Annotated in this window: 49 protein-coding genes (2 of these 49 cut by a window edge); 24 read left to right on the plus strand and 25 right to left on the minus strand. The window is 73.3% G+C overall.

Features of this window, described 5'->3' with window-relative positions:
• From pulA to ACF09E_RS04915, 7 genes are all read right to left on the minus strand, one after another.
• On the minus strand, positions 1–46 hold the 5' end (the start) of the coding sequence (gene pulA, locus ACF09E_RS04885) for a pullulanase-type alpha-1,6-glucosidase (protein WP_392203905.1). Its footprint begins 5,255 nt before the window's first position; the window shows 46 of its 5,301 coding nt (coding positions 1–46); the start codon lies at positions 44–46; its stop codon lies off the left edge, out of view.
• A 95-nt stretch (positions 47–141) separates the two neighbouring features.
• Positions 142–1,854, minus strand: coding sequence for a carbohydrate-binding module family 20 domain-containing protein (locus ACF09E_RS04890; protein ID WP_392203906.1), 1,713 nt, complete (start codon positions 1,852–1,854; stop codon positions 142–144).
• Between the two features lie 122 nt (positions 1,855–1,976).
• Positions 1,977–3,062, minus strand: coding sequence for a LacI family DNA-binding transcriptional regulator (locus ACF09E_RS04895; protein WP_392203907.1), 1,086 nt, complete (start codon positions 3,060–3,062; stop codon positions 1,977–1,979).
• Positions 3,050–4,729 (minus strand): glycoside hydrolase family 13 protein, encoded by a 1,680-nt coding sequence (locus ACF09E_RS04900; protein WP_392203908.1) that lies wholly within the window; start codon positions 4,727–4,729, stop codon positions 3,050–3,052. The genes ACF09E_RS04895 and ACF09E_RS04900 overlap by 13 nt, the downstream gene beginning before the upstream one ends.
• A gap of 62 nt (positions 4,730–4,791) precedes the next feature.
• Positions 4,792–5,667 (minus strand): sugar ABC transporter permease, encoded by an 876-nt coding sequence (locus ACF09E_RS04905; RefSeq protein ID WP_388799724.1) that lies wholly within the window; start codon positions 5,665–5,667, stop codon positions 4,792–4,794.
• The gene (locus ACF09E_RS04910) at positions 5,661–6,674 is read right to left on the minus strand and encodes a carbohydrate ABC transporter permease (protein WP_383439012.1); all 1,014 of its coding nucleotides are present in this window, start codon (positions 6,672–6,674) and stop codon (positions 5,661–5,663) included. The genes ACF09E_RS04905 and ACF09E_RS04910 overlap by 7 nt, the downstream gene beginning before the upstream one ends.
• Positions 6,675–6,693: 19 nt before the next feature.
• Positions 6,694–7,971 carry an extracellular solute-binding protein gene (locus ACF09E_RS04915; RefSeq protein ID WP_392203909.1) on the minus strand — a complete coding sequence of 426 codons (1,278 nt, stop codon included), beginning with the start codon at positions 7,969–7,971 and terminating at the stop codon, positions 6,694–6,696.
• Positions 7,972–8,331: 360 nt separating this feature from the next.
• Here ACF09E_RS04915 and ACF09E_RS04920 point away from each other — a divergent pair, with 360 nt between their 5' ends.
• Both ACF09E_RS04920 and ACF09E_RS04925 read left to right on the plus strand, forming a co-directional pair.
• Positions 8,332–9,360, plus strand: a complete 1,029-nt coding sequence (locus tag ACF09E_RS04920) for a LacI family DNA-binding transcriptional regulator (protein ID WP_392203910.1) — start codon at positions 8,332–8,334, stop codon at positions 9,358–9,360.
• A gap of 189 nt (positions 9,361–9,549) precedes the next feature.
• Complete coding sequence (locus tag ACF09E_RS04925; RefSeq protein ID WP_392203911.1) at positions 9,550–10,482, plus strand: phosphatase PAP2 family protein; 933 nt, start codon at positions 9,550–9,552, stop codon at positions 10,480–10,482.
• A 54-nt stretch (positions 10,483–10,536) separates the two neighbouring features.
• On the opposite strand, the gene ACF09E_RS04930 is transcribed toward ACF09E_RS04925, so the two are convergent.
• Both ACF09E_RS04930 and ACF09E_RS04935 read right to left on the minus strand, forming a co-directional pair.
• The gene (locus ACF09E_RS04930; RefSeq protein ID WP_392203912.1) at positions 10,537–12,108 is read right to left on the minus strand and encodes an amidohydrolase; all 1,572 of its coding nucleotides are present in this window, start codon (positions 12,106–12,108) and stop codon (positions 10,537–10,539) included.
• On the minus strand, positions 12,015–13,634 hold the full coding sequence (locus tag ACF09E_RS04935; RefSeq protein WP_392203913.1) for an APC family permease: 1,620 nt from the start codon (positions 13,632–13,634) through the stop codon (positions 12,015–12,017). The genes ACF09E_RS04930 and ACF09E_RS04935 overlap by 94 nt, the downstream gene beginning before the upstream one ends.
• A gap of 99 nt (positions 13,635–13,733) precedes the next feature.
• Here ACF09E_RS04935 and ACF09E_RS04940 point away from each other — a divergent pair, with 99 nt between their 5' ends.
• On the plus strand, positions 13,734–14,345 hold the full coding sequence (locus tag ACF09E_RS04940) for a TetR/AcrR family transcriptional regulator (protein WP_392203914.1): 612 nt from the start codon (positions 13,734–13,736) through the stop codon (positions 14,343–14,345).
• Here ACF09E_RS04940 and ACF09E_RS04945 read toward each other — a convergent pair whose 3' ends face one another.
• Positions 14,346–17,333 carry a bifunctional [glutamine synthetase] adenylyltransferase/[glutamine synthetase]-adenylyl-L-tyrosine phosphorylase gene (locus ACF09E_RS04945; protein WP_392203915.1) on the minus strand — a complete coding sequence of 996 codons (2,988 nt, stop codon included), beginning with the start codon at positions 17,331–17,333 and terminating at the stop codon, positions 14,346–14,348. It abuts the gene before it with no gap.
• 378 nt (positions 17,334–17,711) lie between these two features.
• Here ACF09E_RS04945 and ACF09E_RS04950 point away from each other — a divergent pair, with 378 nt between their 5' ends.
• From ACF09E_RS04950 to ACF09E_RS04960, 3 genes are all read left to right on the plus strand, one after another.
• The gene (locus tag ACF09E_RS04950) at positions 17,712–19,880 is read left to right on the plus strand and encodes a PIG-L family deacetylase (RefSeq protein WP_392203916.1); all 2,169 of its coding nucleotides are present in this window, start codon (positions 17,712–17,714) and stop codon (positions 19,878–19,880) included.
• A gap of 95 nt (positions 19,881–19,975) precedes the next feature.
• A complete protein-coding gene (locus ACF09E_RS04955) occupies positions 19,976–20,503 on the plus strand; it encodes a pyridoxamine 5'-phosphate oxidase family protein (protein ID WP_392203917.1) in 528 nt (175 codons plus the stop codon).
• Between the two features lie 10 nt (positions 20,504–20,513).
• Complete coding sequence (locus ACF09E_RS04960; RefSeq protein WP_392203918.1) at positions 20,514–20,945, plus strand: VOC family protein; 432 nt, start codon at positions 20,514–20,516, stop codon at positions 20,943–20,945.
• Positions 20,946–20,996: 51 nt separating this feature from the next.
• Here ACF09E_RS04960 and ACF09E_RS04965 read toward each other — a convergent pair whose 3' ends face one another.
• Positions 20,997–21,491 carry a GNAT family N-acetyltransferase gene (locus ACF09E_RS04965; protein WP_392203919.1) on the minus strand — a complete coding sequence of 165 codons (495 nt, stop codon included), beginning with the start codon at positions 21,489–21,491 and terminating at the stop codon, positions 20,997–20,999.
• Between the two features lie 153 nt (positions 21,492–21,644).
• Entirely contained in the window at positions 21,645–23,006 is a 1,362-nt protein-coding gene (locus ACF09E_RS04970; protein WP_392203920.1) for a glutamine synthetase family protein, read from the minus strand.
• A 247-nt stretch (positions 23,007–23,253) separates the two neighbouring features.
• Between ACF09E_RS04970 and ACF09E_RS04975 the strand changes: the two genes are divergently transcribed.
• From ACF09E_RS04975 to ACF09E_RS04990, 4 genes are all read left to right on the plus strand, one after another.
• Complete coding sequence (locus tag ACF09E_RS04975) at positions 23,254–23,679, plus strand: hypothetical protein (RefSeq protein WP_392203921.1); 426 nt, start codon at positions 23,254–23,256, stop codon at positions 23,677–23,679.
• A 73-nt stretch (positions 23,680–23,752) separates the two neighbouring features.
• Positions 23,753–24,400, plus strand: a complete 648-nt coding sequence (locus ACF09E_RS04980) for a DUF3105 domain-containing protein (RefSeq protein ID WP_388799507.1) — start codon at positions 23,753–23,755, stop codon at positions 24,398–24,400.
• Positions 24,401–24,498: 98 nt separating this feature from the next.
• Positions 24,499–25,077: a DUF305 domain-containing protein gene (locus tag ACF09E_RS04985; protein WP_392204423.1), complete on the plus strand. Its 579-nt coding sequence runs from the start codon at positions 24,499–24,501 to the stop codon at positions 25,075–25,077.
• Between the two features lie 132 nt (positions 25,078–25,209).
• A complete protein-coding gene (locus ACF09E_RS04990) occupies positions 25,210–25,629 on the plus strand; it encodes a CBS domain-containing protein (RefSeq protein ID WP_361850209.1) in 420 nt (139 codons plus the stop codon).
• On the opposite strand, the gene ACF09E_RS04995 is transcribed toward ACF09E_RS04990, so the two are convergent.
• Together ACF09E_RS04995 and ACF09E_RS05000 are read right to left on the minus strand one after the other, a co-directional pair.
• Positions 25,614–26,444, minus strand: a complete 831-nt coding sequence (locus tag ACF09E_RS04995) for an alpha/beta fold hydrolase (RefSeq protein ID WP_392203922.1) — start codon at positions 26,442–26,444, stop codon at positions 25,614–25,616. The genes ACF09E_RS04990 and ACF09E_RS04995 overlap by 16 nt on opposite strands.
• Positions 26,441–27,229 (minus strand): DUF998 domain-containing protein, encoded by a 789-nt coding sequence (locus tag ACF09E_RS05000; RefSeq protein ID WP_392203923.1) that lies wholly within the window; start codon positions 27,227–27,229, stop codon positions 26,441–26,443. Before ACF09E_RS05000 ends, ACF09E_RS04995 begins: the two co-directional genes overlap by 4 nt.
• 300 nt (positions 27,230–27,529) lie before the next feature.
• On the opposite strand from ACF09E_RS05000, the gene ACF09E_RS05005 reads away from it, so the two are divergent.
• Positions 27,530–29,287, plus strand: coding sequence for an NAD+ synthase (locus ACF09E_RS05005; RefSeq protein ID WP_392203924.1), 1,758 nt, complete (start codon positions 27,530–27,532; stop codon positions 29,285–29,287).
• On the opposite strand, the gene ACF09E_RS05010 is transcribed toward ACF09E_RS05005, so the two are convergent.
• The 4 genes from ACF09E_RS05010 to ACF09E_RS05025 all read right to left on the minus strand — a co-directional run bounded on the left by ACF09E_RS05010 (position 29,256) and on the right by ACF09E_RS05025 (position 34,459).
• The gene (locus tag ACF09E_RS05010) at positions 29,256–30,494 is read right to left on the minus strand and encodes an MFS transporter (protein WP_361850202.1); all 1,239 of its coding nucleotides are present in this window, start codon (positions 30,492–30,494) and stop codon (positions 29,256–29,258) included. The two genes, ACF09E_RS05005 and ACF09E_RS05010, sit on opposite strands and share 32 nt — an antisense overlap.
• Positions 30,495–30,677: 183 nt before the next feature.
• Entirely contained in the window at positions 30,678–31,703 is a 1,026-nt protein-coding gene (locus ACF09E_RS05015) for an endonuclease/exonuclease/phosphatase family protein (RefSeq protein ID WP_392203925.1), read from the minus strand.
• A 202-nt stretch (positions 31,704–31,905) separates the two neighbouring features.
• Positions 31,906–32,589: a TetR/AcrR family transcriptional regulator gene (locus tag ACF09E_RS05020; RefSeq protein WP_388799483.1), complete on the minus strand. Its 684-nt coding sequence runs from the start codon at positions 32,587–32,589 to the stop codon at positions 31,906–31,908.
• 115 nt (positions 32,590–32,704) lie between these two features.
• Entirely contained in the window at positions 32,705–34,459 is a 1,755-nt protein-coding gene (locus ACF09E_RS05025; protein WP_392203926.1) for an MFS transporter, read from the minus strand.
• Positions 34,460–34,759: 300 nt separating this feature from the next.
• On the opposite strand from ACF09E_RS05025, the gene panB reads away from it, so the two are divergent.
• The 3 genes from panB (at position 34,760) to ACF09E_RS05040 (ending at position 37,602) form a co-directional block, all read left to right on the plus strand.
• Positions 34,760–35,623: a 3-methyl-2-oxobutanoate hydroxymethyltransferase gene (gene panB / locus ACF09E_RS05030; protein ID WP_392203927.1), complete on the plus strand. Its 864-nt coding sequence runs from the start codon at positions 34,760–34,762 to the stop codon at positions 35,621–35,623.
• 135 nt (positions 35,624–35,758) lie between these two features.
• Positions 35,759–36,751 carry an ATP-binding cassette domain-containing protein gene (locus tag ACF09E_RS05035; RefSeq protein WP_361850192.1) on the plus strand — a complete coding sequence of 331 codons (993 nt, stop codon included), beginning with the start codon at positions 35,759–35,761 and terminating at the stop codon, positions 36,749–36,751.
• Complete coding sequence (locus tag ACF09E_RS05040) at positions 36,748–37,602, plus strand: ABC transporter permease (protein ID WP_361850190.1); 855 nt, start codon at positions 36,748–36,750, stop codon at positions 37,600–37,602. Before ACF09E_RS05035 ends, ACF09E_RS05040 begins: the two co-directional genes overlap by 4 nt.
• 51 nt (positions 37,603–37,653) lie before the next feature.
• On the opposite strand, the gene ACF09E_RS05045 is transcribed toward ACF09E_RS05040, so the two are convergent.
• Entirely contained in the window at positions 37,654–40,986 is a 3,333-nt protein-coding gene (locus ACF09E_RS05045; RefSeq protein WP_392203928.1) for a BTAD domain-containing putative transcriptional regulator, read from the minus strand.
• Between the two features lie 114 nt (positions 40,987–41,100).
• On the opposite strand from ACF09E_RS05045, the gene ACF09E_RS05050 reads away from it, so the two are divergent.
• Positions 41,101–41,895, plus strand: a complete 795-nt coding sequence (locus ACF09E_RS05050; protein ID WP_392203929.1) for a site-2 protease family protein — start codon at positions 41,101–41,103, stop codon at positions 41,893–41,895.
• Positions 41,896–41,979: 84 nt separating this feature from the next.
• On the opposite strand, the gene ACF09E_RS05055 is transcribed toward ACF09E_RS05050, so the two are convergent.
• Together ACF09E_RS05055 and npdG are read right to left on the minus strand one after the other, a co-directional pair.
• Entirely contained in the window at positions 41,980–42,162 is a 183-nt protein-coding gene (locus ACF09E_RS05055) for a hypothetical protein (protein ID WP_148004375.1), read from the minus strand.
• Between the two features lie 101 nt (positions 42,163–42,263).
• Positions 42,264–42,977 (minus strand): NADPH-dependent F420 reductase, encoded by a 714-nt coding sequence (gene npdG / locus ACF09E_RS05060; RefSeq protein WP_392203930.1) that lies wholly within the window; start codon positions 42,975–42,977, stop codon positions 42,264–42,266.
• A 106-nt stretch (positions 42,978–43,083) separates the two neighbouring features.
• Here npdG and ACF09E_RS05065 point away from each other — a divergent pair, with 106 nt between their 5' ends.
• Together ACF09E_RS05065 and ACF09E_RS05070 are read left to right on the plus strand one after the other, a co-directional pair.
• Positions 43,084–43,686, plus strand: coding sequence for a hypothetical protein (locus tag ACF09E_RS05065; protein WP_361850182.1), 603 nt, complete (start codon positions 43,084–43,086; stop codon positions 43,684–43,686).
• Positions 43,687–43,885: 199 nt separating this feature from the next.
• Positions 43,886–45,223 carry an MFS transporter gene (locus ACF09E_RS05070; RefSeq protein ID WP_392203931.1) on the plus strand — a complete coding sequence of 446 codons (1,338 nt, stop codon included), beginning with the start codon at positions 43,886–43,888 and terminating at the stop codon, positions 45,221–45,223.
• Between the two features lie 59 nt (positions 45,224–45,282).
• Here ACF09E_RS05070 and ACF09E_RS05075 read toward each other — a convergent pair whose 3' ends face one another.
• On the minus strand, positions 45,283–45,522 hold the full coding sequence (locus ACF09E_RS05075) for a hypothetical protein (RefSeq protein ID WP_392203932.1): 240 nt from the start codon (positions 45,520–45,522) through the stop codon (positions 45,283–45,285).
• 61 nt (positions 45,523–45,583) lie between these two features.
• Here ACF09E_RS05075 and map point away from each other — a divergent pair, with 61 nt between their 5' ends.
• Positions 45,584–46,441 carry a type I methionyl aminopeptidase gene (map, locus tag ACF09E_RS05080; RefSeq protein WP_392203933.1) on the plus strand — a complete coding sequence of 286 codons (858 nt, stop codon included), beginning with the start codon at positions 45,584–45,586 and terminating at the stop codon, positions 46,439–46,441.
• Positions 46,442–46,642: 201 nt separating this feature from the next.
• Positions 46,643–47,293 (plus strand): heme oxygenase (biliverdin-producing), encoded by a 651-nt coding sequence (locus tag ACF09E_RS05085; protein WP_392042578.1) that lies wholly within the window; start codon positions 46,643–46,645, stop codon positions 47,291–47,293.
• Between the two features lie 35 nt (positions 47,294–47,328).
• Here ACF09E_RS05085 and ACF09E_RS05090 read toward each other — a convergent pair whose 3' ends face one another.
• From ACF09E_RS05090 to ACF09E_RS05100, 3 genes are all read right to left on the minus strand, one after another.
• Positions 47,329–48,006, minus strand: coding sequence for a PhzF family phenazine biosynthesis protein (locus ACF09E_RS05090; protein ID WP_361850176.1), 678 nt, complete (start codon positions 48,004–48,006; stop codon positions 47,329–47,331).
• Positions 48,007–48,090: 84 nt separating this feature from the next.
• Positions 48,091–50,079, minus strand: a complete 1,989-nt coding sequence (locus ACF09E_RS05095) for an HtaA domain-containing protein (RefSeq protein ID WP_392203934.1) — start codon at positions 50,077–50,079, stop codon at positions 48,091–48,093.
• 66 nt (positions 50,080–50,145) lie between these two features.
• The gene (locus ACF09E_RS05100; protein ID WP_392203935.1) at positions 50,146–51,606 is read right to left on the minus strand and encodes an HtaA domain-containing protein; all 1,461 of its coding nucleotides are present in this window, start codon (positions 51,604–51,606) and stop codon (positions 50,146–50,148) included.
• 137 nt (positions 51,607–51,743) lie between these two features.
• Between ACF09E_RS05100 and ACF09E_RS05105 the strand changes: the two genes are divergently transcribed.
• From ACF09E_RS05105 to efeB, 5 genes are all read left to right on the plus strand, one after another.
• The gene (locus tag ACF09E_RS05105; RefSeq protein ID WP_392203936.1) at positions 51,744–52,769 is read left to right on the plus strand and encodes a hemin ABC transporter substrate-binding protein; all 1,026 of its coding nucleotides are present in this window, start codon (positions 51,744–51,746) and stop codon (positions 52,767–52,769) included.
• Complete coding sequence (locus ACF09E_RS05110; RefSeq protein ID WP_392203937.1) at positions 52,766–53,863, plus strand: FecCD family ABC transporter permease; 1,098 nt, start codon at positions 52,766–52,768, stop codon at positions 53,861–53,863. The genes ACF09E_RS05105 and ACF09E_RS05110 overlap by 4 nt, the downstream gene beginning before the upstream one ends.
• Positions 53,860–54,759: a heme ABC transporter ATP-binding protein gene (locus ACF09E_RS05115; protein ID WP_392203938.1), complete on the plus strand. Its 900-nt coding sequence runs from the start codon at positions 53,860–53,862 to the stop codon at positions 54,757–54,759. Before ACF09E_RS05110 ends, ACF09E_RS05115 begins: the two co-directional genes overlap by 4 nt.
• A gap of 155 nt (positions 54,760–54,914) precedes the next feature.
• Positions 54,915–56,069 (plus strand): iron uptake system protein EfeO, encoded by a 1,155-nt coding sequence (efeO, locus tag ACF09E_RS05120; RefSeq protein ID WP_392203939.1) that lies wholly within the window; start codon positions 54,915–54,917, stop codon positions 56,067–56,069.
• 31 nt (positions 56,070–56,100) lie between these two features.
• Positions 56,101–56,401, plus strand: the 5' portion of a protein-coding gene (gene efeB / locus ACF09E_RS05125; protein ID WP_392203940.1) for an iron uptake transporter deferrochelatase/peroxidase subunit. The gene runs 974 nt beyond the window's last position; only the first 301 of its 1,275 coding nucleotides appear in the window; the start codon lies at positions 56,101–56,103; its stop codon lies beyond the right edge, outside the window.

Here is a 56,401-nt window from a genome sequence, read left to right on the forward strand (position 1 = left end):
CGCACAGGGCGGCGGCCAGTGCGACCGCCGTTCGCTTGCGTGTCACGGGGGTGCTCCCTGGAGGAGGGACGGGTGTACGGGTGCGTGCGGGTACGGGTCGGAGGGCCGCCCCGGGTGGGGCGGCCCTGGAGAGTGGGGAGGTCAGCTGCGGAAGGTGTCGTTCACGGCGATCTGGCCGGAGGCGGGGACGGTCGCGGTGCGGTTGGCGCCGGACTCCCAGGTGACGTTCCCTGCGGCGTCCTTGCGGAGGTACTTGTACTCGAAAGCCGTTCCGGCGGGCAGCGCGACCGTGCGCTTCCAGACGGGGTACGTCGCCGGGTCGAGCTTCAGGGCGGCGGCCGGGGACCAGTTGCCGAGTTCGGCGCGGTTGCCGGTGACGTAGATGTCCTGGCCGGGCACGGTGGTGGCGGTGACGTTGAAGGCCGCGCCCGAGGTGGCGGGCGGGGTCGTCGGCGGCGTGGTCGGGCCGGAGCCGCAGTTCGTCGCGTTCACGTGCAGGGCCAGGGCGGTGTCGGCACCGAGGGTGGCGGTGAACTGGCCGGACCCGTTCACCGTGACGGGGGTGTTCGACTGGACGTCGCAGTAGGTGCCGGCGGGCAGCGAGGTCTGGAAGGTGCGGGTGAGCGCCGAGGTCTCGTGGTTGATGGCGACGTACGCCTTGCTGCCGCGGCCGAACGCGATCGCGTTGCCGCCGTTGTCCCACCAGCCGGTGACGGACTGGCCGCGCGCGGTGTTGCGGAAGGCGACCATGGAGGAGATCTCGCGCCAGGCGTGCTGGCACTTCCAGCCGTCGCTGTAGCAGGCGTTCACCTGGCCGCCGTTGGGCGGTCCGGCGTCCTTGTCGGTCCACTCGTAGCCGGAGTGGACGTCCGGGGCGCCGTAGGGCCAGGCGAGCATGAAGACGGAGGCGAGGGTGTACTTCGCGCCGTCCTTGTAGGAGAGGGTGTCGCCGCCGCGCTCGGTGTCGTGGTTGTCGACGAAGACGCCGGACCGGCCGGAGGCCATGTAGCCCCAGGCTTCGCCGAAGTTCTTGAGGTAGGCGAGCTTCTCGTTGTTCAGGACGCGCTTGAGGTCGCGGGCGTAGCGGAACTCCTGGACGTCTCCGCTGCCGAGGTACTCGCTCGGGGAGACGGCCTCGCCGGCGCCGTGGATGGCCTCCAGCTTCCAGTACACGCCGGGGTCGGTGAGCCGCGACTTGATGTCGGCGAGGTCGGCGGCCGGCATGTGCTTGGCGGCGTCGACGCGGAAGCCGTCGACGCCGAGGGAGAGCAGGTCGTTGAGGTAGCCGGCTATCTTCCCGCGGACGTGGTCCTCGCCGGTGTCGAGGTCGGGGAGCTGGACCAGTTCGCAGTTCTGGACGTTGCCCCGGTCCTGGTAGTCGGAGATCGTCGCGCGGCAGTCGTCCATGTCGGAGCCGGAGTACAGGCCCGGGTAGTCGTACTTGGAGAACGGGGTCCCGCCCGTTCCCGTACCCGAGCCGTTCGCCATGTGGTTGATGACGGAGTCGGCGACGACCTTGACGCCGGCCGCGTGGCAGGTGTCGATCATGTTCTTGAAGGCGGTGCGGTCGCCGAGACGTCCGGCGATCTTGTAGCTGACGGGCTGGTACGACGTCCACCACTGGCCGCCCTGGAGGTGTTCCTGGGGCGGGGAGACCTGGACGTATCCGTATCCGGCGGGGCCGAGGCGGTCGGTGCACTCCCGGGCGACCGAGGCGAAGTTCCACTCGAACATCACCGCGGTGACGTCCTTCTCGCCGGGCGGGGCGGCCTGGGCCGGGGCGTTTCCCGTGACGGCCACAGCGGCGGCTCCCGCCACGAGGGCGAGTGCAGCGGCCACGGTTCTGCTGGCCATGATTCCTCCTGCTGACTTCACTGTCGCAAGAAGTTGCCGAAAGGTTCAGCAACTGTTTTCAGCCGTGACCGTACGAGTGCCCCGACGCCCGGTCAACCCTCCGGACACCCCAACGCAAGTTGTTACGAAAGGACTTGCGCAACTCCGGCGGGGACCGGCGGCTGGGCCGTGGAGCCGCGGACCACCAGCTCCGGCTGGAAGACGAACTCGGTGCGCTGCACCGGATTCCCCTCGATCTCCTCCAGGAGCGCGCCGACGGCCGCCGTCGCCATGGCCTGGACGGGCTGGCGCACGGTGGACAGCGGGGGGCTGGTGAAGGCGATCAGCGGGGAGTCGTCGAAGCCGACGACGGAGACGTCCCCGGGCACGTCGAGGCCCCGGGCGCGGACGGCGCGGATCACGCCGAGCGCCATCAGGTCGGAGCCGCACACGATGCCGGTGCAGCCCTCGCGGAGCAGGATGTCGGCGGCCGCGTGCCCGCCCTCGACGCCGAAGAGCGTGGGTCTGATGAACCGCTCCGCGTCCGCGCGTTCGACGCCGAGGAGCTCGTACAGCTCGGCGGTGAAGCCCTCCGCCTTGCGGCGCGAGGGCACGTAGCGGGTGGGACCGATGGCGAGGCCGATGCGCTCGTGTCCGAGCTCGACCAGGTGCCGGACGGCCATCCGGGCGGCGGCCCGGTCGTCCGGGGAGACGAAGTTGGCGTCGATGTGCTCGTTGTAGCCGTTGATGAGGACGTACGGCACACCGCGGGCGGACAGCCGGGCGTAGCGCGCCGGGTCGGCGGAGGCGTCCGCGTGCAGCCCGGAGAGGAAGACGATGCCGGCCACCCCGCGCTCCACGAGCTGCTCGACGAGCTCGTCCTCGGTGGCGCCGCCGGGCATCTGGGTGCAGAGCACCGGGGTGTAGCCGTGCCCGGCCAGGACCTGCTCGACGACCTGCGCGAACGCCGGGAAGATCGGGTTGGTCAGCTCGGGCACGACGAGTCCGACGAGGCCCGCGCTGCGGCGTTTGAGCCGGACGGGCCGCTCGTAGCCGAGCACGTCGAGGGCCGCGAGCACCTTGTGCCGGGTCGCGCCGGCCACCCCCGCCTTGCCGTTGAGGACGCGGCTGACGGTGGCCTCGCTGACCCCTGACTGGGCCGCGATGTCCGCGAGCCGCGGGGCGCCGTTCCCGGCGCCCCGCGGCAGGGGGATCGTCACACCGCCCACCAGGCGGTCGTGTCGGCGGGCAGGACCGCGGTGTCCTCGCCGTCGACGGTGACGGTCTCGATCTCCTCGTTGGAGAGAAGGAACCGGCCGGGCAGCGGGACGGAGATGGCCCGGCCGGTGGTGTTGGCGATGCAGGCGAAGCCGTCGCGGCGGAAGGAGAGCACACCCTCGGGTGCCTCCAGCCACTCGACGGCCTCGCCCGCACCGAGTCCGGGCTGCGCCCGCCGGACGGCGAGGGCGCTGCGGTACAGCTCCAGGGTGGAGCCGGGGTCGCCGGTCTGCGCCTCGACGCTCAGACCGCCCCAGCCGGCGGGCTGCGGCAGCCACGAGCCGCCGGCGCCGAAGCCGTACGAGCCGCCCCCGACGGTCCACGGGATGGGCACCCGGCAGCCGTCGCGGAAGCCGTCCTGGCCGGAGGCCCGCCAGAACGACGGGTCCTGGCGGACCTCGTCGGGCAGGTCGGTGACGTCGGGCAGGCCGAGCTCCTCGCCCTGGTAGACGTACGCCGATCCGGGCAGTGCCAGCATCAGCAGGGTCGCGGCGCGGGCCCGGCGCAGGCCGAGCTCCCGGTCGCCGGGCTCGCGGAGCTGGGTGCCGAGGCCGGCCGGGTTGGCGAAGCGGGTGGCGTGCCGGGTGACGTCGTGGTTGGAGAGCACCCAGGTGGTGGGCGCGCCGACCGGGCGCATCGCCTGGAGGGAGTCGTCGATGACGCGGCGGAGTTCGGCGGCGTCCCAGTGGGTGCCCAGGTACTGGAAGTTGAAGGCCTGGTGCATCTCGTCGGGGCGCACGTAGTTCGCGGTGCGGTCGACGGTCGGGGTCCAGGCCTCGGCGACGAGGACGCGCTCCCCGTCATACTCGGAGAGGACCTTCCGCCAGGAGCGGTAGATCTCGTGGACGCCGTCCTGGTCGAAGAAGGGCATGACGTCGTTGCCGAGCAGCTTCAGCTGGTCGTGGGCGCCGAGGTCGGGCAGGCCCTCGGCCTTGACGAGGCCGTGGGCGACGTCGACGCGGAAGCCGTCGACGCCCATGTCGAGCCAGAAGCGCAGGATGGAGCGGAACTCGTCGCGGACGGCCGGGTGCTCCCAGTTGAAGTCGGGCTGCTCCGGGGCGAAGAGGTGGAGGTACCAGTCGCCGGGGGTGCCGTCCGGGTTCTCCGTGCGGGTCCAGGCGGGCCCGCCGAAGATGGACTCCCAGTCGTTGGGCGGGAGTTCGCCGTTCTCGCCCTTGCCGGGGCGGAAGTGGTAGCGCTCGCGCAGGACCGAGCCGGGGCCCTCGCGCAGGGCGCGCTGGAACCACTCGTGCTGGTCGGAGGAGTGGTTGGGGACCAGGTCGACGATGATGCGCAGGCCCAGCGCGTGGGCGTCGCGGATCACGGCGTCGGCGTCGAGGAGCGAGCCGAACATGGGGTCGATGGCCCGGTAGTCGGCGACGTCGTAGCCGGCGTCGGCCTGCGGCGAGGCGTAGAACGGGGAGAGCCAGACGGCGTCGACGCCGAGCTCCTTGAGGTACGGCAGCCGGCTGCGGACGCCCTCCAGGTCGCCCATGCCGTCGCCGTTGCCGTCGGCGAAGCTGCGCGGGTAGACCTGGTAGATCACCGCGTCTCTCCACCAGCCCGTGTGCGTGCCGGTGGTCGGGGCGTCGGCCGGGGTGGCGAGATGCTGGGTCATGTCTTCCCTGGGAGGTAAGGAGGTGCGTTCAGAGGTGCGTACGGGGCGCGGGCTCAGGGCCGTCAGCCCTTGACGGCACCGGCGGACATGCCGGTGACGAGGTGCCGCTGGGCGAAGAGGAACACCAGGGCCGCGGGGATGGCGATGAGGACGGAGGCCGCCGCCATCGGGCCCCACTGGGCGCCGTACTGGTTGACGAACTTCTGCAGTCCGCCGGCGAGCGTGAGGTTCTCGTCGCCGACCATGAAGGCCGAGGCGTAGGCGACCTCGCCCCAGGCGGTGATGAACGAGTAGAACGCGGTGACCGCGATGCCCGGCTTGGCGAGCGGCAGGATGAGCCGCCAGAAGGTGCCGAAGGGGGTGAGCCCGTCGACGTAGCCGGACTCGTCGATCTCGCGCGGGATGGTGTCGAAGAAGCCCTTCATCATCCACGCGCAGAACGGGACGGCGATGGTCAGGTAGGTGATGACCAGGCCGACGGGCTGGTTGAGCAGGCCCATCGACGCCATGATGTTGTAGATCGGCACGATCAGGACGGCGACCGGGAACATCTGGGTGATGAGCAGCGTCCACATCAGGCCGCGCTTGCCGGGGAACCGGAAGCGGCTGACGGCGTAGCCCGTGGTGGCGGAGATGAAGACGCCGATGACCGTGGTGAGGCCGGCGACGAGCAGCGAGTTGCCGAACCAGGTGAGGAACGGGGTGTCGTTCAGCAGGTTCGTGTAGTTCTCGAGCGTCGTCTCCTTGAAGAAGTCCGTGGTGATCGCGTACTTCGCCGGCTTGAGCGAGGTCAGCAGGACCCACAGCACGGGGAAGACGGCGATCACGGACGCCGTGATCAGGGTGACGTGCAGGGCGACCGAGGCCAGCGGGGAACGGCGGCCGCGGATCGGCTCGTTGACGGCGGCCCGGGGGGTGGGGGTCGTGGTCGTCACCAGACTTCTCCCTGCTTGCGGAGGACTCGCCGGTAGACCGCGGCGAAGAGCATCAGGAGGACGAGGATGAGCACGCCCCAGGTGGAGGACTGGGCGAAGTCGCGCGGGCTGACCTCGAAGGAGAACTTGTAGGCCTGGGTGACGAGGATCTGGGTGGCCTCGCCGGGTCCGCCCCGGGTGAGCAGGAAGATCACCGGGAACATGTTGAAGGTCCAGATGGTGGAGAGCAGGACCACCGTCGTCGACACCGAGCTCAGGCCGGGCATGGTGATGTGCCGGAAGCGCTGCCAGGCGTTGGCGCCGTCCATCTCGGCCGCCTCGTACAGCTCGCCGGGGATGGACTGGAGCCCGCCGAGGAGGGCGACCATCATGAACGGCACGCCGAGCCAGACGTTGACGAGGATGACGGAGAACTTCGCCCAGGTGGGGTCGTTCAGCCACGGGACGGCGTCGATGCCGCCGCCCGCGAGGATCTTGTTGAGGAGGCCGTTGTCCTGGTTGTAGAGGAAGCGCCAGGCGAAGACGGAGACGAAGCCGGGCACGGCCCAGGGCAGGATCAGCAGCAGCCGGTAGAAGGAGCGGCCGGCGATCCTGCGGTTGAGGACGTTGGCGAGGGTGAGGCCGAGCGCGAAGGTGACGGAGACGCAGGCGACCGTCCACAGCAGCGTCCAGCCCAGGGTGGAGAGGAACTGGCCGCCGGTGAGCGCGTCGGCGTAGTTGTCCAGGCCGACGAACTCGTAGGTGGCCGGGATCTCGTTGACGCCGATCGACCGTGCGACGTTCCGCTCGTTGGCGTCGGTCAGCGACAGATAGATGCCGCGGACCAGCGGATAGCCGATGATCACCGCGATCACGATCGTCACCGGGGCGATCATCGCCCAGGCGTACCAGTGGGTGGCGAGGGAGCGCTTGCCGCCGCTCCCGCGCTTGCCAGTTCCGCGGCTCCGGCCGCGGGCGACGCTGTCGCCCGCGGCCTTCACCACCGACTGGCTGGGGGTGTCCACAGCCATCAGCCGGCCTGCCTTCCTGTTACTTCCAGTCCTTCAGGAGCTTGCGGTAGGCGTCGCCCGTCGCCTTGGCTCCCGCGTCCGGGGTGGTCTGGCCGGTGAGGACCTTGGTGTACTCGGTGACGAGGGGCGCGAAGAGGCTGCCGGTCTCCGGGATCCAGGGGCGCTCGACGGCCTTGTCGACGACCGGCTTGAAGAAGCCGATCATCTCGTTGGTGGCGACGTCCGGCTTGATGTAGACGGACTGGCGGGTCGGGAGCAGGCTGAGCTCCTTCGCGACCGTGGCCTGGGTCTCGACCGAGGTCATGTACTCGGCGAAGGCGTAGGAGGCGTCGAGGTTCTTGGAGCCCGCGTAGACGGCGAGGTTGTGGCCGCCCTGCGGGGCGCCCTGGCCGGCCGAGCCGGCGGGGACCGGGGCGATGCCCAGGTTCGCCTTGTCGGTGAACTCCTTGCCGGCGTAGGTGTCGGCGACGGCCCACGGGCCGTTGATCATCATGGCGACCTTGCCTTCCTTGAAGGCGGTCTGCATGTTGTTCCAGCCGTCGGTGGCGTCGGTCTTGGCGGCACCGGAGTCCACGAGGTCCTTGACGACCTTGAAGCCCTTCACACCGGCGGCGTTGTCGACGGTGACCTGCTTCTTCTCGGCGTCGACGAGGTCGCCGCCCTCGCCGTACAGGAAGGAGAGGAACCAGTAGGCGTCGTCGCCGCGCAGGTAGAGGCCGGGGTTGCCGGTCTTCTTCTTGATCTTGGCGGAGACGGTCTTGAGCTCGTCGATGGTCTTGGGGACCTCGACGCCGGCCTCCTTGAAGATCTTCTTGTTGTAGAAGATGCCCATGGAGTCGATGACCTGGGGAACGGCGTAGGTCTTGCCGTTGTACTTCGTGGAGGCGGCGGCCTGCTCCAGGAAGTCGTCCTGGTTCTTGAGGGCGGCGGTGCCGTCCAGCGGGGCCAGGTAGCCGAGGTCGGCGAACTCGGGGGTCCAGGCGACCTCGGAGCGGATGACGTCGGGGGCGCCGGAGCCGGACTGCGCGGCGTTCTTGAACTTGTTCTGCGCCTCACCGAACGGCACGTTCACGTACTTGACGGTGACCTTCGGGTGCTTCTTCTTGAAGTCCTCGGCGACCTTCTTGAAGACCTTGTCCTCGGAGCCGACCGTCGAGGTGTCCCACCAGGTGACGGTGCCGGAGAGCTCGCCCGAGCCCTTCGCGCCGCTGTCACCCGAACCGCTGTCACTCCCGCACGCCGCCAGGGTCACGCCCAGTGCCGCGACCAGCGCGGTGGCCGCTATGCCACGCCGCATGTGAACTCCTTCAACTGATCCCGGGGGGACGAGGGGCTGGAACCTTCCTCATTGCGACCGCTCCCTCGCGGCGCTCCGGGTTGCCAGGAACGTAACAGGGATGAAAACGAGCCGAAAGAGCTTGCGGGAACTTTCTGCAAGGACCGGGGATCGTTACATCCGCGTGTCCCTAAGGTTGCCGTCGCATCGCTTGACAGCAGTCGCCGCACGCCTCCCGCGCGCCGTAGGGGGCGGCGCGCACGCCCCGGGCGCACTCCTCGCGCCCCGCAAGAGCTGCAAGACCTTGCGGAGTGGCTTGCATCACGCGCATCCCAGCCGTGCGGTGGGCAATACGCCCCGTGACCGGTACAGTCCATCCTCATGACCGCGCGGCTCTCCGACATCGCAGCCCAGGCGGGGGTCAGTGAGGCCACAGTCAGCCGCGTGCTCAACGGCAAGCCCGGTGTGGCCGGGGCCACCCGCGAGTCCGTCCTTGCCGCGCTCGACGTGCTCGGCTACGAGCGGCCCGTGCGGCTGCGGCAGCGCAGCGCGGGCCTCGTCGGCCTCATCACCCCCGAGCTGGACAACCCGATCTTCCCCGCGCTCGCGCAGGTCATCGGGCAGGCCCTGACCCGGCAGGGGTACACCCCGGTGCTCGCCACGCAGACCCCCGGCGGGTCCACCGAGGACGAGCTCACCGACATGCTGGTGGAGCGGGGCGTGGCCGGCATCATCTTCGTCTCCGGGCTGCACGCGGACACGACCGCCGACATGACGCGCTACGACCAGCTGCGCGGCAAGGGCGTCCCCTACGTCCTGCTCAACGGCTTCTCCCCCAAGGTGCAGGCGCCCTTCGTCTCCCCCGACGACCGGGCCGCGATGCGGCTCGCGGTGACGCACCTGGCGGCGCTGGGCCACACCCGCATCGGGCTCGCCGTCGGCCCGAAGCGGTTCGTGCCGGTGCTCCGCAAGATAGAGGGCTTCCAGCAGGGCATGGCCGAGCGGCTCGGCCTGGGCCCCGAGGAGTCCGAGGCGCTGATCCAGCATTCGCTGTACACGCTGGAGGGGGGTCAGGCCGCGGCCGGGGCCCTGATCTCCCGCGGCTGCACGGCGGTGGTCTGCGCGAGCGACATGATGGCGCTCGGCGCGATCCGGGCCGCCCGGCAGCAGGGTCTCGACGTCCCGCGGGACGTCTCCGTCGTCGGCTTCGACGACTCTCCCCTCATAGCGTTCACCGATCCGCCGCTGACCACCATCCGGCAGCCCGTGCAGGCGATGGGGCAGGCGGCGGTCCGCGCGCTCCTGGAGGAGGTCGGAGGCACCCCCGCGCCGCACTCCGAGTTCGTCTTCATGCCCGAGCTGGTCGTCCGCGGGTCGACGGCCTCGGCACCGCCCGCCGTCCGCACCTGACCGCGCGCGCGACCCCGACGGCACCCGTACCGGCCCCGCCCGCTCCTGCGATCCGCCCTGCCCCCGTACCCGTTCCCGGCCCCTGAGGCACCCTCCCCGCGGCCTCGTTCCTGAGGGGGACCGGGTGCGCCCCGAACCCGTCGGAGGGATGATCGGTCGGGGGGAAGGGATCTGGCAGACTCTCTCCCTATGGGTGAAACGACCGTGAAGAGTTTGGACAACCGGACGACCCCGTCGTCACCCACCGTGGCAGACGGCAGGTTCGCGCGCCTCCGTGCGCGCGCGCCCCGGCGCCCCACGATCTGGTTCGAGATCCTGCTCATCGCGGTGAGCTACTGGACGTACTCGCTCATCCGCAACGCGGTGCCCGAGCAGAAGGCCCAGGCGCTCAGGAACGCCGACTGGATCTGGCAGGCGGAGGAGTCCCTCGGCCTGGCCTTCGAGCACGCCGTCAACCACGCCGTGAACTCGGTGACATGGCTGATCGTGTCGATGAACTACTACTACGCGACGCTGCACTTCGTCGTGACCATCGGTGTGCTCGTGTGGCTGTACCGATGGCACCCGGGCCGTTACGCGGCGTTCCGCACGGTCCTGTTCGCGACCACCGGGGTGGCCCTGGTCGGTTACTACCTGTACCCGCTCGCTCCGCCCCGGCTGATGAACGGGCAGGACTTCGTCGACACGGTCCTCGTCCACCACACCTGGGGCTCGATGGCCTCGGGCAACCTCAAGCACGTCTCCAACCAGTACGCGGCGATGCCGTCGATGCACATCGGCTGGTCCCTCTGGTGCGGGCTGACGATCTTCCTCCTGGCCAAGGCCCCGTGGGCGCGGATCCTGGGCCTGCTCTACCCGGTGGCGACCCTCGTGGTCATCGTCGCCACCGCCAACCACTTCTGGCTGGACGCGGTCGGCGGCATGATCTGCCTCGCCTTCGGCTTCGCCGTGTCCTACTTCTGGTACGGCTCCCGTCCGCACCGCCTGCCCAAGCTGGTCGAGCCGATGTCCGGCGCGGTGGCGCGCGGCGGCCCGCCCCCGGAGGGGGAGACCGGCCGCGCGGGTGCGGCCGACCCGGCCGAGAAGGCCGGCACGGAGCGCACGCTCAGCTCCGGCAGGTGACCGGCGCGGAGCGCGCGCCCGGATCCGGCGGCTGACGCCGGGCCGGGTGTCCGCTCAGCCGCGGTGGGTGATCCGGCCGCCGGCGACGGTGAGGCGGACCGGGGCGTCCGCGAGCTCGTCCGCCGCGGCCTCCACCGGATCCACCGCGAAGGCCGTGAGGTCGGCCCGGTAGCCCGGGGCGATCCGGCCCGCGATCCGCTCCTCCCCCGCCGCGAACGCCGCGTGGGAGGTCATGCCCTCCAGGGCCATCAGGCCCGTCAGCCCGTGCCGGGCCGAGGCCGCGCCGCGCGGGGCGCGGGCGGTGGCGAGGACCTGCCGGGCGTCGTGGTGCGCGATCGGCCAGTCGGAGCCGAGGGCGAGGTGCGCTCCGGCCTCCCGCAGGTCACGGCAGCGCCAGGCACGCGCGGCCCGTTCCCCGCCGAGCCGCCTGGACCACTCGTCGGTGTGGTCGGCGCGGGTGTAGGCGGTGTGCGGGGGCTGCATCGAGGCGACGACGCCGAGCGCGGCGAACCGTCCCAGCTGGTCGTCGGGGACCGTCTCGATGTGCTCGATCCGGTGCCGGGGCCCTCCGGCGCCCAGGGCTTCCACGGTGTCGAGGACGTGCCGGACGGCCGCGTCGCCGATGGCGTGGGTGGCGGTGCCGACCCCGGCCCGGTGGAGGCGGCGTACGGCGGCGGAGTACGCGGCGGGGTCCGGCCAGAAGGCGTCGGTGCCCCGGCCGTGGCAGTCGGCGTGCTCCAGCCAGGCGGTCCCGCCCTCGACGGTGCCGTCCATGAAGAACTTCACGCCGCCGACCGCCCAGAGGCGTCCGGCCCGCCCCTGGAGCCGTACGAGCCCGTCCAGCTCCTCCGCCGTGACGCCCGGCATGCACCAGGGGGCGAGCCGGAGGCGCAGGGGGAGGTCGCCGTCCTCCTCCAGGGCGGTGAGCAGCCCGGGGACGTCGGTTCCGCCGAGGTCCATGACGTGGGCGGAGGCGAGTCCGGTGGCGGCCATCTCGTGGAGCAGTCCGACGAGCCGGTCGCGGCGCTCGGCGTACGGCTGGGCCGGCAGGACCGGGGTCAGCAGGTCCATGGCGGCGTGCTCGACCAGGTGGCCGGTGGGGCGGCCGTCGGCGTCGCAGACGATCTCGGAGAGCTGGGCGAAGGCGCGGGGCCCGTCGATGCCGGCGGCCCTGAGGGCGGCCTCGCTGACCAGGACCGAGTGCCCGTCGTAGAGGCGGAGGTACGCGGGGGCGCCGCCGAGGACGTCCTCGATCAGGTCGCGGTGGACGGGGCGGCCGCCGAAGACGTTGTGGTCGAGGCCGAAGCCGATGATCCAGCCGTCGCGGCGCTCGGCGCCGCGGAGGGCGGCCCGCAGTCCTTCGAGGTCGGTGACGCCGGACAGGTCGGTGCCGGTGAACATCTCCAGGCCCCAGACGGGGTGGCTGTGGGCGTCGGTGAGGCCGGGGGTGAGGGTGGCGCCCGCGAGGTCGACGACCTCGGTGCCGGGTCCGCGCCAGGCGCGGGCGTCGGCGTCGTCGCCGAGGGCGGTGATCAGTCCGTCGCGGACGGCGACGGTCGTGTGGCCGCTCGGCTCGGGGGTACGGACGCGGGCGTCGACGAGGAGGAGGTCGGGGGCTGCGGACACGAGGGGTCGGCTCCTTCGGCGTGCGGGGCGGGGGACGGCTGCGGGGGGTGGGGTGCGGCGGGGGGTTCGGCTGCGAAGCGGGCGTAGACCTCGGGGCGGGTGCGGCGAAGCCGGAGGGCGAGCAGGAGGCCGAGGACGAGGACGGCGGGGACGACGGCGACGAGGACCGTGTTGACCGTCGGGGAGGCGCCGGTGAAGAGCGCGACCTTGGAGGCGACCAGCCAGATCGCCACGGCGAGGAGGACGGCCGCGGTGCCGGGCGCGACGAGGGTGCGCAGGGCGCCCTCCTGGTGCGGGACGCGCCGGAAGTAGCGGACGACGGCGAGGGCGGCGAGCAGCATCAGGGCCATCAGCCCGAGCATGCCCGGGGTGTTCACCCAGAGCAGCAGCTGGGTGTACGGGTCGGCGCCGGCGGCCGCGAAGCCGAGGACGACGACCGCACCGAGCGCGGTCTGGGCGAGGCCCGCGACGTACGGGGAACGGTGGCGGGAGTGGATCCGGCCGAGGGCGGCGGGCAGGACGCCCTCCTCGGCGAGGGCGAGGGCGTAGCGGTTGATGGCGTTGTGGAAGGCGAGCAGCGAGGCGAGGATGCTGGTCACGATGAACACGTGCATCAGGTCGGCGGCCCAGGGGCCGACGTAGGTGGTGATGGCGGCGAAGAAGAGTCCGCCGGGGTCTCCGGCGGCGGCCGCGACGACCCGGTCGTCGCCGAAGGCCTGGATCACGGTCCAGACGACGAAGGCGTAGAAGAGCCCGAGGAAGCCGACCGCGATGTAGGTGGCGCGGGGGATGGTGCGGGCGGGGTCGCGGGCCTCGCGGCGGTAGATCACGGTGGACTCGAAGCCGGTGAACGCCGAGAAGGCGAAGGCCAGGACGGCCGCGGTGCCGGGGACGAGGACGTTGCCGGGGGCGAAGGAGGCGAGGGAGAGCCCGTCGGCGCCGCCCTCCAGGAGCACGCCGCCCGCGAGGAGAAGGAGGATGCCGGTCTCGGCGACGAGGAGGACGCCGAGGACCTTGGCACCGAAGTCGATCGAGCGGTAGCCGCCGTACCAGATGACCACCAGGCCGGCGAGGGCGACGGGGAGCCAGGGCAGGTCCGCGCCCCACAGGGCGCCGGCGGTGTCGGAGGTGGCGGAGCCGAGGAGTCCGTAGACGCCGATCTCCATGCCGTTGTAGCCGACCATGGCGACGAGGGCGGCGGCGATGCCGAGGGGGGTGCCGAGGCCCTGGGCGATGTACGCGTAGAAGGCGCCGCCGCTGCGGACGTGGCGGCTCATGGTGGTGAAGCCGACGGCGAAGATCGCCAGGGTGATGCCGGCGAGGAGGTAGCCGGCCGGGGCGCCGATGCCGCCGAGGACGAGGGCGATGGGGGCGACGCCGGCCATCACCGTGAGCGGGGCGGCGGCGGAGACGACGAAGAAGGAGATGTCGGCGGTGCCGAGGGTGCCGGGGCGCAGGCCGGGTGGCTTGTCGGAGGTGCCGGAGGAGGTGCCGGGGGACTCGCCGGCGGGCAGGCGGGAGGACATGCGGGAGAAGCCCTTCTCGTAAACCTAAAGGCTTTCGGTTGGCGCAATGTAGCCTCGTACCCGACGATTCGGGAAGACCTGAACAGCTGGAGTACGTCCATGGGCCGGCCGCACAAGCCCCTGCTCGACCGGGTGCGCATCACCACCACCGCACTCGAACTCGTCGACGAACAGGGCGACTTCAGCGTCCCGCAGATCGCCCGGCGGCTCGGCGTGCAGACGGCCTCGGTGTACCACCATGTGGACGGCCGGGACGGCATCGTGGAGCTGCTGCGCGAGCGGGTCTGCGAGGGCATCGACGGCGGAACGCTCGACGGACGCCCCTGGGACGCGGCCGTCGCCGCCTGGGCGCGGTCCTACCGGGCCGCCTTCGCCGCGCACCCCAGGGCGATCCCGCTGCTCACCACCTCGCCGGTGCGCGCCCCGCGGGTCCTGGAGCAGTACGAGAAGGCGGTCGCCCTCCTCCTCGACGCGGGCTTCGCCCTCCCGGACGTGATGCCGGTGATCATCGCCCTGGAGAACCTGGTCCTGGGCTCCGCCCTCGACATGGCGGCCCCGGAGGCGATGTGGGAGCTGGCCGACGACACGGCGACACCACGCCTCGCGCGGGCGCTCGCCGCCTTCCCCGAGGGCGGCCGCACCGACACCGCCTTCGAACTCGCCCTGGCCGGCTACCTGGCGCACCTCCGCGGCATGCCGGAGCGCGCGTAGCTACGCCCCGTAGAACAGCTCCTCGACGACCGCCCTGGCCCGGCGGGTGATCCGCCGGTAGTCGTCGACCATCTCGCCGACGTGACCGGACTCGTACCCCAGGTACCGCCCCACCGCGGCGAGTTCGCGCGGGTCCGAGGGGAAGGTGTCGCCGGGCCGGCCGCGGACCAGCATCACCGCGTTGCGGACCCGGGTCGCGAGGACCCACGCCTCGTCCAGGGTCTGCGCCTCCTCCGTCGGGATGAGCCCGGCCGCGTGCGCCGCCCGCAGCGCCTCGCGGGTCCGGGTCGTCCGCAGCCCCGGCTCCACCCAGCCGTGCCGCATCTGGAGCAGCTGGACCGTCCACTCGACGTCGCTGAGACCGCCGCGACCCAGCTTCGCGTGGAGCGTCGGATCCGCCCCGCGCGGCAGCCGCTCGGACTCCATGCGGGCCTTGAGGCGGCGGATCTCGCGGACGGCGTCCTCGCCGAGCCCCTCGGCCGGATAGCGCAGCGGATCGACGAGCTCGACGAACCGCTCCCCCAGCTCCCGGTCGCCCGCGATGGGTTCGGCGCGCAGCAGCGCCTGGCTCTCCCAGACGAGGGACCAGCGGTGGTAGTAGGCGGCGTACGACTTCAGGGTGCGGACCAGGGGCCCGCTCTTGCCCTCCGGCCTGAGGTCGGCGTCGATGAGCAGCGGCGGGTCGGCGGTGGGCAGCTGGAGCAGTCTCCGCATCTCGGCCACCACCCGGTTCGCGGCCCGCGCAGCCTCCTGCTCGTCGACGCCCTCGCGCGGCTCGTGCACGAAGAGGACGTCGGCGTCGGAGCCGTACCCCAGCTCGTGGCCGCCGAAGCGGCCCATGCCGATGACGGCGAACCGGGTGGGCAGTTCGTCGCCCCACTCGGCGCGGACGGCGGCCCGCAGGGCGCCCGCGATCGTCGCCGCGTTCAGGTCGGTGACGGCCTCCCCCACCCGGTCGACCAGCGCGCCCGGGTCGGGCTCGCGGGGGCTGTCCTCGGTGCCGTACGAGCCGATCAGGTCGGCCGCCGCGGTCCGGAACAGCTCCCTGCGGCGCACCCCGCGGGCCGCCGCGACGGCCTGCTCGGCGTCGGACGCCCGGCCCACCGCCGCCAGGACCTCCTGCTCCAGGTGGTCCCGGCCGCGCGGCCGGAGGCCCTCCGGGTCGCCGAGCAGCGCGACCGCCTCGGGGGCGCGCAGCAGCAGGTCGGGGGCGAGGCGTCCGGCGGAGAGGACCCGGGCGAGGTTCTCGGCGGCGGCGCCCTCGTCGCGGAGCAGCCGCAGGTACCAGGGCGTCTTGCCGAGGGCGTCGGACACCTTGCGGAAGCCGAGCAGACCGGCGTCCGGGTCGGCGGAGTCCGCGAACCAGCCGAGCAGGACCGGGAGCAGCGTCCGCTGGATCGCGGCCTTGCGGCTCACCCCGGCGGCCAGCGCCTCCAGGTGGCGCAGTGCGGCGGACGGGTCCTCGTACCCCAGTGCTTCGAGGCGCTGTCCCGCGGCCTTCGTGCTGAGCCGGATCTCGCCCGGGGCGAGCTGGGCGAAGGCGTCGAGCAGCGGCCGGTAGAAGAGCTTCTCGTGCAGTCGGCGGACGACGGCGGCGTGCCGCTTCCACTCCTTGTTCAGATCGGCGACCGGGTCGGTGCGCAGGCCGAGCGAGCGGCCGAGGCGGCGCAGGTCGGCCTCCTCCTCGGGGACCAGGTGGGTGCGGCGGAGCCGGTACAGCTGGATGCGGTGCTCCATGGCCCGCAGGAAGCGGTAGGCCTCGTCGAGCTGCGCGGCGTCGGCCCGGCCGACGTAGCCGCCGGCGGCGAGGGCGGCGAGCGCGTCGAGGGTGGTGCCGCTGTGCAGTCCGGCGTCGCTGCGGCCGTGCACCAGCTGGAGGAGCTGGACGGCGAACTCGACGTCGCGGAGGCCGCCGGGGCCGAGCTTGAGCTCGCGGTCGATCTGGGCGGCGGGGATGTTGTCGACGACCCGGCGGCGCATCTTCTGCACGTCGGGGACGAAGTTCTCCCGCTCGGCGGCCTGCCAGACGAGCGGGGAGACGGCGTCGATGTACTGGGCGCCGAGCTCCGGGTCGCCGGCCACCGCGCGGGCCTTGAGCAGGGCCTGGAACTCCCAGGTCTTGGCCCAGCGCTGGTAGTACGCCAGGTGGGAGGAGAGCGTGCGGACGAGGGGCCCGTTGCGGCCCTCGGGCCGCAGGTTGGCGTCGACGGGCCAGATCGTGCCCTCGACGGTGGTCTCCGAGCAGATCCGCATGAGGTGCGAGGCGAGCCGGGTGGCGGCCTGCATCGCCTGGGGCTCGTCGGCACCCTCCGCGGGCTCCGCCACGAAGATCACGTCGACGTCCGAGACGTAGTTGAGCTCGTGTCCGCCGCACTTGCCCATCGCGATCACGGCGAGCCGGCACAGGGACGCGTCCGCCGGCGCGGCCGTCCGGGCGATGGCGAGGGCCGCGCGCAGCGTCGCCGTCGCCAGGTCGGCGAGTTCCGCGGCGGCCCCGGCGACGTCGATGGTGCCGCACACGTCACGGGCCGCGATGGCCAGCAGGCACCGGCGGTAGGCGACCCGCAGCGAGACCGCGTCCACGGCGTCGGCGAGGCCCCGCTCGAACTCGGCCACCCCCGGGTGCAGGTCGGCGGCCTCGTACGTGACGAGGGACTCCCAGTCGCGCGGGTGCCGGGCCAGGTGGTCGGCGAGCGCCTCGGAGGCGCCGAGCACCCCGAGGAGCCGGTCCCGGAACGGCTTGGCGGCGAGCAGGGTGGCCGTGAAGGTCTGCCGCTCGGCCTCGGGCTGCGCCTCGGCCAGGCGGACGAGCCCGGCCAGCGCGAGGTCGGGATCGGCGGTCGCGCCGAGGGCTTCGAGGAGGACGGAGTCGCCGCGCAGCGCCGACAGCTCGGGCGCGTCCAGGAGCCGCTCGGCCCCGGACGGGTCGGTGAATCCGTGCCGCAGCAGACGTGAGAACGTGCTGCTCCTGCGTCCCGGCACCGTCATTCCGCCGCTCCCTCCGAGCCGGTCCGCCCCGGGTCGGCCCCGGGGCTCACCCCCGGGTCGGGACCCGGGCGGATCGAGCCTATCCGGAGCGGGGGACGGGGGCGTTCAGGCCTGCGGTTCGCGGCGGATCACACGTGATGTCCCGCACATCGATGGCTTTTCGAGGGCGATGAACCGTATTCCTTGAAAGTCCGTCTTGCTGGGGGCAGACCACCCCCGCCTGCCCGAACCCGCCGAAGCGACCCTGACGCGGCCCCCGAGGCACGTGCGGGACGACCCCGCCTGCCCGAGCCCGATCAGGCGACCCCTGACCCCGTCCCGTACCCCCAGCGCGGGACCGCCCCGCCTGCCCGACCCGTTGAAAGCGCGCCGCCGACCATGTCCGAACGCCTCCGCCGCCGTCTCCCCCTGTCCCGCCGCAGGGCCGTCTCCACTGCGGTCACGACCGTCCTGGTGGGCGGCACCTTCGCCGGACTCCTGTCGGTGACCGGCACGCCGAGGACGGCCGCGGCCCAGACGGCGACACCGGGCGCGGCCGTGCCCGCGCCCCGGTCCCCGGCCACGCCCCGGGCCGCCGCCCCCTCCCCGGTGCCGATGGCCACCGGTCCGGACGCGCAGGGCCCCGCCCCGTCCGACCGGTCCCCCGCGGGACGGCCCGCGTCCGCGCCCTCCGTCATGCAGATCGTGGCCCACCCGGACGACGACCTGTTCTTCATGAACCCGGACATATCCCAGACCATCCGCTCCGGCACCCCGCTGGCCGCGGTCTACCTGACGGCCGGCGAGTCCGACGGCGTCAACGCGCGCCCCCGCGACGCCGCCGCGGTCAGGGCCGACAAGGCGGGCTACGCGGAAGCCCGGCAGAACGGCATCCGCGCCGCGTACTCCGAGATGGCAACCGGCAGCCGGACCAGCCCCTGGGACCGGGTGGCGATCCCCACGGCCGGCGGCGGGCTGGCCGAGCTGGACACCCTGCGCGCCGACCCGAAGGTCAGGCTGGTGTGGCTGCAGATACGCGAGGCCGGTTCGACCAACCAGTACCGCCCGCACAGCCTGAACGGCCTCTGGCACGGACTGGTCGACACCCTGGAGTCGCAGCGCTCCTCGGGCACCCCGGTGGCCGCCGACTTCCGGTACACGAAGGACGAGGTCGTGGCGACGATCGCCGGACTGCTCGACCGCTTCCGCCCGACCTTCGTCCGCATGCAGGACCCGAGCCCCGGCACCGACCCGAAGACCGGGAAGATCCGCGACCACCAGGACCACCTGTACGGCGCGCGGTTCGCGCAGGCCGCGCTCGCCCGGTACGCGGAGCTGCCCGGGCATCCGCGGGTCGGCGTGCAGAACTACCTCGGCTACCCGACCAGCGTCCTGCCGCACACGCTCGACCCCGAGACGGCGGGCGACAAGCTGAAGACCCTCAAGACCTACGCCTGGCTTGACGGCGTCAACGACTGCGGGACGCCCGCCGGCTGCGGCGACCTGAAGGTGGCCGCGCGGCCCGCCGGCCGCGGCTGGACCGCGACCGTGCGCTACGCCCGGGGCACCTCGACCTCCTGGGTGCAGCGGGACCGGGACGGCGGGCTGCACGCCTTCTCCGTCCTCGACGGGCAGCTCGCGGCCTGGCGGAAGCCCGCAGGCGGCGGCGCGTGGCAGGGCCCGACGCTGCTGCCCGGCGGGGGCCTGGACAGCGGGATCACCTCGGTGTCGCTGCCGGACGGCCGGATCGCCGTCTACGGCACCCGGACGCTCCTGGCGGGCGGCCCGGCGGGCTACCGCCGCGAGGTCGTGTCCACCGAGCAGACGGCCCCCGGCGGGGCCTTCGGCCCGTGGCGCTCGCTGGGGACCCCCGAACGGAGCGACGCGGCCGGCACCTCCGACATCAGCGCGCCCGCCGTGGCCGTGGGCGCCGACGGCCGCGCGACCCTGGTCCTGCGCGACAGCCTGCGGCGCCTGACGGCCCGCGAGCAGGGCGCGGACGGCGGCTGGGGCCCCTGGCGGGTGATCGGCGGCACCGACGTCGTCGGCGATCCGGTCGCCGCGACGGACGGCAGGGGCCGGGAGTACGTCTTCGCGAGCACCGTGACGAGCGTGCTCGTCTGGGCCCGGCACGTGCCCGGCGGGCCGCTCACGGGACCGGCGCCGACCGCGCTCCCGCCGACGACCCTGGCCCTCAGCGCCACTCCGGCCCCGAACGGCGACGGCGTACGGCTCTGGTTCCGCAAGCCTGCCTCCGGCGATCTGCGCAGCGCCGACTTCTCGGGCGCCGCGCCGGTCTCCCCGGTGACCGAGCTGCCCGGCGGCGTCGCGGGCTTCGGCCCGGTGAGCGGCGGCGAGGGGCTCCTCGCGGTCCGCTCCCGGACCGGTTTCCTGGCGACGGCGGCGCACGGCAGGACGGGTGCCGGACCGGCGTGGAAGCTGGAGCGGTTCCTCTTCGCGGGGGCGCCGGACGCGGGGACGGACGGCGTGGCGGCGATCGGCCTGGACGGCCGCCTGCACTGGACCCCGGCGGCGCCGGCCGGGCGGGTGGTCGCGGCGGCCGAATGAGCCGCGGCGGACCGATGAGTTCGGCGGGCCGGACCGGTCGTCACCGGTGAGTGCGCGCGTGCGTGTGCGCACGCGTGACGACGGAGGGAACGCCGATGAACCCGCAGAACCCGCGGAACCCGCGGAACCCGCGGACGGACCTCGACCCCCGGTACAGCGACGCCACGGCGGACCCGGCCCCCTGGGCGGAGGCCGAGGCGCTGCTCGCGGCGGCCGAGGTCTTCTGGCTGACGACCGTGCGGCCCGACGGGCGCCCGCACGTGACGCCCCTGATCGCCGTCTGGTCGGAGGGCGCGCTGCACTTCTGCACGGGACCGGACGAGCGCAAGGCCCGCAACCTGGAGGGCAACGGCTCGGTGGTCCTCACGACCGGCACGCCCTCGCTGGGCGGGGGGCTCGACCTCGTGGTCGAGGGCGAGGCGGTCCGGGTGACGGACGGCGACCGGCTCGCGGCCCTCGCCGGCGCGTGGGTCGAGAAGTACGGGGAGGAATGGCGTTTCGAGGTGCGCGACGGGGCGTTCCTCGGGGACGGTGGGACGGCCCTGGTGTTCGCGGTCGCGCCCCGCACGGCGTTCGGCTTCGCCAAGGGCGACCCCTTCGGACAGACCCGCTGGCGTTTCTGAGGAGATCCCCGTGAACTGGACACTGGAAGTGGTGCCGGTCCCCGTCACCGACATGGACCGGGCGAAGGAGTTCTACGCCGCCCGGTGCGGCTTCGCCGTCGACCTGGACACCGAGCCCGCGCCGGGGGTGCGGATCGTCCAGATCACCCCGCCGGGCTCGCGCTGCTCCCTCGCGCTGCTGAGCGGAATGCCCCCGATGCCGGACACGAAGGCGATGGCTCCGGGCAGCCTCCAGGGCCTCCAGTTCTGCGTGACGGACATCGAGGCGGCGCACGCGGAGCTCGCCGGGCGCGGGGTCGACGTCTCGGAGGTCCGGCACCTGGGCGACCAGGGCTGGACGGCCGGCCGGGGCGGCACCTGGAACTCCTTCATGACCTTCACGGACCCGGACGGCAACGGCTGGACGGTCCAGGAGGCGCCGTCGGACCTCTCGGAACGCTGACACCGGGGGCCGGGCCGGGGCCCGGTGGGCCGGCGGCCCGGCGGCCCGGACCTAGAAGCCCAGATAGAAGTGCCGGAGCTTCTCGTCCTCGGCCACGCGGCGCATCCCGGCGGCCTCCATCACCCGGTGGGAGGACGGGTTGTCCAGGTCGGCGTCGCCCTTCACCCCGGAGGCGCCGGCCCGGCGGGCGGCCTCGACGAGCGCCCGGAGCGCCTCGGAGGCGTAGCCCCTGCCGCGATGGGAGGGCACGAGTCCGTACCCCACGGTGACCACCCCGATCTCGTCGGGCGGTCCGTGGAACCCGATCCCGCCGATGGCGAGGTCCGAGCCCAGCAGCCGTATCTCGTACGCCCCGAACACCCCCGGGTCCCCGTCCTCCGCCCAGCGCCGCACGGCCCGTCCCGCGACGGCGACGTCGGCGACCCCCGGATACCCCTCGGCCCAGGAGCAGCCGGGCCCGGGCTCCCCGGCGACGACGGCCCCGGCCACCTCGGCGGTCAGCGGTTGCAGCACGAGCCGCGCGGTGGCGACGGATTCGATCTTCACGGCGCGAGTCTGGACCACCCGCCGGACCCCGGGCAACGGAATAGCGGGGGACGGCCCGCGGGCGGCCCCGTTGGTGGGAACGGCTCGGGGCCGGCGGTGCGCGACCGCCGGCCCCGAGGCCGAGTTCCGGGTGCTCCCCGCTCCGGCCCGCCCCTACAGCACCGGCAGGTTCTTCCGGAGCTCGAAGGCGGTGACCTCGGAGCGGTACTCCTCCCACTCCTGCTTCTTGTTGCGGAGGAAGAAGTCGAAGACGTGCTCGCCCAGCGTCTCCGCCACCAGTTCGCTCTTCTCCATCAGGGCGATCGCCTCGCCCAGGTTCTGCGGGAGCGGCTCGATGCCCATCGCGCGGCGCTCCGCGTCGGAGAGGGCCCACACGTCGTCGTCGGCGCCCGCCGGGAGTTCGTAGCCCTCCTCGATGCCCTTGAGGCCGGCGGCGAGGAGCACCGCGTACGTCAGGTAGGGGTTGGCACCCGAGTCGATGGAGCGGACCTCGACGCGCGAGGAACCCGTCTTGCCCGGCTTGTACATGGGAACCCGGATCAGGGCCGAACGGTTGTTGTGGCCCCAGCAGATGTACGAGGGGGCCTCGCCGCCCGAGCCCGCCGTGCGGGTCGAGCCACCCCAGATGCGCTTGTACGAGTTGACCCACTGGTTCGTCACGGCGGAGATCTCGCCCGCGTGCTTCAGCAGGCCCGCGATGAACGAGCGGCCGACCTTGGACAGCTGGTACTCGGCGCCCGACTCGTAGAAGGCGTTCCGGTCGCCCTCGAACAGCGAAAGGTGGGTGTGCATGCCCGAGCCCGGGTACTCCGAGAAGGGCTTAGGCATGAACGTGGCCTGCACGCCCTGCTCCAGCGCCACCTGCTTCATCACCAGACGGAACGTCATGATGTTGTCGGCCGTCGAGAGGGCGTCCGCGTACCGGAGGTCGATCTCCTGCTGGCCCGGCGCGCCCTCGTGGTGGCTGAACTCCACCGAGATGCCCATGGACTCGAGCATCGTGATCGCCTGGCGGCGGAAGTCCATGCCCACGTTCTGCGGGGTGTGGTCGAAGTAGCCCGAGTTGTCCGCCGGGGTGGGGCGGGTGCCGTCGAGCGGCTTGTCCTTGAGGAGGAAGAACTCGATCTCGGGGTGCGTGTAGAAGGTGAAGCCGAGGTCCGACGTCTTGGCCAGGGCCCGCTTCAGGACGTACCGCGGGTCGGCGAAGGACGGCGAGCCGTCCGGCATCAGGATGTCGCAGAACATCCGCGCGGTCCCCGGCGCCTCGGCCCGCCACGGCAGGATCTGGAACGTCCCCGGATCCGGCTTGGCGATCATGTCCGACTCGTATACACGGGCGAATCCCTCGATCGCCGAGCCGTCGAAGCCGATGCCCTCGTCGAAGGCCTGCTCCAGCTCGGCGGGCGCCACGGCCACCGACTTCAGGAAGCCCAGCACGTCGGTGAACCACAGACGTACGAAGCGGATGTCGCGCTCCTCGAGCGTACGGAGCACGAATTCCTGCTGCTTGTCCATTTCCACACCCATCCTCGCTGGTCAGGCCGCCTGCTCCCACCGCCTCGAGCACATCGGGGGGCACCTGAGCATCCCACCACATGGTTTCGCGCACGTTGCACACCCATACTGCCTGCTCGGGTGTGACTCAGGTAACGGGGGAAGGCGGCGTCCGGGTGTCGGTCCGCCCCCGCGCCGCCCGCCCGCCGGTACCGAGTGGTACCCCGTTCGGCCCACGGAGCCCCCGCGCCCACTACGATCTGCGCCCATGGGGGCCACACGGCTCGTACGCCCGTCCCAGCACGCGCGTCCCATGGCACTGGTGAGTGCCGTGGCGACGCTCCTCGCCGCGCTCTTCTTCTGTCTGGGCGCCGGTCCCGGGCCGGGCGGCCACCACGCGGACGCCGTTCCGCGGGCGACCGTGGGCACCGGTGCGACCGGCACCCCGGCCGCCGCCACCCGCGCGGCCGGCGGGACGGCCGTGGAGTACGTCTGCCCGTACGACCGCGGCGGCTGCTCCCTGTTCCCCTCGCTCTCCCCCGCGGTGCTCAGCGCTCCTCCGCTCGATCCGCCGCTGCACGCGGCGGACGGGCCGCCGCGCTCCGAGCCGGCGTCCGGCGACGGTGCCGCGCGCCGCTCCGGTGTCCGGCCGCGCGCGCCGGATCTGCACGTCCTTCAAGTTCTCCGGACGTAGCGGCGGCGGGCTCCCGCCCTCCGCACGTCCAGCCCCGAACTCCACCCCCTCCCTGAAGAAGGACGACACCACCATGGCCGCCAAGAGCTCCGCCAACGCCGACCGCCGCGCCCGAATAGAGGAGATGCGCCGCGCCGAGCAGGCCCGTGAGCGCCGCAACCGCCTCGTCACGATCGGCGTCTCGGGCGTCGTCGTCCTCGGCCTCGTCGGCTTCGGCACCTTCGTGCTGATGAAGAAGTCGGACGAGCAGGACCAGAAGGACGCGGCCGCGAAGGCCCCCATCACCGCCGAGAAGAGCTGGGACGCCGCGAAGCTCGGCCGCAACCACGTCGAGACGGCCGTGAAGTACGACATGAAGCCGCCGGTCGGCGGCGACCACCACCCGGTGTGGATGAACTGCGACGGCGTCGTCTACAAGAAGCCCATCGCCGAGGTGAACGCCGTGCACTCCCTCGAACACGGCGCCGTCTGGGTGACGTACAGCAAGAAGGCCTCCCCCGACGACGTGAAGAAGCTGGAGGAGAAGGTCGGCAAGACCAAGTACACGCTGATGAGCCCGGTCGACGACCAGTCCGGCGCCCTCATGCTGTCCGCGTGGGGCAAGCAGGTCACCGTGGACGACGCGAGCGACCCCCGCATCGACGCCTTCTTCACCAAGTACGTCCAGGGCCCGCAGACCCCCGAGCCGGGCGCCGCCTGCACCGGCGGGATCGGCCAGTGAGCCGGACCGGCGGGGACGACGGCGACCTCGCGCCGGCGACCTCGCCCCGGCGGCCCGACCGGACGCAGTGGGCGGCGGTCACGGCCGTCGCCCTCGCCCTGCTGTTCGCCGGGGGCGCCGTCACCGTCGCCTCCGCCGAGCGGGAGGAGGCGCCCGCGACACCCGGCACGCTCTCCGCGGACGCCGGCTTCGCCCGGGACATGGCGGTCCACCACCAGCAGGCCGTCGAGATGTCGTTCATCGTCCGGGACCGCACCCGGAACGAGGAGGTGCGCCGGCTCGCGTACGACATCGCCAACACCCAGGCCAACCAGCGGGGCATGATGCTGGGCTGGCTCGACCTGTGGGGACTGCCCAAGATCGAGTCCGGCGTCGAGCCGATGACCTGGATGGGCATGGGCGGCTCCGGCGACACCGGTCCGCTCGACGGCGCCCTCATGCCGGGCATGGCGACCAACGCCCAGCTGGACCGGCTGCGGAGGGCGAGCGGCCGCGAGGCCGAGGTCCTGTACCTGAAGCTCATGACCGAACACCACAGGGGCGGGGTCCACATGGCCGAGGGCTGCGTCCAGAAGTGCTCGGTGGACATCGAGCGCAACCTCGCCCAGGGCATGGTCGACGCCCAGAAGTCCGAGATGCTGCTGATGGCGGACATGCTCGCGAAGCGCGGCGCCTGACGGCCCGGACCGGGCCCCCGGTCCCCCACGGCCCCCGTGACCCCTGCGGTCGCGGGGGCCGTGGCGTACGCCGACAATGGAGGGGGCTCGGGGACGCACGTGTGACCACGTCCGAGGAAAGGTACCCACCCCATGACCACGGCGAAGGACATCATGCACCCCGGGGCCCAGTGGATCCCGGCACACGAGACGCTCGACCGCGCCGCGCAGATGATGCGCAACCTGAACGTGGGCGCGCTGCCCGTCGCCGACGAGAACGAACGGCTCTGCGGGATCGTCACGGACCGCGACATCGTGGTCGGCTGCGTGGCCATGGGTCACGACCCCTCGAAGATCACCTGCGGCGAGATGTCGAAGGGCACCCCCCGCTGGGTCGACTCTGACGCGGACGTCGGCGCCGTCCTGGAGGAGATGCAGGGCCACCAGATCCGGCGGCTCCCCGTCATCGAGGAGAAGCGGCTGATCGGCATGATCAGCGAGGCCGACCTGGCCCAGCACCTCTCGGACGAGCAGCTCAAGGGCTTCTGCGAGAGCGTCTACGCGCCTTCCTGACCGGAGCGCCGCGGGCTCAGGACCGCCCGCGCGACCGCCTCCGGGCGGTCCTTCATGACCAGATGGCCCGACGGCACGGCCGCCTCGTAGCGGGCGCCGAGCCGCCGGGCCAGCTCGCGCTGGCGCCGTTCCCAGCGCGCCGATCCCCCGGGGGCGGCGAGGACGGTGACGGGCAGGTCCGGCGGGAGGGGTTGCGCGGCGCGCAGCGCGAGGAGCCCCGCGGCGACGGCTCCGTAGTGGGCGTTCTCCAGGAGGACGCCGCGCAGGACGCGTGAGGTGCGGTAGACCCGGCGCACCAGGTCCGCGGGGGCCGGGTCGTGGGGCACGGCGGCGCGGCGCGCCGCGGGGCCGAGCGCGGCGGGGAGTCCGGCGGCGCACAGGACCTCGCCGAGGACGCGGGAGGCGGTCGCCGGGAACGCGCGCGCCCGGGGGTGCTCCTCCACCGACGTGTCCAGGAGCACGAGGGCGGCGGTCCGGTCCGGGTGGAGCCGGGCGAAGGCCTCGGCGTGGAACCCGGCGATCGAGTGGCCGACGACGGTGGCGGGGCCGGGGAGTCCCAGCGCGTCGAGCAGGGCGGCGATCCGGTGGGCCTCGCCGGCGGCGGTGGGCGGGGCCGCGGCGGGCTGGGAGAGGCCGTGCCCGGGACGGTCGAAGCGGACGAGCGTGCGGTGCGGGGCGAGGAGCGGGACGACGGGGTCCCAGTCGAACCAGCTCATCGCGAGGCCCGCGCTCAGGACGCAGACGGGGCCCGAGCCCTCGACGACGACGTGGTGGGCGACACCGCCGATCCGGACGAAGACCGGCCTGCCGGTCACCGCTCCTCCTCCGGCTCCGGGGCGGGCGGCGAGGTCACCAGGGAGTACGCCAGGACCGCGAGCCAGACCGCGACCAGGAGCACCTGGAGGCGCTGTCCGGCGCCGAGCGCCCAGGTGCCGCGGCCCGCCTCGAAGGCGGCGACGGCGGCGAGGGTCCAGACGGTGGCGGCGAGCTCCAGGGCGACGACGACGAGACCGGTGCGGGCGAGCGGCCGCCGGGGGCCGTACCGGCGGGCCGCCGCGGTCAGGGCCACGAGGGCGACGAGCGCGCCGGTCATGGCGAGACCGGAACTCACCGCGTGGGCCGTGTGGGTGGCGGGCACCAGCCCGGCGGCCTCGCGCGCGGCGCACGCGGGATCGACGGTGGCGGCGCAGCTGAGCGGGAGGCGGGAGTCGGCGACGGTGGCCGCGCCGAAGAGGGCGAGGGCGCCCCAGCCGAGGAGGGCCCAGGGCTCGCGGACGCGGCGTGCCCGGCCGGGCTCCGGGGTCGGCGTGCCCCCGGGCTCGGGCGGCCGGCGGTGCCCCGGGGCGGGGGTGGCGGCGGGGCGGGGGGTCCGGGTCCCGGCCCGCCCCAGGACGGCGCCGGCCAGGACCAGGGCGCCCGCCAGCAGGTCGGCGGCGCGGAAGGAGGTGCCGAAGGGCTGGTCGGAGGCCGCCAGTTCGGAGACGTAGGTCCGGACCGGGTCGAGGCCGGTCCGCAGCAGGGCTTCGAGGGCCCAGGCGGTGTACGCGAGCGCGCCGAGGGCCAGCAGGGCGGCCGAGGCGCGCGTCACGTTTCCGGGCATGGTGGGTCTGACGCTACGGCGTGCCGGAGGGTTGCCGTCGGCCGGGGTGGGCCGGGCCCTTCTGCCGGTCCGTCAGGGGTCGCCATGCGGGCCATGATCGACCGGGCGGGGCCGGGGCGTGCGGCGGACGCGCCGAGCGGACGGACCCGGTGCGCACACGTGGCCGCGTACAGGGCGCGCGCTGGTGGGCTCGTACGGGCGGTGCGTGTCGGGTGCGGGGCAGGGCCTCCGGGTCGCGGACGATGCGTTCCGGACCCGTTTCCCAGGACATCGCGTCGGTGTGACGATTACACTGGCCGGGTGCCTCAACTACGCCTCGCCCTGAATCAGATCGACTCGACCGTCGGAGACATCGCCGGGAACGCCGAGGCGATCGTGCACTGGACCCGGCACGCCGCCGGACAGGGCGCGCATCTCGTCGCGTTCCCCGAGATGGCGCTGACCGGATACCCCGTCGAGGACCTCGCGCTGCGCTCCTCGTTCGTGGAGGCGTCGCGGGCGGCCCTGCGCGGTCTCGCCCGCCGCCTCGCGGACGAGGGCTTCGGCGAGGTGGCGGTGGTCGTCGGCTACCTGGACCGCTCCGAGCGGGCGGAGCCCAAGCTCGGCCGGCCGGCCGGTTCGCCGGAGAACGCCGCCGCGGTGCTGCACCGGGGCGAGGTGGTGCTGCGCTTCGCCAAGCATCACCTGCCGAACTACGGCGTCTTCGACGAGTACCGCTACTTCGTCCAGGGCGACACGCTGCCGGTGGTCCGGGTGCACGGGATCGACGTGGCCCTGGCGATCTGCGAGGACCTGTGGCAGGACGGCGGCCGGGTGCCGGCGGCCCGGCACGCGGGGGCGGGGCTGCTGCTGTCGGTCAACGCCTCGCCGTACGAGCGGAACAAGGACGACACGCGTCTGGAACTGGTCGGCCGGCGGGCGCGGGAGGCCGGGTGCGTGACCGCGTACCTGGCGAGCACGGGCGGCCAGGACGAGCTGGTCTTCGACGGCGACTCGATCGTGGTGGACGCGGACGGCGAAGTGATCGCGCGGGCCCCGCAGTTCGTCGAGGGCAGCGTGCTCCTCGACCTGGAGCTGCCGGCCGCCGATCCCGAGGCGCCGGAGGGGCTGGTGAACGACGGGCTGACGATCGACCGCGTGGTCCTCTCGGCGGAGCCGCTGCCGGCGTACGAGCCGGAGCTGACGGGCGGTTACGCGCACCGGCTGGACGACGACGAGGAGGTGTACTCGGCGCTGGTGATCGGGGTCCGGGCGTACGCCGCGAAGAACGGTTTCCGCTCGGTGCTCGTGGGCCTCTCCGGGGGCATCGACTCGGCGCTCGTCGCCGCCATCGCCTGCGACGCGCTGGGTGCGGAGAACGTCCACGGGGTGTCGATGCCCTCGAAGTACTCCTCCGACCACTCGCGCGGCGACGCCGCGGAGCTGGCCCGGCGCACCGGGCTGCACTTCCGGACCGTGTCGATCGAGCCGATGTTCGACGCGTACATGGGGGCGCTCGGGCTCACCGGCCTCGCCGAGGAGAACCTCCAGTCGCGGCTGCGGGGCACGACGCTGATGGCGCTCTCCAACCAGGAGGGCCACATCGTCCTGGCGCCGGGGAACAAGTCCGAGCTGGCGGTGGGCTACTCGACGCTGTACGGCGACTCCGTCGGCGCGTTCGGGCCCATCAAGGACGTCTACAAGTCGACCGTGTTCCGGCTGGCGCGCTGGCGCAACCGGGCCGCCGAGGAGCGCGGCCAGACCCCGCCGATCCCGGAGAGCTCGATCTCCAAGCCGCCGAGCGCGGAGCTGCGCCCGGGGCAGGTCGACACGGACTCGCTGCCGGACTACGACACCCTGGACGCGATCCTCTCCCTGTACGTGGACCAGGACCGGGGCCGGGACGAGATCGTGGCGGCCGGGTTCGACGAGGAACTGGTCACGAAGACGCTGCGGATGGTGGACACGGCGGAGTACAAGCGGCGCCAGTACCCGCCGGGCACCAAGATCTCGGCGAAGGGCTTCGGGAAGGACCGGCGGCTGCCGATCACGAACCGCTGGCGGGAGACGACGGGCTGATCCGCCGGTCCGCGGTGGCGAGGGGGCTCTGCGCGACGACGCGCGAGGCCCCCTCCCCCGTGCCCCGGTCGCGGTCGAGCAGGCCGGCGACCGCGGCGATCGCGAGGCCCACCACCGTGAGGCCGGCGCCGACGAGCGTCGGCGAGGTCCAGCCCCAGCCCGCGGCGACGGCGGTGCCGCCCGCCCAGGCGCCGCCGGCGTTGGCGAGGTTGAACGCGGAGTGGTTGGAGGCGGAGGCGAGCGTCGGGGCGTCCTTGGCCTTGTTCATGACCAGCATCTGGAGCGGGGTGGTGGTCATGAAGCCGACGGCGCCGAGCACCACGACCGTGACCAGGGCCAGCCAGGGCACGTGGACGGTGAAGCGGAAGGCGACCAGCGCGAGGACGAGGGCGGCGAGGGAGCCGTACAGGGTCGGCCGGAGCGCCCGGTCGGTCAGCGGGCCCGCGGCGAGCGCCCCGCCGGTCATGCCGAGGCCGAAGAGGGCGAGGACGACGGTGACGGTGGAGTCCCCGAATCCCATCACCTCGGTGGTCATCGAGGCCAGGTACGAGTAGACGGCGAAGACGCCCGCGAAGCCGAAGACGGCGGTGAGCAGTCCGAGCAGCACCTGCGGGCGGCGGAGCGCGCGCACCTCGCGGCCGAGGCTCTGCCGCTCGTCCACCGGGACGTGGGGCACGAGGCGGGCGAGGGCGGCGACGGCGACCAGGCCGACGGCGGACACCACGAGGAAGGTGGCCCGCCAGCCGAGGTGCTGGCCGAGCAGGGTCGCGGCCGGTACGCCGAGGATGTTGGCGACGGTCAGGCCGAGGAACATGGTGGCCACCGCGCGGGCCTGCCGCCCCTCGCGCACCAGGCGGGCGGCGACCACGGCGCCGAGTCCGAAGAACGCGCCGTGCGGCAGGCCTGCGAGGACGCGGCCGGCGACCAGCCAGCCGAAGCCGGGGGCGAGCGCGGAGGCGAGGTTGCCGACCGTGAAGAGGGCCATGAGCAGGAGCAGCATCCGCTTGCGCGGGATGCGGGAGCCCAGGGCGGTGAGCAGCGGGGCGCCGACGACGACTCCGATGGCGTATGCCGAGACGAGGTGGCCCGCGGTGGGGACGGAGGTGCCGAGATCGTCGGCGACCTGCGGGAGCAGGCCCATCATCACGAACTCGGTGGTGCCGATGCCGAAGGCGGAGACGGCGAGCGCGAGCAGCGCCAGGGGCATGGGAGGGCCTTTCCTGAAGATAGTTCTTCTACGGAACAAAGGCTCTCAGATGTTTTCTTCCCGGCGGCCTCCGGGGCGTGAAGGGAAGGTTTCGCCCCGGGTCCGGCCGTCCCCGCCCATAGGCCCCGGTCGTCCGCGCCCGCGCGGCAGGGGCCCCGCCCGTACGCCGGGGGTCCGCTCCGGTCAGAGCTTCACGCGGGCGGCGAGCGGGAGGTGGTCGCTCTGCGTCTTCGGGAGGGCCCAGGACGACATCGGCTCGACTCCCCTGACCAGGATCTGGTCGATGCGGGCCATCGGGAACGAGGCCGGCCAGCTGAAGCCGAAGCCGTCGCCCGCCGCGCCCTGCGTGGAGCGGAGCTGCGAGGAGATGCCGTTGAGCGCGCGGTCGTTCATGGTGCCGTTGAGGTCGCCGAGGAGGATGATCCGCTTGTGCCGGTCCTCGGAGATGGCCTCGCCGAGGGCGTTCGCGCTGACGTCGCGCTGGTTGGCGGTGAAGCCGGCGTTCAGCTTGACCCGGACGGACGGCAGGTGGGCGACGTAGACGGCGACCTCGCCCGCGGGGGTGACGACGTCGGCGCGCATCGCGCGGGTCCAGCCCATCCGGATGTCGACGGGCTGAGCGTCGCGCAGCGGCAGCTTGCTCCAGAGTCCGACGGTGCCCTCCACCGCGTGGTACGGGTAGGCGTCCGCCAGGTTCTTCTCGTACGCCGGGACCATGTCGCCCTTGAGTTCCTCCAGGGCGATGACGTCGGCGCCGGAGGCGGCGAGCTCGCGGGCGGTGCCCGCGGCGTCCGGGTTGTCGGCGTTCACGTTGTGGGTCGCGACGGTCAGGTCGCCGCCCGGCTCGGACTTGTCGGCGACGAGGCCGCCGAAGAGGTTCAGCCACACCACGGCGGGCAGCAGCAGGGCGATCAGCGCGGTGGCGGAGCGGCGCAGCAGGGCGAGGACGAGGAGGAGGGGGACGAAGAGGCCGAGCCAGGGCAGGAAGGTCTCGGTGAGGCTGCCGAGGTTGCCGATCCGGTTGGGGATGTCGGAGTGGAGGACCATCAGCAGGGTGAGGGCCACCGCGAAGAGCGCGAGCAGGATGCCGCGGCGCCAGATCCCGGGGTCGCGGCGGAGTCCGCCGAGGGCGGTCCGGAAGCGGGAGGAGGCCGGGTGTCCGTCCCCCGCGCCGCCCTGCTCGGTCTCCGTCATGTCCACCCGCGCCATCGCCCGTCCTCACTGCCTTGCTGCCGTGCCGTCTTGCTGCCGTGCTCCGTGGCCCACGTCGACACTAGGGGATGACGGGACCGTCGTACGCCGGGTGGGACGACGGGCGGGGCGTGGCGGGTTCCTGCAGGTGGCGTCCCCGGGCGGGCTGTGACAGAACGCGCACATTCGGCCGGGTACGGTCCTGTGGTGCGGGCGATGGTCAGTCCCGGGGCCGCAGGCCGTCCATCACGGTATCGACGACCCGCTCCGCGAGGCCGGGCTCCAGGGAGGAGCCGGGGCGGATGACGGTGCGCAGCAGCAGCGGGCCCGTGAGGAGGTCGTTGACGAACTCGACGTCGAGGTCGTCGCGGATCTCGCCCAGTTCCATCCCGCGCCGGACGGTGTCCAGGCTGAGGCGGCGGCGCGGTTCGATGACGGTGTGGTGGTAGACCTCCCACAGCCGGGGGTAGAGCTGCATCTGCGCGAACGCGTTGTGGAGGAGGCTGGAGGTCCGCTTGGCGACGCCGCGTTCGCGCATCGACTCCAGGAGGACCACCAGGTCGCCCCGGACCGAGGTGCCGGACAGCACCGGGTCCGGCGGTTCCATGGTGCGGAGCAGGTCGACGAGGAGCTCTTCCTTGCCGGTCCAGCGGCGGTAGATGGTGGCCTTGCCGACGCCGGCGGTACGGGCGATCCGCTCGATGGACAGTTCGGCGAGCGGGACGCCGTCGTCGAGGAGCCCGACGACCGCGTCGAAGACGGCCTTCTCGACGCCCTCGCTGCGGGGCCGCCCGCGGCGGGCCCCGGCCGGGGCCCCCGCCGAACCGCCGGGCGATCCGCCGGTCGCGGCACCGTCGCTCTGGGTCTCCGGGATTCCGGGGGTCCCGCCGTCCTGCCGCGACACGTGCGCTCCACCTCTCGTTCGGGCCCTCGGGCACCACCGGCGCCTTCCGGCACAGCCGCCGCCCTCGGGCACCACCGCCGCCCTCGGGCTCCACCGGCGCCTCAGGCCTCGTGCCCTACCGTCGGGCCGATTCTCCCTCTTCGGAGGACGGGCCCGGCACCGAGCCCCGCCGGGCGTCGCCCGCCGGGCCGGTTCCGGGTGCCGCCTCGCCCGGTTCCGCCTCGCCCGGACCCGTTCCGTCCGGTCCCGGCCCGCCGGGTCCCGCGGCTCCCGGTCCGGGTGCGCCCGCGGTGCCCGCCGGCGTACGGCCGGGGAGGAACATCGCGACCACCGCCGCGCCGACCAGGCCGATCAGCGCCGAGGCGAGCGCCGTGACGTGCATGGCGTCCAGGAAGGCGTCGTACGCCGGGGCCACCAGGTCCCGGCCCGCCGGGCCGAGCTTCTCGGCGACCGCGAGCGTGGCCTCGACGGACTCGCCCGCGGCGCCCCGGAGGGCCTCCGGGACGGCGCCGAGGTGCCCCTCGATCTCGCCCCGGTAGGTGGAGGAGAGCAGCGAGCCGAGGACGGCGACGCCGAGCGCGCCGCCGACCTGGCGGAAGGTGTTGTTGATCGCCGAGCCGGAGCCCGCCTTCTCCCGGGGCAGCGCCTGCATGATCGAGACCGTGACGGGGGGCATGATGTGGGCCATTCCCGCGCCCTGGACGAAGAAGACGACCTCCAGGACCCAGACCGGGGTCGAGGCGTCGAAGAGGGCGAAGGCACCGAGGCCCAGGGCGACGAGCAGCATGCCGGCCGTGCAGACGGCCTTGGCGCCGAAGCGTTCGACGACGAGCCGCGCGCGGGGCGCGAAGACCATCTGCGCGACGGCCAGCGGCAGGATGAGCAGCCCGGATTGCAGGGCGCTGTAGCCGCGGACGCTCTGCAGGTAGAACGCGGAGAAGAAGGTCACACCCATGAGCGCGAAGAAGACGAGCGCGATCGCGGCGACGGCCGCCGAGAACGCGGGCCGCTTGAAGTAGCTCATGTCGATGGCCGGGTGGTCGCTGCGCCGCTCGTGGAGGACGAAGAGGACCAGGACGGCGAGGCCTCCGAGGACCGGGGCGAGGACGCTGAGCGCGGTGAAGTCGGCCAGTTCGCCGCCGCGGATGATCCCGTAGACGAGGAGGACGAGTCCCACGACGGAGAGCAGCACGCCGGGGAGGTCGATCCGGCCGGGCCGGGGGTCGCGGGAGTCGGGAACCAGCCAGATCATCAGGGCGAGGGCGAGGAGCACGACGGGCACGTTGACGAGGAAGATCGATCCCCACCAGAAGTGTTCGAGCAGGATGCCGCCGGTGATCGGGCCGATCGCGATGGCGAGGCCGACGCCGCCGGCCCATATGCCGATGGCCTTGGGCTGCTCGTCGCGCTCGAAGACGTTCATGAGGACGGCGAGCGTCGCGGGCATGACGAAGGCGGCGCCGAGGCCCATGACGGCGCGGAAGGCGATGAGCTCGCCCGGGGAGCCGGAGAACGCGGCGAGGGCGGAGCCCAGTCCGAAGACGGTGATGCCGAAGAGCAGCACCTTCTTGCGGCCGAGGCGGTCGCCGAGCAGGCCGGAGGTGAAGAGGAGGCCGGCGAAGACGAGCGTGTAGGAGTTGATCGCCCACTCCAGCTCGCTCTGCGTGGCGCCGATGCCGGTGGGCGCCGGGGAGGCGATCGTCTTGACGGCGACGTTCAGGATCGAGTTGTCGAGGACGACGATCAGCAGGCTGAGCATGAGGACGCCGAGGACGGCCCAGCGGCGCTTGTGGACGGCCTCGGGGACCCGGGGACCGGCGGGTCCCGGGGGTGCGGCGGGTGCGGGGGATGCGGAGGACGGCTGTGGCATGCCCACCACCCTAGGTCCATTTCGATACGAGACCGTCTCGTATCGAAACTTCTGACCGAGGCTTTACGTTGCGGGCCCGTGAACCGGGTTCACGGGCCCGTGGCGCCCGTGTCGCGGCCCCGTGAACCCGGGTGGCGCCCCGTGAACCCCCTGTCGCGGCCCCGTGAAGGCCGCCCCGGTACGCCGGTGTGAAGAGCGCCACTCCGGCCCACTTCCCCGCCCGCCCGGCGAAGTGCCACCATGGATGTGGTCCGGGGACGCCGTCAGGGCGCCTCGAGATGACACAAGGAGCCGTGCACCATGACGCTTCAGGCTGCCCAGAAACCGCCCTCCGACAGCGGCAAGGCGCTGTACGGCGGCAAGGGAACGCGCCGCATCACCGTCCACGACATCGCCGCCGCCAAGGCCCGCGGCGAGAAGTGGCCCATGCTCACCGCCTACGACGCGATGACCGCGTCCGTCTTCGACGAGGCCGGCATCCCGGTCATCCTCGTCGGGGACTCCATGGGCAACTGTCACCTCGGCTACGACACCACCGTGCCCGTCACGATGGACGAGATGACCCTGCTCTCCGCCGCCGTCGTGCGGGGCACGCGACGCGCCCTCGTCGTCGGCGACCTCCCCTTCGGCTCGTACCAGGAAGGGCCCGTCCAGGCCCTGCGCAACGCCACCCGGCTGGTCAAGGACGCGGGCGTCGGCGCGATCAAGCTGGAGGGCGGCGAGCGCTCCCTGCCGCAGACCGAGCTGCTCGTCCAGGCCGGCATCCCCGTCATGTCCCACCTGGGCCTGACCCCGCAGTCCGTGAACACCATGGGCTACCGGGTGCAGGGCCGCTCCGACGAGGCCGCGCACAAGCTGCTGCGCGACGCGAAGGCCGCGCAGGACGCGGGCGCGTTCGCGGTGGTCCTGGAGCTCGTACCGGCCGAGCTGGCCGCCGAGGTCACCCGCTCGCTGCACATCCCGACCATCGGGATCGGCGCGGGCGCCGGCACCGACGCCCAGGTGCTCGTCTGGACCGACATGGCCGGCCTCACCGGCGGCAAGGTCCCCCGCTTCACCAAGCAGTACGCCAACCTCCGCGAGACGCTCGGCGACGCCGCCCGCGCCTTCGCCGAGGACGTCCAGGGCGGGGCGTTCCCCGCCGAGGAGCACAGCTTCCACTAGTCCCGTCCGGGCCTGCTCGCGACAGGCCCCCACCGGCCACCGCGGCACCACCCGACAGCCCGCCGACATCCCCCATCGGCGGGCTGTCGGTCGTCTGTCGGTGGCTTGTCGGTGGCTGGTGGTCTAGTGGGGGCCATGACGCGATCACACACCAACGCCGTCGAGGTCCGGGGCCTCGTGAAGCACTTCGGCGCCACCAGGGCCCTCGACGGGGTCGACCTGGACGTGCGGGAGGGCACCGTCCTCGGCGTGCTCGGCCCGAACGGCGCCGGGAAGACCACCCTCGTCCGCTGCCTCTCCACCCTGCTCGTCCCGGACGCCGGGACCGCCACCGTCGCCGGGTACGACGTGGTGAAGCACCCCCGTCAGCTGCGCCGCACCATCGGGCTCACCGGCCAGTACGCCTCGGTCGACGAGAAGCTGTCCGGCTGGGAGAACCTGTACATGATCGGGCGGCTGCTCGACCTCTCCCGCGCCGACGCCCGCCGCCGCGCCGACGAGATGCTGGAGCGCTTCTCGCTCACCGACGCCGCCAAGCGGCCCGCCATGAACTACTCGGGCGGCATGCGGCGGCGGCTCGACCTCGCCGCCTCGATGATCGGCCGGCCCGCCGTCCTCTACCTGGACGAGCCGACCACCGGCCTCGACCCCCGCACCCGCAACGAGGTGTGGGACGAGGTCCAGCGGATGGTCTCCGAGGGCGTCACCGTCCTCCTCACCACCCAGTACATGGAGGAGGCGGAGCAGCTCGCGAGCGAGCTGACCGTCATCGACCGGGGCAAGGTCATCGCCAGGGGCGGAGTCGACGAGCTCAAGGCCAAGGTCGGCGGCCGGACCCTGAAGATCCGCCCGGTCGACCCGGACCAGCTGCCCGCGATGGCGGCCGCGCTCCGCGAGACCGGTCTGGACGGCGTCGCCGGCGCGACCGTCGTGCCCGACGAGGGCGCCCTGTACGTGCCGATCCTCACCGACCAGCAGCTGACCGCGGTCGTGGCGCTGCTCGGCGCCCGCGGCTTCGGCATCGCGCACATCGGCACCCACCTGCCCAGCCTGGACGAGGTGTTCCTCGCCATCACCGGTCAGAAGACCACCGTTTCCGACGAGATCCCCGAGGAGGTCGCGGCATGAGCACGACCACGGTCACCAAGTCCCCCGTCGGAGCCCCGGGTCCGGCGGCCGTACGACGGCCGCCCGTCGCCGAGGGCAGGATCGGCCTCCGCGCCAACCTGCGGCACATCGGCGCCCTCGCCCGTCGCAACGCACTCCAGATCAAGCAGGACCCGGAGTCGATGTTCGACGCCGTCCTGATGCCGATCATCTTCATCCTGCTGTTCGTGTACGTCTTCGGCGGCGCGATCGCCGGCAAGGGCAACAACGACGTCTACGTGAACTACGTGACGCCCGGCCTGATGGCGATGATGGGCATGAACATCGCGATGGCCGTCGGCGTCGGCATCAACGACGACTTCAAGAAGGGGGTCATGGACCGGTTCCGGACGATGCCGATCGCCCGGTCCTCCGTCCTGATCGCGAAGATCGTCGTCGAGGTCGGCCGCATGCTGATCGCCACCGCGATCCTGCTCGGCATGGGCTTCCTGCTCGGCCTGGAGATCCACACCTCGGTGCTGCACCTCTTCGCCGCCATCGGCCTCTCGATGGTCTTCGGAGCGTCCCTCATGTGGATCTTCATCCTGCTCGGCCTCACCCTGAAGACCGCCCAGGCCGTCCAGGGCATGGCGATGCTGGTCCTGATGCCGCTGCAGTTCGGCTCGTCGATCTTCGCCCCGACGACCTCGATGCCGGGCTGGCTGGAGGCCTTCACCGACTACAACCCGCTGTCGAACCTCGCCGACGCCGCCCGGAACCTGATCAACGGCGGCCCGGTCGCCCACTCCGTGTGGATGACCCTCGGCTGGGCCCTCGTGATCACGGTCGTCACGGCGCCCCTGGCGGTGACCAAGTTCCGCAAGAAGACCTGAGTCCGTCCGGGCCCGTCCGGCCGGAACCGGACGGACGGGCGCCACGGGGGTTCAGGACTCGGCGCGCTCACTGATCGCGTCGGCGGCGCGACCGAGCAGGGCGGCGGCCTCTTCCATCGAGAGGCCGCCGCCTTCGGCGTGGGCCGCCGCGAACTCCGCGGCTCCCAGCGCGGCCCGGCACAGTTCCGAGGCCCGCGCCAGGTTCTCCCGCTCCATCGGCGGGGCCAGGTGACCCGGCGGGACCAGGGCGTCCCTGGCCCCGAGCAGCACCGCCCCGGTACGCGCCCCCGGTCCGCCGAGACCGGCCAGCGCCCAGGCCGCGACGACCAGATGGACCCCGGGCATCTGCGGGGCGACCATCATCGACAGCGCGCCGAGGGACCTCCGGTACGCCTCCGAGGCGAGGGCGAGAGCGGATTCGTACCGTCCGTCGAGGTCGTCGAGCCAGCCCAGGCTGCCGAGCGTGAAGCCCTCGAAGATGGAGAGCGTCTCGGATCCGAACTCCCCCCGCAGCGCGTGCAGGTGCTCGCGGGCCTCGGCGGTGCGACCGCTGCGGCCGAGCGCGAGGGAGAGGAAGATGCGGGCTCCGAGCAGGGGTTCGTGACCCCAGAGGTGGCCGGCGTCCACGATCTCGCGCAGGATGGCCTCGCCCTCGTCGAGCCGGCCCGTCTCGACGAGCGTTCCGGCGTACCGGGCGCGCAGGAGCGCCGTCTGCGCCTGGGCGCCGATCCGTTCCGCGTGGCCGATGGCGGCCTCGAAGTCCGCGGCCGCGCCCTCGAACGAGAGCCGCCGCTCCTGGGCCTCCGCGCGGGAGGAGAGCGCCTCGGCGGCGCCCCAGGAGTCACCGAGCCGCTCGAAGAGGGCCAGGCTCTCGTCGGCGTCGGCGATCGCCTCGACGGCCCGGTCCCCCCGGTTGGCGAGCATGTTGGCCCGCAGCTGGAGCGCGTTGGCGAGCTCCCAGTCGTAGCCGTAGAGGCGGCAGGCGTCGACGGTCGCGTCGAGCAGCTCGCGCAGCCGGCCGGCCTCGCCGATCATGAGGACCGCGAAGACGCCGAAGGAACCGGGCAGCCGGCAGGTCTGGGGCAGGCCGGGCGAGTAGACGCCGGTCATCTCACGCAGCCGGCGGACGCCGTCGGGGCTGGTCCACCGCCCGGTGTCGTGGTCCATGTTGAGGAGTTCGACGAGCCGCACGCCGCGCCGGGCCTCCCAGCGCTGCTCCTCGGAGAGCGGCGGCGGGGCGGCCGTGCACGGCTCGTGCAGGGGGACGACGGGGGCGGCGGGCGGGGTGAACGGGTCGGGGCCGAGGGCGGCGACCGCCCGGGCCCAGGACAGGGCGTCGGTCCGCAGGTCGCGCATCTGCCAGTACCAGAGCAGGGAGTGGACGAGGACGAGGGCCTCGTCCTCGTCGCGGGCGTCGACGGCCCGGCGCAGGGCGGTGCGGAGGTTGCCGTACTCGCGCCCGAAGCGGGCGACGGCCTCGACCTGGCCGGAGCCGCGGAGCTCGGGATCGGTACGGCGGGCGAGCTCCCGGTAGTACGTCAGATGGCGCCGTTCGACCGCCGCCCGCTCCCCGGCCTCGTCGAGCCGCTCCCCCGCGTACTCCGCCACGGTCTCCAGGAGGTGGAAGCGCATCCCCTCGTCCCCCGGGCCCGCCACCACGAGCGACTTGTCGACCAGCGTCCCCAGCAGGTCCAGGACGTCGAGCGCGCCGTCCGTCCCGCCGTCCGTGCAGACCGCCTCGGCCGCCGCCAGATCACAGCCGCCCGTGAAGACCGCGAGCCGTCGCAGCACCGCGTGCTCGACCCCGTCGAGCAGGTCCCACGACCAGTCGACCACCGCCCGCAGCGTCTGCTGCCGCGGCAGCACCGTCCGCGCGCCCGACGTCAGCAGCCGGAACCGGTCGTCGAGCCGGTCCGCGATCTGCCGCGGCGTCAGCATCCGCAGCCGGGCCGCGGCCAGCTCGATCGCCAGCGGCAGGCCGTCGAGACGGCGGCAGATCTCCTCCGCCGCCCCGGGGTCCTCGCCCACGGTGAACCCCGGCCGCGCCGCCGCGCCCCGCTCGTCGAGCAGGCGCAGCGCCATGCCCGCGGGCAGCGGGCCCAGGGGCCGTACCAGCTCCCCCGGCACTCCCAGCGGCTCGCGGCTGGTCGCGAGGACCCGGAGTCCCGGGCAGCGGGCGAGCAGGGTCTCGGCCAGCGCGGCGGCGGCGGCGACCACGTGCTCGCAATTGTCGAGGAGGACCAGCATCCGGCGCCCGGAGCAGTGCTCGACGAGCCGGGAGAGCGGGTCGTCGCCGGCCCGGAGCTCCTCGGCTCCCGCGCCCCGCAGGACGGTCTCGCGGGCGCCGAGGGCCGCGAGGACCGCCTCGGGGACGGCCTCGGGGTCGGTGACGGGCGCGAGTTCGGCGACCCAGACCCCGTCCGGCCACGCCTCGGCGGCGCGCTCGGCGGCCTCCTGCGAGAGCCGGGTCTTCCCGGCGCCGCCGGGCCCCAGCAGGGTGACGAGGCGGGCGGTGCGCAGGTCGTCCCGGAGGGCGGCGATCTCCTCGTCGCGGCCGACGAAGCTGGTGAGCCGGGCGCGCAGATTGCCCCGGGCGGAGGGCTCCTCGCGCCGTGCCGGGGGCTGCTCCCTCCGGGGCTCCGGGGCGGGCTCCGGCGTCCGCGGCCCCGCGAGCAGCTCCGCGTGGAGGGCGCGCAGCGCGGGCGACGGGTCGGTGCCGAGGCGGGTGGCGAGCGCGCGGCGGACCGTCTCGTACGCGGCGAGGGCCTCGGCCGCGCGTCCGGTGTCCCGCAGGGCCCGGATCCGCAGGGCCTGGAGGATCTCGTCCAGGGGGTGGGCGGTGCAGAGGGCGGTCAGTTCGGGGAGGGCCGCGGCGGCCCCGCCCAGTCCGAGGGCGGCGTCGAGCGCGGCGCGGCGGACGTCGAGGCGGCGGGCCTCCCAGCGGGGGGCCTCCGTCTCCCGGTCGGGCAGGTCGGCGAGGGCGGGCCCGCGCCAGAGCGCGAGGGCCTCGTCGAGGAGGCCGGCGGCCCGCGCCGGGTCCCCCGCGCCGAGTGCGGCGACGCCCTCGGCGGCCAGCCGCTCGAAGCGGCGGGCGTCCACGTCCTCGGGGCGGGCGTCGAGCCGGTAGCCGCCTTCGGCGGAGACGATCCGGTCGCGGCCGAGGGCCTTGCGGAGCCGTCCGACGAGGGCCTGGAGCGCGGCGACGGCGTCGGCGGGCGGCTGGTCGCCGTGCCACACCTCGTGGACGAGGTCCGGTACGGGCACCGTACGGCCGGCCCGCAGGGCGAGGACGGTGAGCAGCGCACGGACCCGCGGGCCGCCGACGGCCACGTCGGTGCCGTCGGGGGTGCGGGCGAGGGTCGGGCCGAGGACGCAGTAGTGCACGGGCCCATTCTCCGCGAGTGGGGCCCCGTCTCCGGAACTCGGCCCGTCACCCGGTACGTTTCCCGCACGTCGGGCACCTGAGGGTGCCACCTCCGTCCCCTGGGAGCTCCCGCGATGACCACGGCCACCGACCGGCGCCACGAGCGGCGGATCAGCCCCGTCTTCCTGGCGATCCTCGCCGTCATGGCCGTGACCGGCTGGGCGGTGTGGACGGACTTCGCCGCCCTGCCCAGTCTGGCGGTCTTCCTCTTCGTGACCTCGGCGTGGGTGGTGTCGCTCTGCCTGCACGAGTACGCGCACGCCCGTACGGCGCTGCACGGCGGTGACATCACGGTCGGGGCGAAGGGCTATCTGACCCTGAACCCGCTGGCGTACACGCACGCCGTCCTCAGCATCGTCCTGCCGGTGCTGTTCGTGATCATGGGCGGGATCGGTCTGCCCGGCGGCGCGGTCTTCATCGAGCAGGGCCGGATCAAGGGGCGCTGGAAGCACAGCCTGATCTCGGCGGCGGGCCCGCTGGCGAACGTGCTGTTCGCGCTGGTCTGCACGGCCCCGTTCTGGCTGGGGGCGCTCGACGGTGTCCCGACGGTCTTCCAGTACGCGCTGGCCTTCCTGGCGTTCCTCCAGGTGACCGCGGCACTGCTGAACCTGCTGCCGGTGCCGGGTCTCGACGGGTACGGGATCGTGGAGCCCTGGCTGTCCTACAAGGTGAAGCGGCAGATCGCGCCGTACGCGCCGTACGGCTTCTTCATCGTGATCGCGCTGCTGTTCGTGCCGGCGGTCAACGACGGCTTCTTCGACGCGATCGACGCGCTGATGCGGTCGCTCGGGGTGCCGGAGCTGTCCCGCTACTGCGGTTCGCAGCTGTTCCGGTTCTGGCAGGAGACGCCGGACTTCTGCCAGGCCTGACGCCGGGCCGCCCCGGCGGGACCGGTCCGCGGATCGGTCCGCGGGATCGGTCCGCGGGGCCGGTCCCGGGGGCCGCGGGATCGGCTACGCCTCGGCGGCGGCCTTCTCGACCTTCGCGCGGCGGACGTAGTACCAGGCCATGTTGGAGGAGAGGCCCGCGATGAGGACCCAGACGACGCCGAGGAAGCTGCCCTCGACGAAGGAGACGACGGCCGCGGCGACGGCCAGGGCGCAGACCACGAGGGCGTAGAGGGCGAGGCGGGGCATGGGGGTCGGCTCCTGTCCGGGTACGGCTGCTGTGCCCGTCCAGTGTCCCCCATGCCCGCCGTCCGGCCGGGACCGGCTCGGAGGTCGGCCCGGAAGACGGCTCAGACGTCGGTGACGCGGAGCCCGGCGTGCGCCTTGTAGCGGCGGTTGACGGAGATCAGGTTGGCGACGAGCGACTCGACCTGGTGGGCGTTGCGCAGGCGGCCGGCGAAGACGCCGCGCATGCCGGGAATGCGGCCGGCGAGGGCCTGGACGATCTCGACGTCGGCGCGCTCCTCGCCGAGGACCATCACGTCCGTGTCGATCTCGTCCAGGGAGGCGTCCTGGAGGAGGACCGCGGAGAGGTGGTGGAAGGCGGCGGCGACGCGGGAGTCCGGAAGGAGCGCGGCGGCCTGCTCGGCGGCGGAGCCCTCCTCGGGCTTGAGCGCGAAGGCGCCCTTCTTGTCGAAGCCGAGCGGGTTGACGCAGTCGACGACGAGCTTGCCCGCGAGCTCCTCGCGCAGCGACTCCAGGGTCTTGGCGTGTCCGTCCCACGGCACGGCGACGATCACGATGTCGCTGCGGCGGGCGCATTCGGCGTTGTCGGCGCCCTCGACGCCGTGGCCGATCTCCCCGGCGGCCTGCCGGGCGCGGTCGGCGGCGCGGGAGCCGATGATCACCTGCTGTCCGGCCTTGGCGAGCCGGTACGCCAGGCCGCGGCCCTGGTCGCCGGTGCCGCCGAGGACGCCGACGACGAGGCCGGAGACGTCGGGAAGGTCCCACGGGTCCTTGGGGGCGGCCTGGGGCGCGGGGGTGCTGGGGGTCGAGGAAGTCATGGGCCCGACCCTACCGAGCGGTCGGCGCCGCCGGGACGGCTCCCGTACGGGTGAACCGGACGCGACCGGCCCCGCGCGCGCCCCCGTCGGGTCGAGGATGCGGGGCATGGATGCCGTACGGGTCGCGTTGCTGCGGGAGGTCCTCGCCGGGACGGAGTGGCCGCGGGCGGCCCGCCGGTTCGCGGGCGCGCTCCGGTCCTCGGTCGTCCCGCACCGGGGCGGGCTGCTGCTGGTCGGCACGGAGGAGTACGAGCCCTGGCACCTGGCGGCCCATCTGGTCGACGAGTCGACCTGGTCGGGGATCCCGGAGCTGGCGCCGACGCTGGTCCGGCACCGGGTGCGGCCGGGGGATCCGGCGCACCTGGCCGTGGGGCTCGGCCGACTGGAGGGCGCGGGGCGGGGGGCGACGCTGCTGATGGTGGCGCCGGACCGGCCGGACGCGGGGCTGCTCCAGCGGGTGCACGACGCCCGCCGGGCGGGGGCGACGGTGCTCTCGCTGGACGGGGGCGACGAGGAGGTGCGCGGGCTGGCGCACGAGACGCTCACGGTGGCGGCGGGATCGGAGGTCGACCTGGACACGGTGCAGCACCTGGTGAGCGCGGCGGCCGGGGAGAACAGCCTGCCGTCGGCGCGCGGGAACCGTCGGTTCCGCGACCGGCTGTCGGGGCTCGCGGACCGGCTGACGGCGCCGCCGCCGGCCCGCTGGTAGGCGCCGGGGCGGGACCGGGGCACGGACGCCCGTCGGGGGGCCGCCCCCGGCGGTCGCGGCGGGCCGGGGCGTCGCGGCGGGCCGGGGCGTCGCGGCGGGCCGGGGCGTCGCGGCGGGCCGGGGCGTCGCGGCGGGCCGGGGCGTCGCGGCGGGCAAATGAAGTTGCCTTCTCCACCCTATGGCCGGAGCATGACCCTTCGTGTCCTCTGTGCGTTCCGTGTTCTCCAAGGTCTCCAGGATCTCGGCCCTTCTGCCCGATACCGCCCCCTGGCGCGAGTCCCGCGACTTCCGCCTCCTCTGGGTCCAGGGGCTCGTGACCTTCTTCAGCAGTGCGATGGCGATGATCGCCCTGCCGCTGCAGATCAAGGAGCTGACGGGCTCGCCGCTCGCGGTCGGCGCGATGGGCGCGGTGGAACTGGTGCCGCTCATCGTGTTCGGCCTCTACGGCGGGGCGCTCGCCGACGCGGTCGACCGGCGGCGGGTCATCCTGTGGACCGAGGCGGGCCTCGGGCTGCTCGCGGGACTCCTGCTGGTCAACGCGCTGCTGCCGGAGCCGATGCTCTGGCCGCTGTACGTGGTCGCGGCCGGCGTATCGGCGCTGGCGGGTCTCCAGCGTCCCGCGCTCGACTCGCTGTTCGCCCGGATCGTGCCGCACCGGCACCAGACCGCGGCCGCCGCGCTGAACTCACTGCGGTGGCAGATCGGCGCGATCGCGGGCCCGTCGATCGCGGGCCTGGTCGTGGCGTACGCCGGTCACGCGCCCGCGTACGGGGTGACGATCGCCGGTTTCGCGGTCTCGGTCCTGATGTGCCGCCGGCTCTCACCCGCTCCGCCGGCCCACGACGCGGAGAAGCCCTCGCTGCGGGGCATCGCGGAGGGCGCGCGGTACGCCTGGTCGCGGCCGGTGCTGCTCGGCACGTACGCGGTCGACCTCGCGGCGATGTTCTTCGCCTTCCCGAACACGATCTTCCCGTTCCTCGCGGACGAGCTGGACGCGGACTGGTCGCTGGGCCTGATGTACGCGGCGGGCTCGGTCGGCTCCCTGGTCCTCGGTCTGACCAGCGGCTGGACCGCCAAGGTGCGGCGGCACGGACTGCTCGTGGCGGGGGGTGCCGCGGGCTGGGGCCTGGCCATCGCGGCGGCCGGCTGGTTCGGGAACATCTGGCTGGTCCTGCTCTGCCTGGCCTTCGCCGGGGCCGGGGACATGCTGAGCGGGCTCGGGCGCTCGACCATCTGGAACCAGACGATCCCCGAGGAGCTGCGCGGCCGGCTGGCGGGCATCGAGGTGCTCTCGTACAGCGTCGGGCCGCAGCTCGGTCAGGTCAGGGCGGGCGCGATGGCGGGCTGGACCGGCACCCGGTCGGCGGTCTGGACGGGCGGCGTGGCCTGCGTCGCCTCGGTGGGCCTGCTCTGCCTGGCGCTGCCGAAGCTGCTCACGTACGACTCCGACACGGACGAGGACTCGCTGCGGCGCAAGGCGCAGCAGGAGGCGGCCGCCCGGGAGACCGCGGAACGGGAGGAGGCCGGGACCGCCTGAGCGGTCCCGGCCGGTCCCGTGGCCGGGCCCCTTCCGGGTCCCGGCCGGTCGGACACGGACTAGTCCGCCGGGTCCTGCGTCCCCGGCCCGCCCGCCTTGTCGTGCCAGCGCGGGTCGGTCTCCCACTCCAGGTTCCGCTCACGGGCGGTCTCCATCGCGTGGGCGGCCTCCTCACGCGTGGCGTACGGGCCGAATCGGTTCTTCGCCGGGCAGTCGGGGCCCTCTTCGACCTTCTTGTGCTCCAGGCAGTAGTACCACTCGCCCGGTTTGCCCGCGGTGCGCTTCTTGAACAAAGCCATCGTCTTCGGCTCCTTCCTCTGAGATCATGCTGCCCCAGACCCGGTCGTTAGACTCGCTGACATGTCTGGCCAGTCGCTTCTCGTCCCGGGGGAGCTCTCCCCCCACCGTTCCGTTCCGGGCTCCATCCGCCGCCCCGAGTACGTGGGGAAGCCCGCCCCGGCCCCGTACGACGGGCCCGAGGTGCAGGACTCCGACACCATCGAGCGGATGCGGGTCGCCGGCCGCATCGCCGCGCAGGCGATGGAGGAGGCCGCCAAGCACATCGCCCCGGGTGTCACCACCGACGAACTCGACCGGGTCGCGCACGAGTACATGTGCGACCACGGCGCCTACCCGTCCACGCTCGGCTACCGCGGCTTCCCCAAGTCGCTGTGCGCCTCGATCAACGAGGTCATCTGCCACGGCATCCCGGACTCCACCGTCCTGCGGGACGGCGACATCGTGAACCTCGACGTCACGGCGTTCATCGACGGCGTTCACGGCGACAACAACGCCACCTACCTCTGCGGCGACGTCGACGAGGAGTCGCGCCTGCTCGTGGAGCGGACCCGGGAGGCCCTGAACCGGGCCGTCAAGGCGGTGAAGCCGGGCCGCCAGATCAACATCATCGGGCGGGTCATCGAGTCCTACGCCAAGCGCTTCGGCTACGGCGTCGTGCGCGACTTCACCGGGCACGGCATCAACTCGTCGTTCCACTCTGGACTGATCGTCCCGCACTACGACTCGCCCCACCACACCACCGAGATCAAGACGGGCATGACCTTCACCATCGAGCCGATGCTGACGCTCGGCACCCACGACTACGACATGTGGGACGACGGCTGGACGGTCGTGACCAAGGACCGCAAGCGGACGGCCCAGTTCGAGCACACGCTCGTCGTGACGGAGACCGGGGCGGAGATCCTCACGCTGCCCTGAACCGGCACAGACCCCTCGAAATCGGCGCGGACCCCGGACGGGTTCGCGCCGATTCGCATGCGCTCCCCCTCCGGACGTTGCCCCCGACCCGCGATTGGGTACGGTTTTTACCGACAGGACGTCGGGAACCAGTTGACTTAGGTAAGCCTAACTTGGCAGGATCGTCACTGGTTCCCGTCCCATCGGTCCCGGAGGCACGCCTTGGACACGCCCTTCTCCACGCTCATCCGTACCGCCTCGCACGAGCAGCACACGGAGGCGGAGACGTCGTCCTTCATGGGCGACCTCCTGGGCGGCCGCCTCGGCGTCGACGCCTACGCGCGCTACACCGAGCAGCTCTGGTTCGTGTACCGCGCCCTGGAGGACGGCGCGGAGGCCCTGCGCGCGGACCCGGTCGCCGGGCCGTTCATACAGCCCGAGCTGTTCCGCACGGCCGCCCTGGAGCAGGACCTCGCCCACCTGCGGGGCCCCGACTGGCGCGCCGGGGTCTCCCCGCTGCCCGCCACCGTCGCGTACGCCGAGCGGGTCGCCGAGTGCGCCCGCGACTGGCCCGCGGGGTACGTGGCCCACCACTACACGCGCTACCTCGGCGACCTGTCGGGCGGGCAGATCATCCGCGACAAGGCCGAGCGGACGTGGGGCTTCGCGCGCAAGGGCGACGGCGTCCGCTTCTACGTGTTCGACACGATCAGCAACCCGGCCGCCTTCAAGCGGGCCTACCGGGAGCTGCTCGACGGGGTGAACGCCGACGACCTGGAGAAGCAGCGGATCGTCGACGAGTGCAAGCGCGCGTTCGCCTTCAACAGCGCGGTCTTCCAGCAGCTGGGCGGGGAGTTCTCGCTCAGCGCCTGAGTCGGCGGGGCCCTCGGGCCCCGCACGGGCCCGCGTCAGCGCGTCAGCGTGCCCTCCAGGCGGACCCGTCCGCCGAGTTCCACGATGCCGTCAGGGCCGGGGGCAGTGAGCAGCTGCGAACCCCGGCCCTGCGTGATGTTCAGGGCCCGTCCCAGCTCCGCCGTGAGCAGCAGCGCCGCCGCGCCGGTCGCCTCGTCCTCGTCGATGCCGTCGCCCCGGCCCGGGAACGCGCGCGCCCTGATCCGGCCCGCGGCCTCCTCCTCCCAGGCCCAGGCGTAGATCCACTCGCCCGGCTCGGGCACGTCGAGTGCGTCCACCTCGGCGGCCGAGCCGTACCGGCGGAGGGTCCGCGGCGGCGCCCACTCGGCGCGCGCCTCGATCCAGGTGAACTCCCCGTCGCCGCGCACCCACACCTCGCCCGCGGGCGGTACGACGACCTCCAGGTCGAGCAGCCAGGCGGCGCCGACCAGCGGGTGTCCGGCGAAGGGCAGTCGCAGGCCGGGCGTGTAGATGTCGACGATCCCGCGCTCCGGGTCGTCGACGAACACGGTCTCGCTGAAGCCGAGTTCCTTGGCGAGCGCCTGCCGGGAGGCCTCGTCGGGGTGGGTACGGGCGTCCCGCACGACCCCGAGGGCGTTGCCGTGCCGGCCGTCGGCCGCGCAGAAGACCCGGAGGACGTCGATGTCGGTGGCGGCGGTGGGCACGGTGTTCATGGCGGAAATTGAACCACCCGGGGGAAGGCGGCAGGGCCGCACCCGGAGATTCGGGGGCGGCCCTGCCTGGTGGGGGGTGGCGGATCAGGAACCCGTCGCGCGCCGGCGCACCGCGACGACGACGCCCGCGCCGGCCGCCACGGTGAGGGCGGAGGCGGTGAGGAGCAGGGTGGTCGGGGCCCCGGAGCCGGTGGAGGCGAGGGCGCCGGTACCGCCCGCGGTGGACGAGCCGCCGACGGTGCCGGAACCGCCGGCCGTACCGCCGCCCACGGTGCCGCCACCGCCGACGGTGCCGCCGCCCGTGGTGGAAGAGCCGTTGCCGCCGGACGTGCCGGAGCCGCCGCTGTCGGACCCACCGGAGGTTCCGGTGCCGCCGGTGGTCGGGGGCAGCGTGGCGCCGCTGTCGGTGGTGAGGCTCAGGGTCAAGGCGTCCAGCTCCGTGCCGGCCGGGTAGCCGCCCTGGCCGCCGGGAGCGCTGAAGGTGGCCGAGCCGGCCTCCGTCAGCTTCGCCGGGACGTTCGCGAGGGTGACGACGTCGCCCTTCGCGGACCAGTCGGACGCCGACAGGTCGAGGGTGGCGAACGCCACGTCGTTCCGGGTGCCCTGGGCACTGGTGACGTCGGCGGAGAGGGTTCCGGTGGTGCCGGACGCCTTCACCTTGAGGTCGCCGACGGTCCAGTCGATGCCGTGGGCGTTGCAGACGAAGGCGACCTTCCCGGAGAAGGCGGCGTCGACCTTGCGGGCGTCGGCGTCGAGGTCGGCCTTCACGAAGCCGAAGTCGTAGGCGGCGCCGTTCTTCTTCGCCCCCTCGGAGGCGGTGACCGTACCACCGCAGATCTGCCCGACGTACCGCTGCCAGCTCTCCTTGACACCCCAGGTCAGCTTGCCGTTGACGACACCACCGGGGGCCGTGGTGGGCGCGGGGGTGGTCGGGTCGGTGGTCGGATCCGTCGTGGGGTTGGTCGTCGGGTTGGTCGTGGGGTTCGTCGTGGGGTTCGTCGTGGGGTTCGTCGTCGGGTTGGTCGTCGGATCCGTCGTGGGGTTGGTCGTGGGGTTCGTCGTGGGGTTCGTCGTCGGGTTGGTCGTGGGGTTCGTCGTCGGGTTGGTCGTCGGGTCCGTGGTCGGGTCCGTGGTCGGGTCCGTCGTCGGATCCGTCGTCGGATCCGTCGTCGGATCCGTCGTCGGGTCCGTCGTCGGCGTCGGAGTCGGGTCCGTGGTCGGGTCCGTGGTCGGGTCCGTGGTCGGCGTCGGAGTCGGGTCCGTGGTCGGGTCCGTGGTCGGATCCGTCGTCGGCGTCGGAGTCGGATCCGTCGTCGGGTCCGTCGTCGGCGTCGGAGTCGGGTCCGTCGTCGGCGTCGGAGTCGGATCCGTCGTCGGATCCGCCGTCGGCGACGGCGGCGGCGGAGTCGTGGGCGGCGGGGTCGTCGGCCGGCTGCCCGCCTTCACCGTGAGCGTCGCCGCGTCGAGCGCGTCGCCCTCCTTGTAGAAGCCCGCGAACGCCGCCGCGCCGTCCTTCGTCAGCTTCGCCGGTATGTCCTTGAACACCATCGCGCCGCCCGCCCCCTGGCCCGGACGGATGCCGGTCATGTCGAGCGCGGCGAAGGCGATGTCCTCACGGGTGCTGAAGGAGCCGTCCTTCTCCTTGGTGACGACGTCGGCGGTGATCTCGCCGGTCGGTGCCGCCGCGCCCTTCGTCGAGAGCTTGACGTCCGAGATGAGGATGTCGAGGGCGCCCTCGTGGGCCTCGAAGTGGACGCTGCCCTTGAAGCCGGTGGCGGTGCCGTGGGTGCCCATGTCGTACGTACCGGTGCCGTCGACGAAGGTGAAGACGCCGTTGTTCGCGGCCTGGGTGGCACCCCCGCCCATGGTGGTCTTCCCATGGGCGAAGGGCATGGCGAGGTAGGAGCGGAAGGACTGCTTGATGCCCCAGTCCAGGGTGCCGTCGACGAGCGTCATCGGGGGCGCGCCCTCGGCCGCCGCGGGCAGGGCGAGGACGACGGCGCCCGTGCCCAGGGCGGCAGCCGTGGCGACGGCGGCGGCCAGGGTGACGGAACGGCGCAAGGGGATGGCCATGACGGGTTTCTCCTCAGGGGACGCGGGGGCGCAAGGGGGGTGCGCGGGAAGGGAGGTGTGGGGGGCTCAGACCGTGGGGGTGCGGCCGGTACGGCGACGGCGTACGGCGCCGAGGACGGCCAGAGCGGCGACGAGCAGCACACCCGCGGCGATCGCGAGGTAGGTGCCCGTGGACGAGGACGAGGACGAGGTCGCGGCGGGGGCGGCGGCCGCGGAGGCGGTGGGGGCGGAGGCGGCCGGCGCCGACGGGGTGGCGGCCTGCGCGGCCTCGCTGCCGAGGTCCGGGAGGGCGGGCAGCTCGGCCTTGGCGTCGACGGTGACGGCGAGGGACACCGGGTCCATCGCGGTCCCGGCCTTGTACATCCCGCCGAAGGCCTTGGCGCCGCCCTCGGTGAGGGTGGCGGGGGCCTCGGTGACGGCGGCGAGACCGTTCTTCGGCGTGAGGTCCCGGGCGGCGAAGGTGACGAGGGGGACGGCCCTGTCGGTCTTCCCCGCACTCGTGACGTCGGCGCTGAGGGTGCCGGTGCCGCCGGTGACCTTGACGGCGACCTTGGCGAGGGTGAGGTCGAGGTGGGCGCCGGTGAAGCGGACGCTGCCCGCGAAGGAGGCGTCGAGGGTGCCCTTCTTCCGGTCGTACGTGCCCTTGCCGGTGGTGAAGCGGAAGAGCGCGCCGCCGTCCTGGGCTCCGTCGGCGAGCGTCCACCTGCCCTGGGAGATGGCGCCGGTGACGTACTCGCGGAAGGTGCGGCGGACGCCCCAGTCGACCGCGGCGGCCCGGAGGGAGCCGGTGCGCGAAGCGGCCTCGGAGGAGCTCGCCGTGGGCGAAGGGCTCGTGGAGGGCCGTGTGGCCGGTTCGGACGGCGCGGTGGTGGTCGGCGCGTTCGTCGGGGCCTGCTGCTGCGGCGTCCTGACGTCGACGGTGAGGCTGACGGGGTCGAGCGCGGTGCCGGCCGGGTAGTACCCGGCGAAGGCGGACGCGCCCTGCGGGGTGAGGGTGGCGGGCACGCCGGCGAGGGAGACCGGGCTGCCGCCGCCGCGCATGTCGATGCCGCCGAGGCCGAGGGTGGCGAGCGGCACCTGCGAGGAGGTGGTCACGCGGCCGCTGCCCTTGGCCTTGCTCGCCATGTCGGCGTAGAGGGTGCCGCTGCCGCCCTGGATCCGGACCCGGGGGCGGCTGATGGTGAGGTCGAGCTCGTTCGTGCCGTCCGCCTTGCGGTGGCCGGTGAAGCGGACACCGCCGGAGAAGGCGGCTTCGAAGGCGCCGGTCGCGGGGTCGTAGGTGCCCTGGGCGGAGTGGAAGCGGAACTGGCTGCCGCCGAAGGTGGCGGCTCCGCCGGTGAGGCCCCAACTGCCCTGGGCGATGGGCCCGGTGACATAGCTCTGGAAGGAGGACTTGATGCCCCAGTCGAGCCGTCCGCCCTGCACCGTGCGGCTTTCCGCGTGGGCCGCTCCGGCCGGGACGAGGGCCGCGAGCAGGGCCGCGAACAGGGTCACGGCGAGCGCGCGGGCGGGTCTGGACAGCAGCATGGAACCCCTCCGAGGGCTGGCAAGTGAGGTAAGGCTAACCTAAACTACGTCGAGCCTCGGCTGGAATCCCCGGCGACGAACTCGTCCGACCAGAACCACGGCAGTACGAAGCGGAACGAACGACAGGACGGTGTCCGGTGCGCAGAACTCGCCTAGCGGGAGCGCTGACAGCAGTACTGGCCCTCGCCCTCGTGGCGACCGGCTGCGGCGGCGCGACCGCCGACGGGTCCGGAAACGGAAGCGGAGGCGAACCGTCCGGCACGGGTGTGTCGGCGGCGGCCCGCGACCGGGTCGAGCCGCTCGCCGACCCGGTCGCCCCCCGCCTCCCGGTCACCGTCCCCTCGGCCGACGGACGCAGGGTCGCCGTCACCTCCGCCGACCGGATCGTGCCGCTCAGCGGCTCCCTCAACGAGATCGTCTTCACCCTCGGCCTCGGCCCGAAGGTCGTCGCCCGGGACATCACCGCCACCTTCGAACAGGCGGCGAAGCTCCCGGTGGTGACCCGCGCCCACGACGTCTCCGCCGAGAGCGTGCTCTCGCTGCGGCCCACCGTCGTCCTCGCCGAGAGCACCACCGGCCCGGCCGAGGCCGTCGCCCAGATCCGCGACGCGGGCATCCCGCTCGTCGTCGTGAAGCCCGCGAAGACGCTCGCCGACGTCCGCACCCGGATCGACGCGGTCGCCGCGGCCCTCGGCGTACCGGACTCCGGCGCCGCGCTCGGGAAGCGCACCCAGGACCGGATCGACGCCGTACGCAAGGGCATCCCCGCCCGCGAGGAGAAGCCGCGGGTGGCCTTCCTGTACGTCCGCGGCTCGGCCGCCGTCTACCTCCTCGGCGGCGCCGAGTCCGGGGCGAGCTCGCTCCTGGAGGCCGCCGGGGCGGTCGACGCGGGCAAGGAGTCCGGTCTCGTCAAGGACTTCACCCCGATCACCAGCGAGGCCCTGGCGAAGGCCGCGCCCGACGCGATCCTCGTCATGAGCAAGGGACTCGCCTCCGTCGGCGGCGTCGACGGCCTGGCCGAGATCCCCGGCGTAGCCGAGACGCCGGCCGGCGCGGACCGCCGGGTCGTCACCGTCGACGACGGCGTCCTGCTGAACTACGGTCCGCGCACGGACCAGGTCCTGAAGTCCCTGGTCGACCAGTTGTACGGGGCGGGGAAGTGACGGCGCTCCAGGAGAACCCGCCGGCCGTCGGCAAGGCCGCCCCGGCGGCCGCGCCTCCCGTCGCACGGCGGCGCACCGCCCCCCTCCTCACCGCCGTACTCCTGGCCGTGCTGCTCCTGCTCGCCCTGCTGTCGGCCGGGATCGGGGCGTACGAGATCCCGCTCGGCGACGTCCTCGCCTCGGTCCAGCACCGCGTGGGGCTCGGCGGGCACGCGCTCGACCGCACGGCCGAGAGCGTCCTGTGGAACATCCGCCTGCCCCGGGTCGTGCTCGCCGTCCTCGTCGGCGCCTCGCTCGGCTGCGCGGGCGCCCTCATGCAGGGCGTGTTCGGCAACCCGCTCGCCGAGCCCGGGGTCATCGGCATCTCCGCGGGCGCGGCCGTCGGCGCGGTGGGCGCCATCGCCCTCGGCCTCACCTTCCTCGGCAACTGGACGGTGACGGTCTGCGCGTTCGTCGCGGGGCTCGCCACGGTGCTCCTCGTGTACGCCATGTCGCGCTCCGGCGGCCGCACCGAGGTGGTGACGCTGATCCTCACCGGCATCGCGGTGAACGCCTTCGCGGGAGCGCTCATCGGCCTGTTCATCTTCTTCGCCGACAACGCGCAGGTCACCCAGATCACCTTCTGGCAGCTCGGCTCGCTCGCCCAGGCCACCTGGCCGAAGGTCCTCGCCGTCCTGCCGTGCGCGCTCCTCGGACTCGCCGTCGCCCCCTTCCACGCCCGCCGGCTCGACCTGCTCGCCCTCGGCGAGCGTCCCGCCCGCCACCTCGGGGTGGACGTGGAGCGGCTGCGGGTCGCCCTGATCCTGGTGGTGGCGCTCCTGACGGCGGCCGCGGTCGCGGTGGCCGGGATCATCACCTTCGTCGGGCTGCTCGTCCCGCACCTGCTGCGGATGGCGAACGGCCCGGGACACCGCTTCCTGGTACCGGGCAGCGCGCTCGGCGGCGCGGTCGCCCTCACCGCCGGCGACCTCGCGGCCCGCACGGCCGCGGCCCCGGCCGAACTCCCCCTGGGCGTCCTCACCGCCCTCCTCGGCAGCCCGTTCTTCTTCTGGCTGCTGCGCAGGACCCGTCGCAGGCAAGGTGGTTGGGCATGACAGCGGTACGCCTCCGGGGACTGCTCCCCGCCCTCGTGAGCCGGCGGCCGCGCACGCTGCCCTCCCCCGCCGAACCGGGGGAGACGGTCGCCGAGGCCGTCGGCGTACGGGTCGACCGCGGCGGCCGGGCCGTGCTCGACGCCGTCGGCGTCGAGGTCCGGGCCGGCGAGGTCCTCGCCCTGGTCGGACCCAACGGCGCCGGGAAGTCGACCCTGCTCGCCGCACTCGCCGCGGACCTCGCGCCCGCCGCCGGAGAGGTACGGATCGGGGGGCGGCCCGCGACCGGCTGGACGCCCGGCGAACTCGCCCTGCGCCGGGCGGTGCTGCCGCAGGACGCGGCGCTCTCCTTCCCCTTCTCCGTCGCCGACGTGGTGCGGATGGGCCGGGCCCCGTGGGCGGGGACCGAGCGGGAGGACGAGGACGAGGCGGCCGTGGCCGGGGCGATGGCGGCGACCGAGGTCGGGCCCTTCGCCGACCGACCGTTCTCCGCGCTGTCGGGCGGCGAGCGGGCCCGGGTGGCACTGGCCCGGGTGCTGGCCCAGCGGACCGGCCTGCTGCTGCTCGACGAGCCGACGGCCGCCCTCGACCTGCGCCACCAGGAACTGGTCATGAGGGTGTGCCGGGAGCGGGCCGCGGCCGGCGACGCGGTCGTGGTCGTCCTCCACGACCTCGGCCTCGCCGCGGCCCACGCGGACCGGGTCGGGGTGCTGCACGACGGGCGGGTCGCGGTGGCGGGGCCGCCCTCGGAGGTCCTCGGGGAGGAACTGCTGAGCCGGGTCTACCGACAGCCGGTGGAGGTCCTCCCGCACCCTCGGACCGGCGTCCCGCTCGTCGTGCCCAAGCGGAGTCACCCGACGGGCGAAAGCGACGATTCGCCCTCCTTGACCGGCCCTTGACCACTCCATGAGCACCCCATGGAGCCCCTGTGATCCCGCTGTGTCCGGGGTGTCGGATCTGAGAGCCGAATCACTGGACGGCCGGGTATGGCTGAGGTAAGCCTCGGTTAAGTTAGGTCCGCCTCAGCCCCGTCCCCCGCGTTCCTGGAGTCCCCATGCGAGCCGTCCGCCTGTCCGTCGTCACCGCCGCCGCGACCGCGGCGGCCCTGGCCGCCGTCACCGGCTGCACCGAGAAGAGCGACGCGAAGGCGGACGACGGCACGATCACCGTGGTCGCCAAGGACGACTCCTGCGAGGTCTCGAAGAAGGAGTTCCCGGCCGGCCACCTGAAGCTCGCCGTCGAGAACCGCGGCTCCAAGGTCACCGAGGTCTACGTCCTCTACCCGGACGACCGGATCGTCACCGAGCGCGAGAACATCGGCCCCGGCACCAAGGCCACCATCACCGCCGAGATCACGTCCGGCGACTACGCCATCGCCTGCAAGCCCGGCATGGTCGGCGACGGCATACGCCGGCAGGTCAAGGCCACCGGCGGCGCCGCGGGCGCCACCCGCTCCCCCGAGATGGACGCGGCCGTCGCCGCCTACCGCCAGTACGTCCAGGCACAGGCCGACGCCACCCTCCCCAAGGTCAAGGTCTTCACCGACGCCGTCCGCGCCGGCGACGTCGAGGCCGCCAAGAAGGCCTACGCCGCCTCCCGCATCGGCTGGGAGCGCACCGAGCCGGTCGCCGAGTCCTTCGGCGACATCGACCCCAAGGTCGACGTCCGCGAGGACGGCCTGGAGGAGGGCCAGGACCCGGCCACGGACTGGACCGGCTGGCACCGCCTGGAGAAGGCCCTCTGGCAGGACAAGAAGATCGGCGAGCGCGAGAAGCAGCTCGCCGGCCTCCTCGACAAGGACCTCGCGGACTGGGTCAAGCGGGTCGGCAAGGCCGAGATCACCCCCACCTCCATGGCCAACGGCGCCAAGGAGCTCCTCGACGAGGTCGCCACCGGCAAGGTCACCGGTGAGGAGGAGCGCTACTCCCACACCGACCTGGTCGACTTCAAGGCGAACGTCGAGGGCGCCCAGAAGTCCTTCGACCTGCTCAAGCCGGTCGCCGCCAAGAACGACCCGAAGCTCGTCGGCGACCTGGAGAAGCGGTTCGCCGCGCTGAACACGCTGGTCGACAAGTACCGCGCGGACAAGACCGGCTACGACTTCACCTCGTACGACAAGGTCGGCAAGCCCGAGCGCAAGGAGCTCTCCGACGGCGTCAACGCGCTCGCCGAGCCGCTCTCCAAGCTCGCCGCCGCCGTCGTCAAGTAGTCGTCGGACCGGCAGGGACGAGGAGACGGACATGTCCGGGGAGAGCCGGGAGCAGCAGGCGGCCGGGGCCGTCGCGCCCTCCCGCCGTACGGTCATCGGCTGGGGCGGTGCCGGGCTCGCGCTCGGTGCTGCCGCGGCGGGCGGTGCCGCCGCCCTGCTGACCGGGGACGGGGACACCGCCGTCCCGGTCGCCGACGGCGGGGCGGCCGTGCCCTTCCACGGCGCGCACCAGGCCGGCATCGCGACCGCCGTGCAGGACAGGCTGCACTTCGCGGCCTTCGACGTGACGACCACCGACCGCGCCGAACTGGTCCAGCTCCTCAAGGACTGGA

The organism is Streptomyces sp. NPDC014891, from assembly GCF_043081085.1.
Lineage (GTDB): Bacteria > Actinomycetota > Actinomycetes > Streptomycetales > Streptomycetaceae > Streptomyces.

What these genes read in the sequence shown, in the direction of transcription:
- ACF09E_RS04890 (WP_392203906.1), bottom strand. Translation starts at nt 1,854, where the DNA reads ATGGCCAGCAGAACCGTGGCCGCTGCACTCGCCCTCGTGGCGGGAGCC.
- ACF09E_RS04900 (WP_392203908.1), bottom strand. Translation starts at nt 4,729, where the DNA reads ATGACCCAGCATCTCGCCACCCCGGCCGACGCCCCGACCACCGGCACG.
- ACF09E_RS04910 (WP_383439012.1), bottom strand. Translation starts at nt 6,674, where the DNA reads ATGGCTGTGGACACCCCCAGCCAGTCGGTGGTGAAGGCCGCGGGCGAC.
- ACF09E_RS04915 (WP_392203909.1), bottom strand. Translation starts at nt 7,971, where the DNA reads ATGCGGCGTGGCATAGCGGCCACCGCGCTGGTCGCGGCACTGGGCGTG.
- ACF09E_RS04920 (WP_392203910.1), top strand. Translation starts at nt 8,332, where the DNA reads ATGACCGCGCGGCTCTCCGACATCGCAGCCCAGGCGGGGGTCAGTGAG.
- ACF09E_RS04925 (WP_392203911.1), top strand. Translation starts at nt 9,550, where the DNA reads ATGGGTGAAACGACCGTGAAGAGTTTGGACAACCGGACGACCCCGTCG.
- ACF09E_RS04935 (WP_392203913.1), bottom strand. Translation starts at nt 13,634, where the DNA reads ATGTCCTCCCGCCTGCCCGCCGGCGAGTCCCCCGGCACCTCCTCCGGC.
- ACF09E_RS04940 (WP_392203914.1), top strand. Translation starts at nt 13,734, where the DNA reads ATGGGCCGGCCGCACAAGCCCCTGCTCGACCGGGTGCGCATCACCACC.
- ACF09E_RS04945 (WP_392203915.1), bottom strand. Translation starts at nt 17,333, where the DNA reads ATGACGGTGCCGGGACGCAGGAGCAGCACGTTCTCACGTCTGCTGCGG.
- ACF09E_RS04950 (WP_392203916.1), top strand. Translation starts at nt 17,712, where the DNA reads ATGTCCGAACGCCTCCGCCGCCGTCTCCCCCTGTCCCGCCGCAGGGCC.
- ACF09E_RS04955 (WP_392203917.1), top strand. Translation starts at nt 19,976, where the DNA reads ATGAACCCGCAGAACCCGCGGAACCCGCGGAACCCGCGGACGGACCTC.
- ACF09E_RS04970 (WP_392203920.1), bottom strand. Translation starts at nt 23,006, where the DNA reads ATGGACAAGCAGCAGGAATTCGTGCTCCGTACGCTCGAGGAGCGCGAC.
- ACF09E_RS04975 (WP_392203921.1), top strand. Translation starts at nt 23,254, where the DNA reads ATGGGGGCCACACGGCTCGTACGCCCGTCCCAGCACGCGCGTCCCATG.
- ACF09E_RS04980 (WP_388799507.1), top strand. Translation starts at nt 23,753, where the DNA reads ATGGCCGCCAAGAGCTCCGCCAACGCCGACCGCCGCGCCCGAATAGAG.
- ACF09E_RS04990 (WP_361850209.1), top strand. Translation starts at nt 25,210, where the DNA reads ATGACCACGGCGAAGGACATCATGCACCCCGGGGCCCAGTGGATCCCG.
- ACF09E_RS05000 (WP_392203923.1), bottom strand. Translation starts at nt 27,229, where the DNA reads ATGCCCGGAAACGTGACGCGCGCCTCGGCCGCCCTGCTGGCCCTCGGC.
- ACF09E_RS05010 (WP_361850202.1), bottom strand. Translation starts at nt 30,494, where the DNA reads ATGCCCCTGGCGCTGCTCGCGCTCGCCGTCTCCGCCTTCGGCATCGGC.
- ACF09E_RS05015 (WP_392203925.1), bottom strand. Translation starts at nt 31,703, where the DNA reads ATGGCGCGGGTGGACATGACGGAGACCGAGCAGGGCGGCGCGGGGGAC.
- ACF09E_RS05025 (WP_392203926.1), bottom strand. Translation starts at nt 34,459, where the DNA reads ATGCCACAGCCGTCCTCCGCATCCCCCGCACCCGCCGCACCCCCGGGA.
- panB (WP_392203927.1), top strand. Translation starts at nt 34,760, where the DNA reads ATGACGCTTCAGGCTGCCCAGAAACCGCCCTCCGACAGCGGCAAGGCG.
- ACF09E_RS05035 (WP_361850192.1), top strand. Translation starts at nt 35,759, where the DNA reads ATGACGCGATCACACACCAACGCCGTCGAGGTCCGGGGCCTCGTGAAG.
- ACF09E_RS05040 (WP_361850190.1), top strand. Translation starts at nt 36,748, where the DNA reads ATGAGCACGACCACGGTCACCAAGTCCCCCGTCGGAGCCCCGGGTCCG.
- ACF09E_RS05050 (WP_392203929.1), top strand. Translation starts at nt 41,101, where the DNA reads ATGACCACGGCCACCGACCGGCGCCACGAGCGGCGGATCAGCCCCGTC.
- ACF09E_RS05055 (WP_148004375.1), bottom strand. Translation starts at nt 42,162, where the DNA reads ATGCCCCGCCTCGCCCTCTACGCCCTCGTGGTCTGCGCCCTGGCCGTC.
- npdG (WP_392203930.1), bottom strand. Translation starts at nt 42,977, where the DNA reads ATGACTTCCTCGACCCCCAGCACCCCCGCGCCCCAGGCCGCCCCCAAG.
- ACF09E_RS05065 (WP_361850182.1), top strand. Translation starts at nt 43,084, where the DNA reads ATGGATGCCGTACGGGTCGCGTTGCTGCGGGAGGTCCTCGCCGGGACG.
- ACF09E_RS05075 (WP_392203932.1), bottom strand. Translation starts at nt 45,522, where the DNA reads ATGGCTTTGTTCAAGAAGCGCACCGCGGGCAAACCGGGCGAGTGGTAC.
- map (WP_392203933.1), top strand. Translation starts at nt 45,584, where the DNA reads ATGTCTGGCCAGTCGCTTCTCGTCCCGGGGGAGCTCTCCCCCCACCGT.
- ACF09E_RS05090 (WP_361850176.1), bottom strand. Translation starts at nt 48,006, where the DNA reads ATGAACACCGTGCCCACCGCCGCCACCGACATCGACGTCCTCCGGGTC.
- ACF09E_RS05095 (WP_392203934.1), bottom strand. Translation starts at nt 50,079, where the DNA reads ATGGCCATCCCCTTGCGCCGTTCCGTCACCCTGGCCGCCGCCGTCGCC.
- ACF09E_RS05100 (WP_392203935.1), bottom strand. Translation starts at nt 51,606, where the DNA reads ATGCTGCTGTCCAGACCCGCCCGCGCGCTCGCCGTGACCCTGTTCGCG.
- ACF09E_RS05115 (WP_392203938.1), top strand. Translation starts at nt 53,860, where the DNA reads ATGACAGCGGTACGCCTCCGGGGACTGCTCCCCGCCCTCGTGAGCCGG.
- efeO (WP_392203939.1), top strand. Translation starts at nt 54,915, where the DNA reads ATGCGAGCCGTCCGCCTGTCCGTCGTCACCGCCGCCGCGACCGCGGCG.